This window comes from Rhizobium anhuiense (genome assembly GCF_003985145.1).
GTDB classification, from domain to species: Bacteria; Pseudomonadota; Alphaproteobacteria; order Rhizobiales; family Rhizobiaceae; genus Rhizobium; species Rhizobium anhuiense.
Genome location: NZ_ML133541.1, coordinates 1 through 55853 on the forward strand (window position 1 = coordinate 1; position 55853 = coordinate 55853).

General features: G+C 61.8%; 56 protein-coding genes, 1 tRNA gene and 1 pseudogene (1 of these 58 running past the window's edge). 22 read left to right on the top strand and 36 right to left on the bottom strand.

What is annotated here, in order from left to right; translation table 11 throughout:
• Positions 1–100 precede the first annotated feature (100 nt).
• Positions 101–295, top strand: a complete 195-nt coding sequence (locus EEQ99_RS35290) for a hypothetical protein (protein WP_127431730.1) — start codon at positions 101–103, stop codon at positions 293–295.
• 71 nt (positions 296–366) lie between these two features.
• On the opposite strand, the gene EEQ99_RS31250 is transcribed toward EEQ99_RS35290, so the two are convergent.
• The gene (locus EEQ99_RS31250) at positions 367–570 is read right to left on the bottom strand and encodes a CsbD family protein (protein ID WP_127431731.1); all 204 of its coding nucleotides are present in this window, start codon (positions 568–570) and stop codon (positions 367–369) included.
• 295 nt (positions 571–865) lie between these two features.
• On the opposite strand from EEQ99_RS31250, the gene EEQ99_RS31255 reads away from it, so the two are divergent.
• Entirely contained in the window at positions 866–1540 is a 675-nt protein-coding gene (locus EEQ99_RS31255) for a hypothetical protein (RefSeq protein WP_127431732.1), read from the top strand.
• Positions 1541–2037: 497 nt separating this feature from the next.
• Here the strand turns inward: EEQ99_RS31255 and EEQ99_RS31265 are convergent.
• Together EEQ99_RS31265 and EEQ99_RS31270 are read right to left on the bottom strand one after the other, a co-directional pair.
• Positions 2038–2880 (bottom strand): annotated as a pseudogene (locus tag EEQ99_RS31265) (PIN domain-containing protein); the annotation flags it as partial.
• A 367-nt stretch (positions 2881–3247) separates the two neighbouring features.
• Positions 3248–3323 (bottom strand) — tRNA-Lys (locus EEQ99_RS31270).
• Positions 3324–3553: 230 nt separating this feature from the next.
• On the opposite strand from EEQ99_RS31270, the gene EEQ99_RS31275 reads away from it, so the two are divergent.
• From EEQ99_RS31275 to EEQ99_RS31295, 5 genes are all read left to right on the top strand, one after another.
• Complete coding sequence (locus tag EEQ99_RS31275) at positions 3554–4303, top strand: cytochrome c biogenesis CcdA family protein (protein ID WP_127431733.1); 750 nt, start codon at positions 3554–3556, stop codon at positions 4301–4303.
• 265 nt (positions 4304–4568) lie between these two features.
• The gene (locus tag EEQ99_RS31280; protein WP_063475664.1) at positions 4569–5339 is read left to right on the top strand and encodes an SDR family NAD(P)-dependent oxidoreductase; all 771 of its coding nucleotides are present in this window, start codon (positions 4569–4571) and stop codon (positions 5337–5339) included.
• Between the two features lie 111 nt (positions 5340–5450).
• Positions 5451–6245 carry a potassium channel family protein gene (locus tag EEQ99_RS31285; RefSeq protein WP_063475536.1) on the top strand — a complete coding sequence of 265 codons (795 nt, stop codon included), beginning with the start codon at positions 5451–5453 and terminating at the stop codon, positions 6243–6245.
• Positions 6246–6507: 262 nt separating this feature from the next.
• On the top strand, positions 6508–7443 hold the full coding sequence (locus tag EEQ99_RS31290; protein WP_127431734.1) for an MBL fold metallo-hydrolase: 936 nt from the start codon (positions 6508–6510) through the stop codon (positions 7441–7443).
• 213 nt (positions 7444–7656) lie between these two features.
• A complete protein-coding gene (locus EEQ99_RS31295; RefSeq protein ID WP_127431735.1) occupies positions 7657–8619 on the top strand; it encodes an AEC family transporter in 963 nt (320 codons plus the stop codon).
• On the opposite strand, the gene EEQ99_RS31300 is transcribed toward EEQ99_RS31295, so the two are convergent.
• The 5 genes from EEQ99_RS31300 to cysG are packed head-to-tail and all read right to left on the bottom strand — an operon-like array spanning position 8587 to position 13792.
• Positions 8587–9798, bottom strand: coding sequence for a UbiH/UbiF family hydroxylase (locus tag EEQ99_RS31300; RefSeq protein ID WP_127431736.1), 1212 nt, complete (start codon positions 9796–9798; stop codon positions 8587–8589). The two genes, EEQ99_RS31295 and EEQ99_RS31300, sit on opposite strands and share 33 nt — an antisense overlap.
• A 38-nt stretch (positions 9799–9836) precedes the next feature.
• Complete coding sequence (locus EEQ99_RS31305) at positions 9837–10349, bottom strand: DUF934 domain-containing protein (protein WP_047615398.1); 513 nt, start codon at positions 10347–10349, stop codon at positions 9837–9839.
• Positions 10350–10359: 10 nt separating this feature from the next.
• The gene (locus EEQ99_RS31310) at positions 10360–12030 is read right to left on the bottom strand and encodes a nitrite/sulfite reductase (RefSeq protein WP_127431737.1); all 1671 of its coding nucleotides are present in this window, start codon (positions 12028–12030) and stop codon (positions 10360–10362) included.
• 8 nt (positions 12031–12038) lie between these two features.
• Entirely contained in the window at positions 12039–12353 is a 315-nt protein-coding gene (locus EEQ99_RS31315; protein WP_011651871.1) for a DUF2849 domain-containing protein, read from the bottom strand.
• A gap of 2 nt (positions 12354–12355) precedes the next feature.
• Positions 12356–13792: a siroheme synthase CysG gene (cysG, locus tag EEQ99_RS31320; protein WP_127431738.1), complete on the bottom strand. Its 1437-nt coding sequence runs from the start codon at positions 13790–13792 to the stop codon at positions 12356–12358.
• A 268-nt stretch (positions 13793–14060) separates the two neighbouring features.
• On the opposite strand from cysG, the gene EEQ99_RS31325 reads away from it, so the two are divergent.
• Entirely contained in the window at positions 14061–14648 is a 588-nt protein-coding gene (locus EEQ99_RS31325) for a deaminase (protein ID WP_063475531.1), read from the top strand.
• A gap of 6 nt (positions 14649–14654) precedes the next feature.
• Entirely contained in the window at positions 14655–15494 is an 840-nt protein-coding gene (gene mazG / locus EEQ99_RS31330; RefSeq protein WP_127431739.1) for a nucleoside triphosphate pyrophosphohydrolase, read from the top strand.
• Positions 15495–15715: 221 nt separating this feature from the next.
• On the opposite strand, the gene hflX is transcribed toward mazG, so the two are convergent.
• The 5 genes from hflX to EEQ99_RS31355 form a co-directional block, all read right to left on the bottom strand.
• Entirely contained in the window at positions 15716–17041 is a 1326-nt protein-coding gene (gene hflX / locus EEQ99_RS31335; RefSeq protein WP_097623129.1) for a GTPase HflX, read from the bottom strand.
• Between the two features lie 77 nt (positions 17042–17118).
• Positions 17119–17361, bottom strand: a complete 243-nt coding sequence (hfq, locus tag EEQ99_RS31340) for an RNA chaperone Hfq (RefSeq protein WP_003539403.1) — start codon at positions 17359–17361, stop codon at positions 17119–17121.
• Between the two features lie 111 nt (positions 17362–17472).
• A complete protein-coding gene (locus EEQ99_RS31345) occupies positions 17473–18336 on the bottom strand; it encodes a D-amino-acid transaminase (protein WP_127431740.1) in 864 nt (287 codons plus the stop codon).
• A 69-nt stretch (positions 18337–18405) separates the two neighbouring features.
• A complete protein-coding gene (gene ntrX, locus EEQ99_RS31350) occupies positions 18406–19770 on the bottom strand; it encodes a nitrogen assimilation response regulator NtrX (protein WP_047615027.1) in 1365 nt (454 codons plus the stop codon).
• A complete protein-coding gene (locus tag EEQ99_RS31355; protein WP_063475529.1) occupies positions 19760–22030 on the bottom strand; it encodes a sensor histidine kinase NtrY-like in 2271 nt (756 codons plus the stop codon). Before EEQ99_RS31355 ends, ntrX begins: the two co-directional genes overlap by 11 nt.
• A 350-nt stretch (positions 22031–22380) precedes the next feature.
• On the opposite strand from EEQ99_RS31355, the gene EEQ99_RS31360 reads away from it, so the two are divergent.
• On the top strand, positions 22381–23199 hold the full coding sequence (locus EEQ99_RS31360; RefSeq protein ID WP_127431741.1) for a DUF1206 domain-containing protein: 819 nt from the start codon (positions 22381–22383) through the stop codon (positions 23197–23199).
• A gap of 89 nt (positions 23200–23288) precedes the next feature.
• Here the strand turns inward: EEQ99_RS31360 and EEQ99_RS31365 are convergent, their stop codons facing one another.
• Together EEQ99_RS31365 and EEQ99_RS31370 are read right to left on the bottom strand one after the other, a co-directional pair.
• Positions 23289–24548: a sensor histidine kinase gene (locus EEQ99_RS31365; protein WP_244604877.1), complete on the bottom strand. Its 1260-nt coding sequence runs from the start codon at positions 24546–24548 to the stop codon at positions 23289–23291.
• A gap of 107 nt (positions 24549–24655) precedes the next feature.
• Positions 24656–25315, bottom strand: a complete 660-nt coding sequence (locus tag EEQ99_RS31370; RefSeq protein WP_097623125.1) for a response regulator transcription factor — start codon at positions 25313–25315, stop codon at positions 24656–24658.
• Between the two features lie 199 nt (positions 25316–25514).
• Here EEQ99_RS31370 and EEQ99_RS31375 point away from each other — a divergent pair, with 199 nt between their 5' ends.
• The 6 genes from EEQ99_RS31375 (at position 25515) to EEQ99_RS31400 (ending at position 30466) form a co-directional block, all read left to right on the top strand.
• The gene (locus tag EEQ99_RS31375; RefSeq protein WP_127431742.1) at positions 25515–25835 is read left to right on the top strand and encodes a hypothetical protein; all 321 of its coding nucleotides are present in this window, start codon (positions 25515–25517) and stop codon (positions 25833–25835) included.
• 34 nt (positions 25836–25869) lie between these two features.
• Positions 25870–26340 (top strand): DUF2271 domain-containing protein, encoded by a 471-nt coding sequence (locus EEQ99_RS31380; protein ID WP_127431759.1) that lies wholly within the window; start codon positions 25870–25872, stop codon positions 26338–26340.
• A 17-nt stretch (positions 26341–26357) separates the two neighbouring features.
• Positions 26358–28556 (top strand): PepSY domain-containing protein, encoded by a 2199-nt coding sequence (locus EEQ99_RS31385; RefSeq protein WP_127431743.1) that lies wholly within the window; start codon positions 26358–26360, stop codon positions 28554–28556.
• A 1-nt stretch (position 28557) separates the two neighbouring features.
• Entirely contained in the window at positions 28558–29478 is a 921-nt protein-coding gene (locus tag EEQ99_RS31390; RefSeq protein WP_127431744.1) for an FAD:protein FMN transferase, read from the top strand.
• A gap of 158 nt (positions 29479–29636) precedes the next feature.
• Positions 29637–30017, top strand: a complete 381-nt coding sequence (locus EEQ99_RS31395) for a hypothetical protein (protein ID WP_127431745.1) — start codon at positions 29637–29639, stop codon at positions 30015–30017.
• A 59-nt stretch (positions 30018–30076) separates the two neighbouring features.
• Positions 30077–30466: a DUF302 domain-containing protein gene (locus tag EEQ99_RS31400; RefSeq protein ID WP_174824519.1), complete on the top strand. Its 390-nt coding sequence runs from the start codon at positions 30077–30079 to the stop codon at positions 30464–30466.
• Positions 30467–30576: 110 nt separating this feature from the next.
• On the opposite strand, the gene EEQ99_RS31405 is transcribed toward EEQ99_RS31400, so the two are convergent.
• Positions 30577–31272, bottom strand: coding sequence for a VIT1/CCC1 transporter family protein (locus EEQ99_RS31405; protein ID WP_097544402.1), 696 nt, complete (start codon positions 31270–31272; stop codon positions 30577–30579).
• Positions 31273–31439: 167 nt separating this feature from the next.
• On the opposite strand from EEQ99_RS31405, the gene EEQ99_RS31410 reads away from it, so the two are divergent.
• The gene (locus EEQ99_RS31410; RefSeq protein ID WP_127431760.1) at positions 31440–32324 is read left to right on the top strand and encodes a universal stress protein; all 885 of its coding nucleotides are present in this window, start codon (positions 31440–31442) and stop codon (positions 32322–32324) included.
• Positions 32325–32583: 259 nt separating this feature from the next.
• Complete coding sequence (locus EEQ99_RS31420) at positions 32584–32934, top strand: TraR/DksA family transcriptional regulator (RefSeq protein ID WP_097544400.1); 351 nt, start codon at positions 32584–32586, stop codon at positions 32932–32934.
• 125 nt (positions 32935–33059) lie between these two features.
• Here the strand turns inward: EEQ99_RS31420 and ntrC are convergent, their stop codons facing one another.
• From ntrC to dusB, 3 genes are read right to left on the bottom strand one after another with little or no spacing between them, the layout of a single operon-like run.
• Positions 33060–34511 (bottom strand): nitrogen regulation protein NR(I), encoded by a 1452-nt coding sequence (ntrC, locus tag EEQ99_RS31425; protein WP_047615004.1) that lies wholly within the window; start codon positions 34509–34511, stop codon positions 33060–33062.
• Complete coding sequence (locus tag EEQ99_RS31430; RefSeq protein ID WP_047615748.1) at positions 34508–35665, bottom strand: two-component system sensor histidine kinase NtrB; 1158 nt, start codon at positions 35663–35665, stop codon at positions 34508–34510. Before EEQ99_RS31430 ends, ntrC begins: the two co-directional genes overlap by 4 nt.
• The gene (gene dusB / locus EEQ99_RS31435; protein WP_174824520.1) at positions 35662–36678 is read right to left on the bottom strand and encodes a tRNA dihydrouridine synthase DusB; all 1017 of its coding nucleotides are present in this window, start codon (positions 36676–36678) and stop codon (positions 35662–35664) included. Before dusB ends, EEQ99_RS31430 begins: the two co-directional genes overlap by 4 nt.
• Positions 36679–36822: 144 nt before the next feature.
• On the opposite strand from dusB, the gene EEQ99_RS31440 reads away from it, so the two are divergent.
• Together EEQ99_RS31440 and EEQ99_RS31445 are read left to right on the top strand one after the other, a co-directional pair.
• Positions 36823–38040 (top strand): bifunctional 2-C-methyl-D-erythritol 4-phosphate cytidylyltransferase/2-C-methyl-D-erythritol 2,4-cyclodiphosphate synthase, encoded by a 1218-nt coding sequence (locus tag EEQ99_RS31440; RefSeq protein ID WP_047614998.1) that lies wholly within the window; start codon positions 36823–36825, stop codon positions 38038–38040.
• Complete coding sequence (locus tag EEQ99_RS31445) at positions 38040–38540, top strand: CinA family protein (RefSeq protein ID WP_047614996.1); 501 nt, start codon at positions 38040–38042, stop codon at positions 38538–38540. Before EEQ99_RS31440 ends, EEQ99_RS31445 begins: the two co-directional genes overlap by 1 nt.
• Before the next feature lie 16 nt (positions 38541–38556).
• Here the strand turns inward: EEQ99_RS31445 and EEQ99_RS31450 are convergent, their stop codons facing one another.
• From EEQ99_RS31450 to EEQ99_RS31525, 16 genes are all read right to left on the bottom strand, one after another.
• Entirely contained in the window at positions 38557–39009 is a 453-nt protein-coding gene (locus EEQ99_RS31450; RefSeq protein WP_047614994.1) for a type II toxin-antitoxin system RatA family toxin, read from the bottom strand.
• 9 nt (positions 39010–39018) lie between these two features.
• Positions 39019–39615 (bottom strand): P-loop NTPase family protein, encoded by a 597-nt coding sequence (locus EEQ99_RS31455; protein WP_127431748.1) that lies wholly within the window; start codon positions 39613–39615, stop codon positions 39019–39021.
• The gene (locus tag EEQ99_RS31460) at positions 39612–40178 is read right to left on the bottom strand and encodes an AAA family ATPase (protein ID WP_127431749.1); all 567 of its coding nucleotides are present in this window, start codon (positions 40176–40178) and stop codon (positions 39612–39614) included. Before EEQ99_RS31460 ends, EEQ99_RS31455 begins: the two co-directional genes overlap by 4 nt.
• Before the next feature lie 68 nt (positions 40179–40246).
• On the bottom strand, positions 40247–41218 hold the full coding sequence (lipA, locus tag EEQ99_RS31465; protein ID WP_063475516.1) for a lipoyl synthase: 972 nt from the start codon (positions 41216–41218) through the stop codon (positions 40247–40249).
• 46 nt (positions 41219–41264) lie between these two features.
• Entirely contained in the window at positions 41265–41513 is a 249-nt protein-coding gene (locus EEQ99_RS31470; protein ID WP_047614990.1) for a GlsB/YeaQ/YmgE family stress response membrane protein, read from the bottom strand.
• A 19-nt stretch (positions 41514–41532) separates the two neighbouring features.
• Positions 41533–41787 (bottom strand): GlsB/YeaQ/YmgE family stress response membrane protein, encoded by a 255-nt coding sequence (locus tag EEQ99_RS31475; protein ID WP_003539329.1) that lies wholly within the window; start codon positions 41785–41787, stop codon positions 41533–41535.
• A gap of 54 nt (positions 41788–41841) precedes the next feature.
• A complete protein-coding gene (lpdA, locus tag EEQ99_RS31480) occupies positions 41842–43287 on the bottom strand; it encodes a dihydrolipoyl dehydrogenase (protein ID WP_097544392.1) in 1446 nt (481 codons plus the stop codon).
• A gap of 16 nt (positions 43288–43303) precedes the next feature.
• Complete coding sequence (locus EEQ99_RS31485) at positions 43304–43885, bottom strand: GNAT family N-acetyltransferase (RefSeq protein WP_063475514.1); 582 nt, start codon at positions 43883–43885, stop codon at positions 43304–43306.
• A gap of 2 nt (positions 43886–43887) precedes the next feature.
• Entirely contained in the window at positions 43888–44529 is a 642-nt protein-coding gene (locus EEQ99_RS31490) for an SGNH/GDSL hydrolase family protein (RefSeq protein WP_047614987.1), read from the bottom strand.
• A 19-nt stretch (positions 44530–44548) separates the two neighbouring features.
• Positions 44549–45910, bottom strand: a complete 1362-nt coding sequence (locus tag EEQ99_RS31495; RefSeq protein ID WP_127431750.1) for a pyruvate dehydrogenase complex dihydrolipoamide acetyltransferase — start codon at positions 45908–45910, stop codon at positions 44549–44551.
• Between the two features lie 15 nt (positions 45911–45925).
• The gene (locus EEQ99_RS31500; protein WP_063475513.1) at positions 45926–47311 is read right to left on the bottom strand and encodes a pyruvate dehydrogenase complex E1 component subunit beta; all 1386 of its coding nucleotides are present in this window, start codon (positions 47309–47311) and stop codon (positions 45926–45928) included.
• A 16-nt stretch (positions 47312–47327) separates the two neighbouring features.
• Positions 47328–48374, bottom strand: coding sequence for a pyruvate dehydrogenase (acetyl-transferring) E1 component subunit alpha (pdhA, locus tag EEQ99_RS31505; RefSeq protein ID WP_047614983.1), 1047 nt, complete (start codon positions 48372–48374; stop codon positions 47328–47330).
• A gap of 145 nt (positions 48375–48519) precedes the next feature.
• Positions 48520–48840 (bottom strand): FtsB family cell division protein, encoded by a 321-nt coding sequence (locus EEQ99_RS31510; RefSeq protein ID WP_047614982.1) that lies wholly within the window; start codon positions 48838–48840, stop codon positions 48520–48522.
• A gap of 136 nt (positions 48841–48976) precedes the next feature.
• Complete coding sequence (gene eno, locus EEQ99_RS31515) at positions 48977–50251, bottom strand: phosphopyruvate hydratase (RefSeq protein ID WP_047615742.1); 1275 nt, start codon at positions 50249–50251, stop codon at positions 48977–48979.
• Between the two features lie 222 nt (positions 50252–50473).
• Positions 50474–51319: a 3-deoxy-8-phosphooctulonate synthase gene (gene kdsA, locus EEQ99_RS31520; RefSeq protein WP_127431751.1), complete on the bottom strand. Its 846-nt coding sequence runs from the start codon at positions 51317–51319 to the stop codon at positions 50474–50476.
• On the bottom strand, positions 51316–52212 hold the full coding sequence (locus tag EEQ99_RS31525) for a VOC family protein (protein ID WP_127431752.1): 897 nt from the start codon (positions 52210–52212) through the stop codon (positions 51316–51318). Before EEQ99_RS31525 ends, kdsA begins: the two co-directional genes overlap by 4 nt.
• A gap of 197 nt (positions 52213–52409) precedes the next feature.
• Here EEQ99_RS31525 and lexA point away from each other — a divergent pair, with 197 nt between their 5' ends.
• Positions 52410–53129, top strand: a complete 720-nt coding sequence (lexA, locus tag EEQ99_RS31530; protein WP_003539306.1) for a transcriptional repressor LexA — start codon at positions 52410–52412, stop codon at positions 53127–53129.
• Here the strand turns inward: lexA and EEQ99_RS31535 are convergent.
• Entirely contained in the window at positions 53110–55542 is a 2433-nt protein-coding gene (locus tag EEQ99_RS31535) for a ComEC/Rec2 family competence protein (RefSeq protein ID WP_127431761.1), read from the bottom strand. The genes lexA and EEQ99_RS31535 overlap by 20 nt on opposite strands.
• A gap of 290 nt (positions 55543–55832) precedes the next feature.
• Here EEQ99_RS31535 and gltA point away from each other — a divergent pair, with 290 nt between their 5' ends.
• Positions 55833–55853, top strand: the beginning of a protein-coding gene (gltA, locus tag EEQ99_RS31540; protein WP_047614976.1) for a citrate synthase. Its footprint extends 1269 nt past the window's final position; the window shows 21 of its 1290 coding nt (coding positions 1–21); it begins with the start codon at positions 55833–55835; the stop codon falls past the right edge of the window.

The following is a 55853-nucleotide window of genomic DNA, read 5'->3' on the forward strand; positions in this document are numbered from 1 at the left end:
GCCCGCCTCGTGCTCCTTCAGAATGCCGATAATCTGTTCGTCTGTGAAACGGTTGCGCTTCATTCTCTGGTCCTCTCAATGGGCCAGAGCTTACTTCAAAATGGATTATTTCAACGGGGCAAGGTCATCGGCGCTTCGTCGAAAACCGAGTAATCCGCATCAAATGCTGCCGCAAGGCAGCACCACGCTGGAACCACGACGCCAAGGCCTCAGATTCCTCGGGATATCCCAAAACTGGCCAGCGCTAGCGGTTATCGCAATCGGCGTACTTCTCTTGGCTTTCGGTGGTTCGTGACATCCGAGAACCCTTGATCGCCGTAGCTCCTTCGGCAAAAACCCGGCTTTCACCGGGTTTTTGTTCAGGCACTACCAAGTCTGGCTGCCGCTCCAGTCATCGATGTCGCGCTTGATCCGGTCCTTTTCGATGCCATAACGCTCCTGGATCTTGCCTTCCAGCTGGTCGCGCTTGCCGGCGATCTGGTCGAGATCATCGTCAGTGAGTTTGCCCCACTGCTCCTTGATCTTGCCTTTCGCCTGCTTCCAGTTTCCTTCGATCCGATTCCAATCCATGGTCGATTTCTCCTCTTTGCTGATGAGAAGAAAACGGACCGCGGTGGAAGTTGGTTCCTGAGCTTTAGCTGATTTCCGCAAAGCTCCATACTGCGCCCCCCGGGACTTGCCGCCCATTCTGCTCCTGACGACACGAGCGCTGTCGACCGTGGCACCACCGCCCACTCTCGCGGCGGGTCGGCCTCTAAAGGGCTAGGGTCGGCGGAACCTAACGCTCTCCGGCGGCCTCCTACGGAGCCTTGCGAGTCGGTCGTCCCTTACATACGCTCGCGTCCGAATATTCTGGGGGCGACGTATGCGGGAACAGTGGGAGAAGTGGGGTTGGGCGACGACGGCCATCCTCATCATCGGAGTGTACATTGCTGTGATGTTTTGGGGAGGTTCGATCTTCTCGCGGAAAACATGGTGTTATGGCGAACAGGACGAATGCTTGCGTGAGTGGATGTCGGCGCTCGGCGGGTGGGTTGCCGTTGTTGTTGCAGTGCCAACCATCATTTATCTATCGAAGCAGGTACGGGCCGCAGAGAAACACCATCGGACAACAATAGGAATTCAGGCGCGCCCGACTTACATGTTGGCGCAGAAGGCGGCTGAGACTTCGGTGAACATTCGAGATGAAATCGCCAAGAAGGGCGACCTTTGGTCGATATCAAATATCCCATTCGATTCTAACTTCGATAAGAAAGCGGCGGAAAAACTAAAGTTTCTGAGGGATTTAGTCGATCGAACAGAATTTGTCCGCATCCAGTCAGAAATCGAAGTCACGTACATGAGACATGAGCAACTGATAAATTCCATTGATGAATCGATTGAGCTACTTGGAGACGCTTGGAGGCATCCTGATCGTATCTATGCTAGCGAAGCAGTGATCGGCTGCTCTGTGAATGCCATGCAATATCTTGATCAAGTTAAAGATGTTTGTGACCGCTTCATAAGGGACTTCGAGCGGATGACGGGCCATCTTAGGTAGACTTCCTCCGCCCTCCTTCCCGCGCCATCGCCGTTTGCTCTAGGCGCTTTCGCTCTCCTCGATTGCGACCTCCCTGTTTTGCGGCGTCCTCCTCCCCCGGATGCACAGCGAGCGGATTGTTGGGCCCCGGTTTGGCGCGGGCAAGCTGGCAGAGGCAGTTCGTCCTCAACCATGCGGTATTCCAGCAACTTGCGGCCGAGCTGGGCGAGAACTGGATGAAGCTCGTCCACGAAGCCGACAAGAACGATGCAAACGCTCGCCGGGTGGAGCGCCGCCACATGGAAGATGCCGCCGAGGAGATTGTCGCAGTGGTGAACGCGCTGCTGCCACCGCTTAGGGAGGTCGTCGTGCGCCGGGCGGCAGGCATGAACTGGAAGGCTATCGCCGAGGCGCTACCCCGCCGTGCGTTCTTTTCCATGCAGGACGACCACGCCGCCGCGCTGCGCCGCGTGTGGGACAAACCGGGGATGCAGTCAGGCGGCTCATCTAGAAAACCATCAGGTATCGAGCATGTCCCATTCTTCCCCCATCACCCATCGGAGCGCGCTCAACTTCCCATTAATCATGCCCCATTCAAAATCGTTCCACGGCCCGCAGTTCTCGACTCCGATTTCGGCTTCGGTCTTCCTCGCCGCCTCCTGAGCCAATTTCCAAGTGCCCTCGGTCGTCATGCGCCTACGCTGGACTGGCTTGGCCGCCCAATACTCCTCGTTAGTGACCACTTTCTCTCGGCCCCGCTCTATATTGATCCTGAGGTTCTGGTGACGATTGTACCAAACCTGCCTGTACAGCAGATGCTCGGCCTCGAGGATTTCGGAGAATCCGCGTACCTGGGTCGCGCCGTAGAGCTGAAGATCGTAGTTCGCCAGAAGATCCTCATCGAGGTCGTTAAGTAGGTCAGGTAGTGACGTCCAATAACGAGAACTCACGTCGTCGAACAAAGGCATCAGGTCGGGATGAGGCATTCTGTGGTCGCCTCCGTCTTGGCTGAAGTCGGCCTTATTGTGAGTGATGAAGGCGAACTCATCGTCTTCGCTGGATGCTTGGTGGACTTCGTTGGCGTAGGTTTCGATGATGATGGCGTCTGCGATGCTGTTCTTCTGTCGGTGGAATCGGAAGGGAGCGATACCGTTTAGCGCCCGGTCAGCCGCGCGAGCCTTGATCGTCTCCGTGGCGGGAATCGCCTTCGCAGCAGAGAGCAGTTGCTCGATCCGGACGATAGATTCGTTCACTGCCTCGCCTTTGTAGACGGCGGAGTGATCCACCTCATTTAGTGCCTTAACGGTTGCTTCTACGTCCTTCTCGTCTCCGAACCGCCGTACGGCGTCCCGAACTAGGCTGAAGTGCGATTGGAGACTTCGCTTCGCATCTGCGGCTACACGGTCCTAGTTCCGCGCGAACTCCTCTAGAACCACCTCTGGCACGATAAGTCCGAAAACTCGATCATCCTTCAGAAGATATTCGAGTGCCGCGATAACTGGCTGGTTCCGGTAATCCTTTGCGAGGTCCAACCAAACGCAAGTGTCGACAAGAATGCGAAGCATGGAATCACCCTTTCGTCAGACAGCCTAGATACTGCGAAAGGGATTCGAAAGAAGGCTCGATCCAAGCCGCCGAACCGCATCCGTTAGCCTTGCGTTAGCCCGGCGAGAGTCGCAGCTAACACGCTATTAGTATGTCCTGTAACGCGTTGATTTTAAGGGTTTATGGTGAGAGCGTCGGGGTTCGAACCCGAGACCTACTGATTAAAAGTCAGTTGCTCTACCGGCTGAGCTACGCTCTCCCTCTCCGCGGGTGTGACCACCCCGGCTGGAAGTGGGCGGAACATAGGCAGGTGACCCATTGCGGTCAACCGAAAAATTTGCCTTTTTTCGACGGTCGGCACATTTCTTGCCGGCGCAAGACGGATGTCTCGCGTGCAAAGACAGATTTCTTGCGCGCGCAAAAAGGTGATTGGCAATCCCGGGCCTGCAAAGCTAGGAACATCACGCAGATTGCAGCCGGAGAGAATGCGTGTCGATTGCCGATATTTCCCTGTGGAGCGCGCTGATTGCCGGGGCGCTTTCCTTTCTGTCGCCCTGCGTGCTTCCCCTCGTCCCACCCTATCTCTGCTATATGGCCGGCATCTCCGTCGAGCAGTTCCGCGGCGGCGGTGCGGTTGTGGTCGTGCCCGGTGTCAGGCGCGGCGTTTTCTTCTCGGCACTCTTCTTCACGCTCGGCTTTGCCACCGTCTTCGTGGCGCTCGGCGCCGGCGCTTCCAGCATCGGCATGGCGCTTCGCCAGCATCTCGACCTCCTGTCGAAGATCGGCGGGCTGATCATCATCGTCATGGGGCTGAACTTTCTCGGCCTCTTCCGAATCGGACTGCTGACCCGCGAGGCGCGCTTCCAAGGCGGCGGCAAGCCGGCGACGCTGACGGGCGCCTATATCATGGGCCTTGCCTTCGCCTTCGGCTGGACGCCCTGCATCGGGCCGGTGCTCGGCGCCATCCTCGGCGTTGCGGCCTCGCGCGAGACGGTCGGCTCCGGCGCCGGGCTGCTCGCCATCTATTCGCTCGGCCTTGCCATCCCCTTCTGGATCGCCGCCGGCTTTTCCGGCGCCTTCATGCGCTTCCTGTCGCGCTTCCGCCGCCATCTCGGCACGGTGGAAAAGGTGATGGGTCTCTTCCTGGTGCTTACCGGCCTCGCCTTCCTGTTTGGATGGGTCAGCAATGTGGCGATCTGGTTCCAGCAGACCTTTCCGATCCTGATGCAGATCGGCTAGGCCACCGGATACCGATTTTCCAGGTCGTGTGGGTGGCGGTATCGGAAGTCGCTGCGAGATCGGCCTCGTCGCTTCCTCCCGCGCCGTCGGTCGTCGTGTGCAGGATCCGACGGGCAATGCGGATTTTTGCGGGGGCCTATCGGCGAAAGTTCCCACGTTTCGGGATCGCCCATTGGTCAAGGGGACGCTCCTCAGCACGCTGAGAATATCTGGCATCCGCACGCCGACGCTGTCATAAATTGATTTCATCGAGGGAGGCATGATGATGCAGAAGAACGCGCCGGACTTCAGCCTTGAGGGCAAGGTGACTTTGGTGACGGGAGCGAGCCGTGGCATCGGTCGAGCTTGCGCACTTGCCTGTGCCGCAGCAGGTTCCGATATTGTTTTAGGGGTCCGCGATGTCGCAGCTTCGGCGGGCCTGGTTGCCGAACTCGAAGGCACGGGACGAAGAGTTCTCCCTGTTGAACTGGACATTCCCAACAAGGCCCATATCGCGCAGGCCGTCGACGCGGCGCTTGCTACATTCGGTCGGATAGACGTCCTCGTCAACAATGTCGGCGTGGCTCCGGGCAATCTCGCAGAACTCGTCGAGGAGAAGGACCTTGACGAGATACTCGATGTCAACATCAAGGGCACCTTTCTGATGACGCAGGCTGTGGGCCGCCAGATGATCAAGCGCAATGGGGGCCGGATCATCAACATCAGTTCACAGGCCGGTACCGTGGCACTGCGCGGCGAGGCAATCTATTGCATGAGCAAGGCGGCAATCAATCACCTCACCCGCTGCCTTGCCGCCGAATGGGCAGCCTATAATGTCACCGTAAACACCGTATCGCCAACGTTCATCCACACGGATGGCACAGCACCTTTTCTGTCCGATGCCGACAATCGCAAGGCGACGCTCGATCACATTCCGCTCGGCCGAATCGGCGAAACCGATGATGTGGTGGGTGCCGTCGTCTTCCTGGCATCACCGGCTGCGAGCCTGATCACCGGCGCGAACCTGCTGGTGGACGGCGGATGGTCCGTCGCCTGAGGCGAGGCGGAACCTGCAGCGCAAACCTTGTCCAGACGAGAACAACGATTTCCCCCGACAAGGATCTCTTCGGCGACTTGCGGACGCCGATGAGGGATCTACATTCCCTGGATGAAAATCTTCGAATCCGGCGACGGCTCTCAGCAGAATTCGCTCCGCCAGGTGCTGCGAAGGCTCGATAGGGCCGACGGCAGACAGGCGGTCGCCTTTCGGCTGGTATTTGCTGCCATTGACGTTGCCATTCTCGCCTTCTTCCTGCTCGGCCCGTACCTGCGATCCGGTCCGTCCTATCTGATTATCGACTATGCGATAGCAGTGTGGATCGCCGCCGAGATGGTCGGCCGGGCGATCGCCGCAGCCTCCGTGCGCGAGTGGATTCGGCGGCCAATGACCTGGATCGACTTCGTGGTGCTGGCCACGCTGTTGCTGCCGGACCTGCTCTTCAATTTCGCATTCCTGCGGATCATGCGGTTCTGGGCGATCGGCACGAGTCCGCTGCTCAAGGATTTGCTGCGCAAGGCCGGCTATTTACACCTTCTCGACGTCGTCCGGGCGGTGATCAATTTCCTTGTGTTCCTCTTCATGGCAACCGGGTTCGTCTATACGTCCTTCTTCTACAACAGGGAGGGAGGCGAAGGATTCGTCGATGCGCTATATTTCACGGTCGCGACGGTGACGACGACGGGATTCGGAGACATCACGCTCCCGGGAACGCTGGGCAAGCTCACTTCCGTGGTGACGATGATCGTCGGCATCTCCCTATTCGTCAGGCTTGCTCAGGCAGTCGTGCGGCCTCACAAGGTGACCTTTGCCTGTCACCGATGCGGCCTCCAGCGCCATGACGCCGACGCCGTTCATTGCAAGGCGTGCGGAGACGTTTTGAACATCCCGGACGAGGGATCGTGACCGTCGCCCCTGGCGAGACGATACGGCAGGCATTTGTGGCGAGCCCATTCCCAGGCTTGCCGCGTTCGCTGATCTGATCGACTCCGCGCTCGTCCAGCACGCCGCCGGCAGTCAGAAGCGAGGCCCGCACCTATTCGGTGGTATGGCTTGCCCTGTCCCTCGGCCCCACCCGCCCTTATCCCTCGACCCAATCGATCGCAAACACGCCTCCATGTAGCGTCGTCGATGCCGTGTTTGAGGCGGCGGTCAGAAGGAGACGAACATGAACCTTGAGACAAAGATGAGCCTGGAAAACACCGCACACACCGGCAGACCTCCGCTCGACGAATTGGTTCCGTCGCGCTACGCGGTGCAGGTCGGCGAGATTGAGGTGCTGGTGATCAGCGATGGCGTGCTACCGCTCCCAACCGCGATGCTGGGACACAACATCGATCCCGCCGTCCGAGCGGCCTGGCTGAAAGACATGTTCCTGCCGCCGGACGCTTTGGATTGGGCGCTGAACGTGGTCGTGGTGCGCAGCGGCGACCAGACCATACTCCTCGACGCCGGGCTGGGGCTCGACCCGGACTTGCACCTGCCGCGGGCCGGGCAACTGATCAAGCGACTGGAGGCCGCCGGCATCGATCTTGCGTCGGTGACCGACGTGGTCCTAACCCACATGCACATGGACCACATTGGCGGACTGCTCGTCGACGGGGTGAAGGAGCAACTGCGTCCGGACCTGCGGATCCACGTGGCGGCCGCCGAGGTCAAGTTCTGGGAGGCGCCCGATTTCTCCCGGGTCTCCATGCCGCCGGGGTTCCCGGACGCGCTTCGGGCGACCGCCAAGCGGTTCGCGAAGGAGTATCGTAGCCATCTCAGGCTGTTCGATGATGAGTACGAGGTGGCGCCGGGCGTGGTCGTCCATCGCACCGGCGGCCACACGCCCGGGCACAGCGTGATCCGCCTGGCGTCCGGCGGCGACCGGCTGATGTTTGCCGGCGACGCCGTGTTCGCGGTCGGGTTTGAACATCCGGACTGGTTCAACGGCTTCGAACACGACCCCGAGGAAGCGGTGCGCGTTCGGGTCCGCCTTCTTCGGGAACTGGCGGAGACCGGCGAGCAACTGGTGGCCACTCATCTGCCGTTCCCCTCCGTCGGCCGGGTGGCGGTCGACGGCGACGCCTTTCGCTGGGTAGCGGCCTTCTGGGACTACTGATCGGTTGTTCGGTTGGTCGTAGAGCGTGTACTCAATGAGTACACGCTCTATCGATTTAGTTTACGCAATTCCGGACGCAAAACCGCTACACACTTTTGCTGGAATTGCTCTTGTTTCTGCGCAATTCCGGACGCAAAACCGCTACACACTTTTGCTGGAATTGCTTATGTCAGATCCTGACCCGCCGATCATCCCCGCGCACTGGAAGACCTCTTGGTCGATATCGTCAGCCTGCTATTGCCGTTCTTCGGCCTGATCCTGATCGGCTACATCGCAGCCAAGGCGACCAAACAGCCAGCCGAAACGTTGGGATGGCTGAACACCTTCATCATCTACGCCGCCCTGCCCGCTCTGTTCTTCAAGCTGGTCTCACGCACGCCGATCGAGGAGCTGACGCGCGTCGATTTCATCGTCACCGATATCGCGGCGACCTATGCGGTCTTCATCCTGCTGTTCGCCATCGGCCGCATTCTGCGTGGCAATTCGCTCGCCGATTGCACCATCCAGTCGTTTGCCGGCGCTTACGGTAATATCGGCTATATGGGGCCGGGCCTGGCGCTCCTGGCGCTCGGCGAAGGTGCCGCCGTGCCGGTGGCGCTGATCATCTGCTTCGAGAATGCGCTGCATTTCATCGTGGCGCCGGCGCTGATGGCGGCGGCCGGCGACGACAAGCGTTCAACCAGCCAACTCGCCGCCGATATCCTGCGCAAGGTGGCGCTGCATCCCTTCATCCTGTCGACGGCGGCAGGCTTTGCCGTGGCCGCCCTTGATATCGACCAGCCGCTGGCCTTTCAGCGCCTCGTCGATTACCTCGCCCAGGCGGCCGCGCCCTGCGCGCTCTTTGCCATGGGCGTGACTCTGGCGCTCCGGCCGCTGAAGCGGATCCCAGCAGAGATCTCCTATATCGTGCCGGCGAAGCTGATCCTGCATCCGATCGCGGTTTTCGTCGCGCTGACGGCGGTTGGCGGTTTCGAGCCGGTGTGGATCCAGGCGGCCGTGCTGCTTGCCTGCCTGCCGACGGCGACCAATGTCTTCGTCATCGGCCAGCAGTACGGCGTCTGGCAGGAGCGCGCCTCGGCGACGATCCTGATCACGACAGTGCTATCGGTGGTGACTGTTTCGCTCTGGCTGATCGTGATCCGCTCAGGCCTTCTTCCGCTTCAGCTTTTCCCGTAGAGCATCCGGAATATCCCGGAAGCCGCGGCCGGGCTCGATGCCTTCGCGCATGACGATGTTGCGCAGCGGCGGAATGGCCGAGAGAATATGCAGGCCGGCGGCGCGCAGCATCTGGACGGGCAGGAAATCCGAGAGCAGCGAGCGGTTGAGGAGATCGACGCTGGCCGTGCGCGTCATGATGTCGGCGCGGCGCCTGCGGTCGAAGCTGTCACCGGCATCGGCCGGCACCGGCAGTTCCGCCCTGTCGCAGAGGATATCGGCGAGCGCCATGATATCACGCAGGCTGAGATTCAGCCCCTGCGCCCCGATCGGCGGGAAGACATGGGCGGCCTCGCCGATCAGCGCGATACGTCCCTTGCCGAAACGATGCGCCATCATGCCGGAGAGCGGCCAGACCTGGACGCCCTCCTCGACATCAACCTTGCCGAGCATGGATTGCATGCGCGCCTCGACAATAGCCCCGAGTTCGGCAAGCGGCAATTCCGCGCGGCTTGCCGCTTCTGCGGGATCCTGCACCCAGACGAGGCTGGAGCGGCCTCCCGGCAGCGGCACCTGGGTGAAGGGGCCGTGCTTGGTGTGGAATTCGGTCGAGATGTTCTGGTGCGGCAGCGAATGGGCGAAATTCAGCACCATGGCCGATTGCGGATAGGACCAGTTGCGCACGCCGATGCCAGCGGTTTCGCGCAGCTTCGAGCCGCGGCCATCGGCGCCGACGGCAAAATCGGCCGAGAAGGTCTCGCCGCCGGCAAGTGTGATCGAGACTGTATCGCTTGATATTTCGATCGATTCGGCCATGTCGGAGAAGCGAGTGATATTGCCCTCGCCTGATATAGCCGCCTCGAGGATGTCGGTCAGGGCCTTGTTGGGGAAATTGTAGCCGAAGGCATTCAGGCCGACGTCGGCGGCGCGGAAGGTGGTCGTCGGCGCGCGCAGCAGCCGGTCGGTGCCGTCGACGATGCGCATGCTGGTGAGAGGAGCGGTTGCCGGCCGAAGCTTTTCCCAGAGCGTCAACCGGTCGAGGAAGCGGATCGACTGGTCCATCAGCGCCGTGGTGCGCCGGTCTTCCTTCGGAGCGAGAGGAGCGACAAGCGCCACATCGCGACCGCCGCGCGCGAGCGCGATTGCTGCGATCATGCCGGCGAGCCCGCCACCGATCACCGCCACTTCGAATGTCTTCATGCTACTGTTCCGCCATCGTAAAAAGGCGGACCGTCCGCTTATGCGGCCGGCTTCGCCTGACGGCGCCAACTATAGCCCTTGCCGGCGTCGGCGTCACGCACCGCCGGTTGATAATGATGGGGAATGGCGGGAAGACGGTTTTCGGAAAGCCGCTTCAGCGCCGTGGCGTTGGTGACGGCAAAGCTGTCGATGCCGACGCGCAGCATCAGCGGCACCTGATCGATCAGCACGTCGCCGACGGCACGCAGCTCGTTGGTATAACCCAAGCGCTGGCGTAGCAGCGAGGCGTGGCTGAAGGCGCGGCCGTCGTTGAACGCCGGAAAGGCGACGGCGACGATTTCGAGGCGATCGAGATAGGGCTCGAGCCTGCGCACATCGTCGGCCGGCTTGATCAGCACGCCGAGGCCGACATCGTTGCTTTCATCGGCCTTGGCGATCAATTCGTCGAGACCGAGCAGCGGCTTCTGCTCCTCGGTCGCCTTCACCTCGTCGGTTTCGATCACCCAGGGATCGTTTTCGACAAAACCGGTTTCTCTCCAGATCTTCGTCATCATCCCCTCCTTATGCCGCTTCGGCGGCCGAGCCGTAGAGCGCGGTCTTGAAAGGCTGCGGTCCAACGCGGCGATAGGCGGCGAGGAAGTTCTCGGAATGATCGAGTCGCAGGCCGAGATAGGTGTCGACGATCGTCTCGATCGCGTCGGTCACCCGGTCCGGCTCGAAGCCGCGGCCGATGATCTCGCCGATCGAGGTATGTTCGTCACCGGAGCCGCCGAGCGTGATCTGGTAGAGTTCGGCGCCCTTCTTCTCGACACCGAGCAGGCCGATATGGCCGACATGGTGATGGCCGCAGGCATTGATGCAGCCGGAGATCTTGATCTTCAGCTCGCCGATCTCCGCCTGGCGCTCGGCATTGCCGAAGCGGCGGGAGATTTCCTGCGCGAGCGGAATGGAGCGCGCATTGGCGAGCGCGCAGTAGTCGAGCCCGGGACAGGCTATGATGTCGGTGATGAGACCGGCATTGGCTTCCGCCAAGTTGATGGCGACGAGGCCGCGATAGACGGCTTCGAGATCGGCCAGCGCCACATGCGGCAGGATCAGGTTCTGCTCATGGCTGACGCGGATTTCGTCGAAGCCATATTCCTCGGCGAGATCGGCGATCGCATCCATCTGTGCATCCGAGGCGTCGCCCGGAATGCCGCCGATCGGCTTCAGCGAGATCGTCACCATGCCGTAATCGGGGTTCTTGTGCGGCTGCACGTTCTGTTGCACCCAGCGGGCGAAGCCGGCATCGGCCTTCTTCCAGCGAGCAAGGTTTTCCCAGCCTTCGGCGCGTTCGGGCAGAGCCGGCGGCGCGAAATAGGCAGCGATTGCCTGGACATCCTTTTCCGGCAGCTTGAGCTCGCTATCTTTCAGCGCGGCGAATTCGGCTTCTACCTGGCGCGTCAGTTCCTCGGTGCCGGTCTCGTGCACCAGGATCTTGATACGGGCCTTGTACTTGTTGTCGCGGCGGCCGTGCAGATTGTACACGCGCACGATAGCCGTGGTGTAGGAGAGCAGGTCTTCCTCGGGCAGGAAGTCGCGGATCAGCTTGGCGATCATCGGCGTACGGCCCTGGCCGCCGCCGACATAGACGGCAAAACCGATCTCGCCCTTGTCGTTCTTCTTCACGTGCAGGCCGATATCATGGACCTGGATCGCGGCGCGGTCGCGCTCGGCGCCGGTGACGGCGATCTTGAACTTGCGCGGCAGGAAGGAGAATTCCGGGTGGACAGACGACCACTGGCGCAGGATCTCGGCGTAGGGGCGCGGATCGGCGATCTCATCGGCGGCGGCACCGGCGAAATGATCGGCCGTGACGTTTCTGATGCAATTGCCGGAGGTCTGCAGCGCATGCATCTCGACGCTCGCAAGATCGGCGAGCGCTTCGGGAATGTCGGACAGCTTCGGCCAGTTGAACTGCAGGTTCTGGCGCGTGGTGAAGTGGCCATAACCGCGGTCATAGGTGCGGGCGATATGGGCGAGCATGTGCAGCTGGCGCGCGCTCAGCGTGCCATAGGGAATGGCGATGCGCAGCATATAGGCGTGCAGCTGCAGGTAGACGCCGTTCATCAGGCGCAGCGGCTTGAACGCGTCCTCGGCGAGCTCGCCGGAAAGGCGGCGCTGGACCTGATCGCGAAACTGCTCGACGCGCTCGCTGACAAAGGCATGGTCAAATTCGTCGTAACGGTACATCGTCTTCCTCAGACTGCAATGAATTCGGGATCGGCCGGAGCGTAGCCCGGGGCATATTCCATGGTCGGCCCTTGAGCACGGATGCGCTCGCGAAGGCGAAGCGGCCATAAAATGCCGTTGGTTTCCTGAACGTCGACGACGGCGACGTCAACGACCTCGTTGTCGGCATAGGATTTCTTGCCGATCGCCTCCAGCGCCGCAACGGCTTCGGCGTGACGGGCAACGAGCGCCTCCTGCAGCGAGGTGGACCACTTCCCGTTCGCATCCAGCCAGACGGCAATGCCGTCCGTCAGCCGGTTGGCGGTCAGAACCTTGTCACCCATATTCAGCTCCTTGCAAGTTCCTCGAGCCGGGCGTTTGCGCGCACCAGGGGCTCGGACAGTTCGAAATTGGCGCCGGCGACCGCATCGCCGATAATGACCATGACAGGTCCTGTCAATTCGTCGCGGTGCTGCAGATCGGGCAGATCAGCGAGCGTGCCATGCAGCAGACGGCGATCGCCGCGGCTGGCATTTTCGATGACGGCAACGGTGGTCTCAGCGGGAATGCCCGCCTGCATCAGCCGCTCGGCAACGGAGGCTGCAACCGTGCGGCCCATATAGACGGCAATCGTCGCGCCGGACACGGCAAGGCTTGCCCAATCGGGCAGCACGTCGCCGGTTAAATCATGGCCGGTCGTGAAGACCAGCGAGGAGGCAACGCCGCGCAGCGTCAGCGGCAACTCGAAATCGGCAGCGGCGGCGAAAGCCGAGGTGATGCCGGGCACGACCTCATAGGTGATGCCGCCAGCGCGCAGCGCGGCCATCTCTTCCCCTGCCCGGCCATAGACCAGGGGATCGCCGGATTTCAGGCGGACGACGCGCTTGCCCTGGCTGCCGAGATCGACCAGCAAGTCGTTGATTTCTTCTTGCGATTTCGAGTGGCAGCCCTTGCGTTTGCCGACGGAAAGCCGCTCGGCATCGCGGCGCCCCATATCGACGATCGCCTGCGGCACGAGGGCGTCATAAACGATGACATCGGCTTCCATCATCACGCGCTGGGCACGCAGCGTCAGCAGATCCTCGGCACCCGGACCGGCGCCGACCAGCCAGACGTGGCCTGCGACCTTGTCCACCGCGCCCAACAGCCCGTCGGCCGCGTGATGCGCCTGCGGCAGGTTGCCATTGGCGACAGCATCGGCAACGGGGCCTGAAAAGAAGCGGTGCCAGAAGACACGGCGGGAGACACCGCGGGGCACCCGCTGTTCAACGGCCTTGCGATAGCTGGTCGCCAATGCTGCGAGGCGGCCGAGCGAGGGCGACAGAAGCTGATCGATCTGCGCACGGATCATCTGCGCCAGAACCGGCCCTGCCCCTTCGGTGCCGATCGCGACGGCAACGGGGGCGCGATTGACCAGCGCCGGCGTGAAGAAATCGCAGTAATCGGGCTGATCGACGGCATTGGCCGGAATTCTGGCGGCACGCGCAGCATCGACGATATCGCGGTCGTCGGCGTCATTGCCGGTTGCGGCGAAGACGAGTGCCGAAGCCTCGACCTGTTCGGCGGAAAAGGCAGCGCGCACGGTTTCGATACGGTTGGCGATCAGGAAGGCGTGGTAATCGGCTTCCGGCCGCTCGGCATAGGCGACAATCCGCGCCCGTGTGTTGAGCAGCAGCCGCACCTTGGCGAAAGCTTCGTCGCCATTGCCGAAGACAGCCGTCTTCTGGCCTTCCACGCGAAAGAAGGCGGGAAATACCGAAAGCTGTTCAGTCTTGGGAGGCATCATCAATCCACTTCGAAGTTGCCGGAATATGCCCTTGATCGACAAGGGATTGAAGGAACAGAAATTCGAAAGCCCAAGCAAGCAGGTATTCTTTTGCTCGTGCCGTCAATGATTTGAGAAAAGTCACCCGTGCTGCCAAAAAGCCGCATATCTCAAGCCCGCTTGCTGCAGTGCAGTATAAAGCCTGTGACAAAAGACGTCCACCGGTGCTTGACGCATTTCACTCGCGCCGCCAAGGCGATAGACTGAGGAAAACTGGAGGGCCCTCATGCCTGATACGACCATTGCCTCCCGCCTGCTTTCGGTCATGGAAGACGATATCCTGCCGCTGACGGAGCGTGGCGTTTCGCTTGGCAATAAGGTGTTCGGTGCGGCGATCTTAAGGAAATCCGATCTTTCGCTTGTCGTCGCCGAGACCAATAACGAGCTGGAGAACCCGCTCTGGCATGGCGAGGTGCACACGCTGAAGCGCTTCTACGAGCTTGGCGACAAGCCACCGACCAAGGATTTGATCTTCCTGTCGACACACGAACCCTGCACCATGTGCATGTCGGCGATCACCTGGGCCGGCTTCGACAATTTCTACTATTTCTACAGCCATGAGGATTCCCGCGATGCCTTCGCGATTCCGCACGACCTGAAGATCCTGAAGGAGGTCTTCGGGCTTGAACCCGGCGGCTACCGCAGGCAAAACGCCTTCTGGAACAGCTTTGCCATCGCCGATCTCGTCGAGACCGAAGAGGCTCAGCTGAGAAACGCGCTGAAGGCGCAGACCGCCCGCATCAAGGCGCGCTATGACGCGCTGTCCAACTCCTACCAGTCGTCGAAGAGCGCCAACGACATTCCGCTCAACTGAGGCAACATGGAACCTTCCAAAGATATTTCGCGGCTGATCGAGATCATGGCGGCGCTGCGCCATCCCGAAACCGGCTGCCCCTGGGACATCGAGCAGAACTTCGAGACCATCAAGCCCTATACGATCGAAGAGGCCTATGAGGTCTCCGATGCGATCGAACGCGGTGATATGGACGATCTCTGCGACGAGTTGGGCGACCTGCTGCTTCAGGTGGTCTTCCACGCGCGGATGGCCGAAGAGGCGGGCGAATTTTCCTTCGGCGACGTCGTCAACGCCATCACCGCCAAGATGATCCGCCGCCACCCGCACGTCTTTGCCCGCTCGGCGGCAGATACGCCTGATGCAGTGAAGAAGCAGTGGGACGAGATCAAGCAGGCGGAGAAACGCGAGCGCGCCGAGCGCCGGTCACGGCGCGGTATCACCGAGGACTTCAAGAGCGGCTTCCTCGGTTCGGTGCAGCGCAGCTTCCCGGCTTTGACGGAAGCGCTGAAGCTGCAGGAACGCGCCGCCAAGGTCGGTTTCGACTGGTCGGCGCCCGAACCGATCCTCGACAAGATCGAGGAGGAGATCGGCGAATTGCGGGCGGCACTTCGGGAAGGCGACCAGGCCAAGGTCAGCGACGAACTCGGCGACCTGATCTTCGCCGTCGTCAATATCGGCCGGCACGTGAAGGCGGATCCGGAACAGGCTGTGCGCAGTACGAATACAAAATTCCGTCGTCGCTTCAGTCATATAGAGCATGTTCTTGAAGCAGAAGGCGAAACGTTGGAAGACGCGACGCTGGAGCGGATGGAGGAAATCTGGCAGGCGGCCAAGGCGATCGAACGGGCTGTTTTGATTGGGTAGGTTGGATCGAGTTTGGCGAGAGGCCAGCCCCTTCTCCGTCATCCTCGGCCTTGAGCCGAGGATCCATGGCGGGCTGCTGATGGACGCGGGTGGATGCTCGGCTCAAGGCCGAGCATGACGGAGGGTGCGGCTGGCCTTGTCGCCGACCAGCCGGCCTGCGGAGGCGAAACATTGCCAGATCTTCCTTCTCCGCAGGGGGCCGAAGGAAGTCTTGATTTCGCTCACCGCTCCCAATCTTCCTTATCAGGCTTCGGTCCGTTGCCGATGCGGCGTTCGAGTTCGGTTGCCTCGGTTTCGGAGAGGCGCAGATCCAGCGTGATCGAGCCGTCCTCATTGTCCTCACGACCGTCGACGATGGCATGATCGTAAAGCCAGGGCAGCAGCGCCAGCTTGTCGACCGGAAGGCGGATCGTTGCCTCGGTCATCACGCCCGACAGTCTGCGGCTGATTTCTTCCATCAGCGTATCGACGCCCTCGCCGCTGACGGCCGACACCGCGACGACGTTGCTGGCGCCGGCGGCTTTCTGCACCATGGTATCGTGGACCTCGGGCTCCAGCCGGTCGATCTTGTTCCAGACCTCGATCAGCCGCTTGGCCGATTCGGCCTCGTCGATGCCGAGGTCGTTCAGGATGCGCATCACATCGGAGCTCTGCGCCTGGTTGTCGGCATCGGACATGTCGCGAACATGCAGGATGAGATCGGCTTCCAGCACCTCTTCCAAGGTCGCCCGGAAGGCGGCGACGAGATGGGTCGGCAGGTCGGAGATGAAGCCGACGGTGTCGGACAGGATGACGGTGCGGCCGTGCGGCAGCTTCATGCGGCGCAGCGTCGGGTCGAGCGTGGCAAAGAGCATGTCTTCGGCCAGCACGCCGGCGCCGGTGATGCGGTTGAACAGCGTCGACTTGCCGGCATTGGTATAACCGACGAGCGCTACGATCGGGTGCGGCACCTTGCGGCGCTTGGCGCGATGGAGCTGGCGGGTGCGCACGACCTGCTCCAGCTCGCGTTCGAGCTTGATGATGCGATCCTGCAGCAGTCGCCGGTCGGCTTCGATCTGGGTTTCGCCCGGGCCGCCCATGAAGCCGCCGCCGCCGCGCTGGCGTTCAAGGTGGGTCCAGCTTCGGACCAGACGGCCTTTTTGATAGTTCAGATGGGCGAGGTCGACCTGCAGCGTGCCTTCCTTGGTGGAGGCGCGGCGGCCGAAGATTTCGAGGATGAGGCCCGTCCGGTCGATGACCTTGGCGTTCCATTCCTTTTCGAGATTGCGCTGCTGCACCGGCGTCAGCGGATGATCGACGATGACGAGACCGGAATCGCGCTCGTCGAGCAGCGCCTTGATCTCCTCGATCTTGCCGGTGCCGAGCAATGTGGCCGGTCTCGGGTCGTTGACCGGGACGATCGAGCCGTTGACGACATCGAGGTCGATCGCCTGGGCAAGGCCCGTCGCCTCTTCGAGCCGGCTTTCCGGCGTGCGGGTCGAGGCCGATTCGGACTGGCCGCCGCGACTGCGCGATTTCAAAACCGGCACGACGACAGTCGCGCGCATGTCGTCCCTGTGCTTGGCGGCCTCAGGGATGATCGAATCGTTCTTGGTATCGCGTGTCGAAATGACGGCTGATCCTGTTAGGACGCTGCTTCTTCGCTCTCGAACATCTGCATGGGCTGGCCCGGCATGATCGTCGAGATCGCATGTTTATACACGAGCTGCGAATGGCCGTCACGGCGAAGAAGAACACAGAAATTGTCAAAAGACGTAACAACGCCCGTGAGTTTCACGCCGTTGATCAAAAAGATTGTCAGGGAAATCTTTTGCTTGCGAACAGTATTGAGAAATAAGTCCTGCAGATTCTGAGAACGTTCCGCCATCGCGCCGCTTCTTTCTTTATTGCCGACCTGATCTGGTCGGTAGAATATCAATCAACCTCGCCATGCAAGACCGGCAGCACCCTCATTCCACCCGTCCAGCAAATCTTGGTATCAAATCGCAATCTTTTCCGCAACGTCGAAAAAGGCTTCGCGGACTTTCTGCGAAACACTGCCCGGATGACCGTTGGCGATAGGCTGGCCATCGACGGAAACGACCGGAAAACAAATGCTTGTGGCTGCAGTCAGGAAGACCTCGCGGGCTGCGAGCATCTCGGAAACGGAGAAATTCCGCTCCGTGATTTTCAACCCGAGCTTGGCTGCGACATCCATCAATGTGGTGCGGGTAATGCCGCGCAGAATTCCGTGTTCGGCCGGCCGCGTCACCAGCGTCCCGTCCCGGTCGACGATCCAGACATTGGTCGCCGCCCCTTCCTTCACCATGTCGTCGCCATCGACATAGATCGCCTCCTGGGCGCCGGCCTCCTTGGCTTGCTGACGGGCCATGGCATTCGGCAACAGGCCGACGGATTTGATGTCGACGCGGTCCCAGCGATTGTCAGCAAGGGTAATCGCCTTGATGCCGTTGGCGTTCTTGGCAGCAATGATTTTGGGATCTGTGCTCTTGGCAGTGATGACAAGCGACGGCGGCGTGCCCTCGGCCGGGAAGACATGATCGCGGCGGGCGACACCGCGCGTCACCTGCATGTAGAAAAGCCCGTTGCGGACATGGTTGCGGCGCAGCGTCTGACGAATGACCTGGGTCAGCGCCGCCCGGCCCATCGGCCAGGCGATCCGCAATTCGCCGAGCGACCGGTCGAGACGGTTCAGATGGCGCGTGAGGTCGACGATGTAGCCGTGTCGGACCTCGCAGACCTCGTAGACGCCGTCGGCGAACTGATAACCGCGGTCCTCGATATGGACGCTGGCATCGGAATGCTTGACGTAGCGGCCATTCACATAGGCAATTCTCGGCATGGGAAACCTGGTCTTCTAAGAATCAGGATGGGAAGGATGCGGCGCGGCATCCGCCGCGCCTTCGCATGATCAGACGCCGAGCGACTTCAGCTTGCGATGCAGCGCCGAACGCTCCATGCCGACGAATTCCGCGGTGCGCGAGATGTTGCCGCCGAAACGGTTGATCTGGGCGATCAGATAATCCTTCTCGAACATCTCGCGGGCTTCGCGCAACGGCAGCGTCATGATGTGATAGTCATTCTTGGCGGAAACCTTCGGCAGCATGTCGCCGAGATCGGTCGGCAGCATGTCGGCGGTGATCGGCGCATCCGGCCCGTCGGTGCGGGCAAGGATCATCAGCCGCTCGATATTGTTGCGCAGCTGACGGATATTGCCCGGCCAATCATGCGCCTGCAGCACCGCCATGGCGTCGTCGCCGATGCGGCGCGGACGAATGCCGGCCTGCTCTGAGATCTGGCGCATCAGCTGATCGACGAGAAAGGGAATGTCCTCGCGCCGCTCGGCAAGCGCCGGCACCCGCACCGGCACGACGGCGAGGCGATGATAGAGATCCTCGCGGAACCAGCCTTCGGCGATGCGGCTTTCGAGGTTGTAGGCGGTCGAGGAGATGATGCGGACATCGACCTTGACACGCTTGGAGCCGCCGACGCGCTCGAACTGCTGATCGACCAGCACGCGCAGGATCTTGTTCTGCGTCTCGCGCGGCATTTCGCCGACTTCGTCGAGATAGAGGATGCCGCGATGGGCTTCCTCGAGCGCGCCGATCTTGCGCGCCTGGCCAGGCGTGCCCTCGGTGCCGAACAGCGCCACCTCCATGCGTTCGGGCGTGATGTTGGCGGCGTTCAGCGCAACGAAGGGGCCGTTGGCACGGGTCGACTTCTTGTGGATCATCCGCGCCACCAGCTCCTTGCCGGAGCCAGAGGCGCCGAGGATCATGATGCGGCTGTTGGTCGGCGAGACCTTCTCGATTGTCTGGCGAAGCTGCGAAACGGCGACCGAGGTGCCGATCAGCTCCAGCGCATCGCCGGTGCGGCGCTTCAGCTCGGAGACCTCGCGCTTCAGCTTGGAATTCTCCAGCGCGCGTTCGGCGATCAGGATCAGCCGGTCGGCCTTGAAGGGCTTCTCGATGAAATCGAAGGCGCCGCGCTTGATCGCCGAGACGGCGGTCTCGATGTTGCCGTGGCCCGAGATCATCACGACCGGCAGTTCCGGATGGCGGGTCTTGATCTCGTCGAGCAGCGACAGGCCATCGAGCTTGCTGCCCTGCATCCAGATATCGAGGAAGATCAGCCGCGGCACGCGATCTGATATCGCCGCCAGCGCACTGTCGCTGTCGTGGGCGGTGCGCGTCTCGTGCCCCTCGTCCGAGAGAATGCCGGAAACGATCTCGCGAATATCGTGCTCGTCATCGACGACGAGAATATCAGAGGCCATAAACGCTTTCCTTGTCATTGGCTGCGGGAGCAGCAGGCGACGGATCCAGGCGTGGCAGATGCACGCGGATCATGGCCCCTCTTCCCCGGTCAAAATCGGCGGGCGCATCATGCAGCTCGAGCTGCCCGCCATGTTCCTCGATGATCTTCTTGACGATGGCGAGGCCGAGGCCGGTGCCCTTCTCCCGCATCGTCATATAGGGCTCCAGAATGCTGTGGCGGTTCTCCACCGGCAGGCCGCGGCCATTGTCGATCACGTCGACGGTGAAGCGGTCGCGGCTGGTATCGAGTGCGGCGCGGACGAGAATCTTGCGTTCGTCCCGTTCGTCGCTCGGCACGGCCTCGATCGCTTCGACGGCATTCTTGATGAGATTTCCGAAAGCCTGGCCGAGCATGCGGCTGTCGAACAGGCCCTCCAGCGGCTGGTCGCCGAAATCCTGCGCGAAGGTGACGTGATGATTGCCCATCTCGCGCAGGAAGATCGCGTCGCGCAAGATATCGCGCAAGTCGCCCGGCTCCTTGGTCGGCTTCGGCATGCGGGCGAAGGCGGAGAATTCGTCGACCATACGGCCGATATCGCCGACCTGGCGGATGATCGTATCGGTGCACTGGTCGAAGACGGTCCGGTCGCCCTGGTCGATCTGCTTGCCGTAGCGGCGCTGGATGCGCTCGGCGGACAGCTGGATCGGCGTCAGCGGGTTCTTGATCTCATGGGCGATTCGTCTTGCGACGTCGCCCCAGGCAGTCGAGCGCTGGGCGATGACGAGATCGGTGATGTCGTCGAGCGTGATCACGTAGGACTCGCTCATGTCGCGCACTTCTTCGCGGGTGACCTGCACGCTCAGCGTCCGCACGGTGCCGCCGCGCACCAGCGCGATCTGCTTGCGGAAATCGCCGCGATGACGCGCCGCCGCCTCGCTCAGTACCTGATCGACCTCGGGCGCGATGTCGGCCAGCTGCTTTCCGAGCATCTCGTCGGCCGACAGCGACATCAGCGTCTCGGCCGAACTGTTGACGATGGCGATGCGGCGGTCCTGCTCGACGCCGATGACGGCGGCGGTGACGCCCGACAGCACCGCTTCGATGAAGCGGCGGCGGTCGTCGACCTCGTCCTTGGCTTCGAGGATCTCATCGCGCTGGGTGCGGATTTCCGAAATCATCTTGTTGAAGGTGCGCGAGAGATTGGCGACATCGCCATCGACCGCGTGCACCGGCACGACGATATCCATATTGCCCGATGCAACGCTGTCGGCCGCCGTGATCAAGAGGCGGATCGGCCGGACGATGCGGTCGGCGACGGCGATCGCAGTCCAGATCGCCGCCAGAAGCACGATCAGCGCAAAGCCGATGTAAAGCACGGCAAAGGCGACCTGCAGCGAGAAGCGGTTCGCCTCCATCGAACGGTATTCGGTGGCGTTCTCCTCCATCATGCGCATGGCGCCCATGACCTTGGGATCGACGGCGCGCACGGTATAGAGAAAGGTGCCCTGGATGGCATCGAGCTTGATGATGGCGCCGACGAGATTGGTGACGCCGGGCGGAATCAGCGTCGGCTGGCCGGCCGCGGCCTTTTCCAGCGCATCCTGCGGAATGGCCGGCAGCGGCTTTTCGGTGGCGATGTCGGCCTGGACGTTCACGGAACCGTCGCGCTCGACGAGGAAGGCGCCGAGCAGGCCGCGTCCCCTCGCCTGGCGCGTCATCAATTCGGCGAAACCCGTCCTGTCGAGGCTGTAGAGCGCGCGGTTGCGCTCCAGGTCGTTGGCCATGGAAACCGTCTGCCCCTGCAGGTAGCTGGCGTTCTCCATCATGTAGGCCTGGCCGATATTGCGCGACGAGCTGACGATCGACTGGGTGCGCAGCGCGAACCAGCGGTCGAGGCCGGCATTCAGCGTGATACTGGCGAAGATGGCGACGAGGATCGCCGGCGTGATGGCGACGATCGAAAAAAGCACGACGATGCGGATATGCAGGCGCGCGGCAGCCCGGCCGCGGGTACGCGCCTTGAGCAACCGTGCCACCTCGCGGCCGATCAGGGCGAGCAGCGTCAGGACGAAGAAGGAATTGACGATCACCGAGGTGATAACGACATGCGAAGTCGGCGCGATCGGCGTGAAGCCGAGCAGCACGAAAAGTGTCGCCGTCGCGCAGAGCAGCGCGCCGCCGGCAAGCACCAGGCCGGGCACGGCGAAAAGGGCGCGGCGATCGGTCACCGTCGTCACCGTCTCGCTCGCCGCCGCCGGCGATACCCCATCCTGCGTCATTCGGCCTCTCTTCAGGCGGCACCTGCCGCCCTCGCCATCGATCGAAACCAAGCAACGCCGGCTCAGAAAGCCAGCGCGCAACGACTCGATCGGGAGCGAAATACCTAAACCCTTGCGTGACCTTTAAGCAACGCATTGTGGCGAAAATGCAACGCACCCCGTCACATTGTCAAGCCGCGCCACCTCGTTCTGCGACGGTATCCACGTCCAGTCTGACGCCCGGCCGCGAGCGCCCGGTCCATTCCAGTGATGTGCCGTTGTCTGCAATCCAGCAAAGCTTTGCCAGCCCCAGCAAACTTTCGGGAGATTGGCGCGTTAACATCGCGCATTTCGACAGACAGGGACCGCAGATGATCAAAGGATCTCGATTTGATATGCTTGCCAAAGGCGGCTACGCGGCACGCGGCATCGTCTTTCTGCTTGTAGCGGGGCTTGCCCTCTTCTCCGGCGTGACAGGCGGCCGGCCCGAGACGAAATCGGCGCTTTCGACGCTCCTTGGGCAGCCGCTCGGCCGCGTCTGGGTCGGAGTGATCGGCCTCGGCCTTCTCGGATTTGTTGCCTGGAGGCTTGCCCAATCGCTGGCGGATACAGACGGCCACGGGAGGGACGCAAAAGCATTGGCGATTCGGGCCGCCCTCTTCGGCAGTGCCATCACTTACCTCGGAGTTGCCGGCTATGCCCTTGGAAATGCTCTTTTCCCGGGGGGCGCCAGCGAGGGTTCGGGTGAGAAGGGCCTGGCGGGATGGATCATGTCGCAGCCGTTCGGTTCCTACCTTGCGATCGCCGTAGGCGTAGGTTTTGTCATCGGCGGCGTCGTGACAGCTGTGAAGGGCATCACCAGGAAGTTCGAGCGCTACCTTCGGGTCCCTGACAACAAGGGTATCGTGACGTTCGTATGCATTTACGGCCTGGTCGCCCGCGGCGTAGTCTTCGCGGTTACAGGAATACTTTTCGCCTATGCAGGTTTCCGGGTGGATCCCAGACAGGCCGGCAGCATGGGCGATGCTCTGGAATGGCTCCAACAGCTTCCGCTCGGGTCATTTCTGTACATCGCCGTCGCCGTTGGCTTGGCGGCTTTCGGAATCTACAATCTTGTAGAGGCACGGTACCGCATCGTCCGGAGTCCATCGATAGCCGAGGCGAAGCGTTCGATCTCGGTGGCGGGTTAACGTCGCTTTGCCAGCGGCAAGGTGCCGATATACCGAGGTTGAGCCGGCAGAAACTGCGTCCGCAATGGCGAGGGCGGGACATACCGGCGTCAGGGGTGAGCCACAGGCAGGTTTATTTCAACCTGAACACCTTCGCTCCGCGCGACTCGCGGAGACACCATCTTCACATCGGCTCCGATGCGATCGGCGATGGCCGTGACAATGGCAAGCCCTACACCGCTTCCCCCGATTTTGACATTCCCCCGCTCAAAGCGCTGCATCAGTCTGTTTATGGCATCGGGGGACAGCGTCGGGCCGTCATTGGCAACGATCAGCAGGCCGCCCCGCTGAAGTGAAACCTCGACCTTTCCATCTTGCGCTCCGTGTTTCAGCGCGTTCTCAACCAGATTGCGGCAGAGAATACCGACTGCGTCCGGATCCAGCATCGAAAGCACCGGCACCATCGGCACTGTCAACGAGACTCGTCCCTCTCCGGCCCGGGCAAAATCCTGAAGAACCATCTGCAGGACGGTTCTGAGATCGGAAGGCTCGTCACTTTGCAGACGTCCACCCTCGGCACGAGCAAGCTGCATCAGTTTTTCCGATATGCGCATCAACCGCTTCAGCGTAGTCTCGATCTCCGTCGCCCGCTGGCTCGTCAGCTTTTCCTTGGTTTCAGAGCGAATGCGTTGCGCCTGCGCGATTGCGCCGGCCACCGGCGTACGAAGCTCGTGCGCGGCATTCGCAGCAAATGCGCGCTCGGCGTGGAACGCTGCTGTCAGGCGGTCGAGAAGCTGGTTGACACCTGCCGAAATCGGAAGAAGCTCGGTTGGCAGGCCACTGTCGGTGACGGGCGACAAGTCCTGCGCGCCGCGATTGGCCAGTTCCTGCCTGAGTGCGCGCACCGGGCGCAAGGAGCGGCGCACCGCGAAATAGATTGCGAGCAGGCTGAGAGGGATCACGACGATCAGCGGCAGGACGAGACCCAGCAGCATCTTGCGTGACAATTCCGTGCGATGGTCGAGCGGTTCGGCAACGGCAATTGTCAGGTTGCCGTCGAAGCTCGCATCGTAATAGAGCTGGTGCGTTTCGGTTCGAAGAAAGCCTCGCTTCGTGAACGGCGGGAAGCTTGAGGCATCAGCACCCTTCGAACCGAGCAGCACCTGCCCGTTTTGATCACGCACGATGAAGCTTACGTCTTCGCCGTAGCGTGCCTCTCGGCCGAGGCGTGCATCACCGTCGTCGTCCTCAACATTGTCGTCGTGGTCAGTCGCATCGCGGTTTTGATGGCCTTCGCGCAGGTCGTGCCGGGCAATCGGCAAAATGCGCTGCGCTGTGGCCTTCAGCCCATCGTCGAACACCTCTTCCATCTGCCCGCCTAGGCGGTGCGCCGTCACGGCTGCCGCCGCAAGCCACAGCAGCGTCACCGAAAGGCCGAGGGCGAGCGCCAGGCGCGTCTGCAGCGAAGCGCCGATTCTCATGGCCGCCCCAGACGATAGCCGAGCCCGCGCTCGGTCTCGATCACATGCGTGCCGAGCTTCTTGCGCAACCGGCTGACGTGGACCTCGATGGCGTTGCTGTCGATTTCCCTATCGAAGGAATAGAGCCGCTCTTCGAGTTGCGCCTTCGAAAGAAGCTGGGCGGGACGTTGCAGGAAGGCCTCAAACAAGACCCATTCTCGCGCCGTCAGAACCACAGCCTTGCCATTCACCGTGATGCTTCTGGCGGCGAGGTCGATGGCAAGCGGGCCGAGCGTGATGTTGGGATTGGGATTGCCGGCATAACGGCGCGCCACCGACCCGATCCGCGCCGAAAGCTCCGCGAGATCGAAGGGCTTCACCATGTAATCGTCGGCGCCGGCGTTCAATCCGGCAATACGGTCGGAGACCTGATCGAGCGCGGTCAGGATCATGACAGGTGTCACGTCACCCCGCCCGCGCAACGCCTTCAGGAAGGGAATGCCAAGCCCATCGGGCAGCATCAGATCGAGCAGCACCAGATCGTAGGCAGCGGCAACGATCGCATCGTTTGCCTGGTCGAGCCGGTTAACCCAATCGACGGAATGTCCGTCGGCGGCGATCTGGTCGCGAATAGCCGCGCCCAGCGCCGTATCGTCCTCGATTAGCAGAACCCGCATCGCTTTTTCCGTTTCTCTCATCTCCTAGTCCACCGGCCAACTTACGGGAAGCTGAAGCAATGTCGCGCCGTTTGTCAGGTACCGGTCAGTTTAGGACGCGATTGAGACGCTCGAAACGAGAGGAAGGTCGTCCCGCTCGATGAACGCTGCGCGGATCGCTGCCCCTCTCCCGAGCAAGATGCCCAACCGGAGATCACATATGATGTACCGCAATATTCTTCTGGCCGCATACGCCAGCATCGGCTTCTTCGCCGCCTTCGGCAGTCAAGCCATGCCCTTCCCCCCACTGACGACGAGCGCCGGCACGGTATTGGCCGGTTACCAAGAAAGCGACGACGATGATCACCAGAAGGAACTGCAGCGCCGGCATGACGACGACGGCCGTTATGCCGCCGATGACTGCGAAGACGAGGATGTCGAGGCCTGCGGTCGGGGCAGCGCGGCGCAGCAACTGAACGCCACTCCGCCAAACAACGGCCTATTCACACCTGGTTCCAGGCCGCAAGCCCAGACGAACTGAAGCGCCAGTCCTGCCAAGGAGAATATCGATGAGAATGAAATCCTTTCTTGCCATGCTTGCAGTCACCACGGCCCTTACCGTTCCCGGCCTTGCCATGGCGCGTGAAGTGACCCTCACCACCAGCATGCGCAACTATGGCGGGGATGGCGCCTATCTCGCCTATTACGTGACCGATGCGCAGAACAAATATGTCGGCAGCCTCTGGATGGCAGGGGGCAAGACCAGGTATTACGAGCATCTCAGCGGCTGGTACCGCGCCACCGGCGGCGATACCAGCCAGATCAACGGTATCACCGGCGCCAGCGTTGGTGCAGGCCGCTCACTCAAGGTCACGGTCGATCTTGCCGATACACTGTTCGATGCCGGCTATCAGCTTCATATCGATTCCGCCGTGGAAGACATGCGCGACAGCCCGAACGAGATCGTGGTGCCGCTGACATCGGCAGGCTCGGGCCAAAAGGTGAAGGGTACGCGCTACATCGCCGCCTTCACCTATGCGCGTTGAGCAGGAGGACGCCGGTTATGAACCGCTCGCTCCACCGCTGGTTCGGGCTGATCGCCGCGGCGCTTCTCACCGTCCTCGCGCTGAGCGGCGCCCTACTCTCTATCTTCCCTGCCGCAGAGGCGCTCACCATGCCTGCCGCGCAACGCGTCAGCGTCGCGGAACTCGCCGCGCGAGTCCGGGCGGCAGAGCCTACGGTGGAACAGATCAGACGGGCGCCGTCCGGGCAGATCACCGCCTATTACTACGAAGGCGACCAACCCGCCTCCGCCGTCATCGACTCTGCCACCGGCATGCCGGTCGGTAGTGGCGAAACCTCGGCGCTGGAGCGCTGGTTGATCAATCTCCATCGATCGCTTTTCCTTGACGATACCGGAAGGCTCATAGCGGCTGGCGGTGCGGCCACAATGCTTGCCCTTGCAATTTCCGGACTGTTCCTGATGGCAAGGCGCGCCGGCGGCTGGCGCTTCGTTCTGAAATCCGTTCGCGGCACAGGTGATGGACGATTACATGCCGTGGTCTCGCGCCTTGCCCTGCCTGGCCTCTTCCTCTCCGAGCTCACTGCGCTCTGGATGACGGCTGCTGTTTTCGGGGTATTGCCGGAAGGCGCCGGTGCACCGGCCTTCCCTGCCGACGTCAGCGGCAATACCGGCGTGGCGCTCACCTCTGTCCCTCTGTTTCGAGAGACGCCGGTCGATGATCTGCTCTCGTTGAATTTCCCCGCTACGGGCGACGCGACCGATGTTTTCACACTCAAGACTGCAAGGGGAGAAGCTTATATCGACCAAGGCAGCGGTGCGCTGCTGGCCTGGTCGGACGCCGGTTGGGTCGACACGGTCACGCGCCTCATCACGATGCTGCACACGGGGCACGGGCTGGCTTGGCTCGGGCTCATCCTCGGGTTCTCCGCACTTGCGGTACCCGTCCTCGGCTGGACAGGCCTATGGGTCTGGCTCAGGGGACGCCGCGACCCGAAGCTCGCCTCGGCTGCCGCTAGCGGGGCCGATACAATCCTGCTTGTCGGCAGCGAGAGCGGCACGACCTGGGGTTTCGCCAATACGCTGCAGACCGCTCTTTCCGCACAGGGCGTTCGCGTCTACGTCGGCCCGATGTCCAAATTCGAGCCGGGCCGCTGGTTGAAGGCGCGGCGTGTGATTCTGTTAGCCGCGACCTATGGCGATGGTACAGCACCCGCCTCCGCCAAAGGCTTCATCGAGCGCTTCGGGGGAGCGCATGCAAGCGCCGGCCTGCCGCTCGCGGTACTCGGTTTCGGCGATCGCAGCTTCCCGGCCTTCTGCGGGTTCGCCGCCGAGGTTGCGAGAATTGCCAAGGACAAGGGTTGGGCCTCCCTTATACCTTTCGACACGGTAGATCGCCAATCGCCACAGGATTTCGCCCGTTGGGGACGGCGCCTGGCCGAGACGCTTGGTCTCGATTTCGAACTGAACCACCAACCGACTGTTCCGAAGACCTGGAGATTGCCGCTCATATCCCGCCGCGACTATGGCGCAAGCATACAGGCCACCACCGCCATCCTCCGCTTTGCCCTGCCGAAGACTTCGCTCTGGCAGCGTCTGGCGGGCAAGGCATTCCCACGGTTCGAGGCGGGAGATCTGGTCGGCATCGTGCCGCAGGGCTCGGATCTGCCGCGCTTCTACTCGCTTGCTTCCGGTCTCAAGGATGGCTTTCTCGAAATCTGCGTCCGCAAGCAAGTGGGAGGGCTTTGCTCGAGCCAACTCATCGCATTGAAACCCGGTGATACCATTGCGGCCTTCGTGCGGCCAAACCCCTCGTTCCGCCCGGCCCGGGGAGGCAAACCCGTCATTCTCATCGGCGCCGGCGCCGGAATCGGTCCTCTTGCCGGCTTCGCCCGCCGAAACCGGGCGGGCCGCGCCATGCACCTCTATTTCGGAACTCGCCATCCAACCAGCGACGCGTTTTACGCCGAGGAGCTTTCCCACTGGAAAAAGGATGGCCGGCTGACCTCGGTATCGACCGCCTTTTCGCGAACTGCGAGCCCGGCCTACGTGCAGGATATTCTGCGCAAGGACGCCGAGCGCATCGGCAAACTGATCGCCGCAGGCGGTCAGGTTCTCATCTGCGGCAGTCGGGATATGGCGGCGGCCGTCGCCGCCGTGCTCGCCGACATATTGGCGGCGCAGGGCTTCAACCTCACACGCCTGAGAGCCGACGGCCGCTATGCCGAGGACGTCTACTAAGATGAAGCGCTACGCGATCAACGGTCCGACCATGGGTGCGTGCTGGTCCGCCGTCTTTCACATGCCATCGGATTTCGATGTCTCTTCCGCCCGCAGGGCGATGATCGACGCCGTGACGGAAGTCGACAAACAAATGTCCAACTGGAGGCCTGAATGCGACCTGAACCGCTTGAACGCCGCCCGGCCCGGTGGATGGGTTGCCCTCCCCGACGGGCTGCTCACCGTGCTGGGAGCTGGTCTTGCCATCGGCCACATTTCAGGCGGTGCCTTCGATATCGGCATGGGTGATGCCACCGCCGCATGGGGTTTCGGTCCGGCGGAGGCAAGCGAGGACCGGATCAGGACCGCCCGCCTTGCGAAGCGCAGCCCGGCTCATGATGTTCTGGAGCTGGACAGGGCCGCCGGCCGCGCCCGCAAGCACTCCGAGATGTGCTTCGATCTCAATGGCATCGCCAAGGGCTATGGCGTCGATCAGCTGTCGAAGGCTGCGCGTCAGCACGGTATCGAAGCCGGCCTCTTCGCCATCGACGGCGAAGTGCGAGCGCTCGGCACTCAGCCCAACGGTCGCGGCTGGAGCGTCGCCGTCGAGATGCCAAACCCGGAAGTGCGCGCCGCGCATTCCATGCTCGAGCTACAGGATTGCGCCGTGGCAACGTCCGGCGACTATCGACACTGGATCGACGTCGCCGGCTATCGTCTGTCGCACACTATGGACCCGCAGCTCGGCATGCCGCTTAGAGATCCGCCTGCCTCAGCGACCGTGCTCGCCTGCGATTGCATGAGCGCCGACGCCTGGGCGACGGCAATGATGGTTCTCGGCGAAGCGTGCGGTCTTGCCCTCGCCGAAAAGCTTGGTCTCTCCGTTCTCTTCCTCAAGCATGACCAGCCGACAGGAATCGGATGCGGCCTGTTTGCGCGGTGATCACCTTCCGAACGGCCAGATCAAAGGTCATCTGCCACGCGGCTTTAGACCAACCATCCAAGTGGTTTGATCCAGCGCAATGTGTGAAGCCGGGATGCATCCTACTCTGAATCGCCTCTCCAGTTCGTGGAGGATAATGCTCAAAGAGGAGACGAAGTATGTCCATGGTCAGACTGCCAACGATCACTCTGCTGGCCTTGCTCGGTGTGGTCGGCGCTTTCGGCACCGCATCCGCCCAGACGAAAAGTCCAGACCCGGCCTCGTCGGAGGATAAGCCTGGGGCCGACGAAACGGAAATGATGCCAGGCATGATGGGCCGCAACATGACACCGGGCATGTACGAAAGAATGCGCATGATGGGACCAATGCGCGGTCATATTATGAAGATCATGTTCGCCATCACAGATAGCGACGGGGACGGCGGGGTTTCTTTCGAAGAGTTGACCGCCATCCACAAGCGCGTCTTCGACGCGGTCGACGCGAACAATGACGGTAAGGTTACGCCTGAGGAAATGCAGGCCTTTATGCAGGACATGTGATCGGAGACTCGGCATTTGCCGGCCGTTGCAGGGAAGCAACCGCCGAAAGGAGACTTCTCATGACCTATACGCTCGATAGAACCCTCTGGGCGATCAGTTTCGACGATGCGGTCGGCAGAACGAGATCCGCTCTCATCAAGCACGGTTTCGGGGTTCTGACGGAGATCGATGTCAAGGCGACCATGAAGAAAAGGATCGATGCCGACATCGACGATTACCTCATCCTCGGAGCCTGCAATCCTCGCATGGCGTTCGAGGCGCTGAAACTGGAACCGAAGGTGGGGGCGATGCTGCCGTGCAATGTCATCCTGCGCGCCGTCGACGGCGGCAATGTCATGGTCAGCGCCATCGATCCGGTCGCGTCGATGCAGGCAATCGACAACGAAATGCTGACCACTTTGGCAGGCAAGGTCCGCTCGATGCTTGCGGATGTTGTGACGGACGTTTGAAACCCACCCAACGGAGAGCCGGCTACAGAATCCGTTTTGCATGTGGATCGGAGAACACGGTGACGGCCGCGGCAGAGAAATCGACCAATCCTCGCATCTGACCCGTCCGGTCAGACTGCGGTGCCAACCAGCGCTCCGATTCCGGCCGTCAGCGCCATCGCGAAGGCGCCCCAGAAGGTGACGCGAGTCGTGGCTCTCAGGACATTTGCGCCACCCGCTTGCGCACCGATCGCGCCCAGCAGCGCGAGGAAAGCCAAAGACGCGCCTGCAACGCCATAGACCAGCATCGAGGCGGGTGAAAGGACAACCATCATCAGGGGTAATGCAGCTCCCACCGCGAAGGTGACGGCCGACGTCAAGGCGGCCTCAATGGGCCGGGCTGCCATGTGATCAACGATACCGAGTTCGTCACGCGAATGCGCGTCGAGAACGTTATTGGCCGTCAGTTGGACCGCGACCTGCCTGGCCAGATCGTGGCTGAGGCCGCGTTTGACGTAGATTTGCGTCAACTCATCGAGTTCAGCATCGGGCTGCGTCTCCAACTCCGTCCGTTCCCGCGCGAGATCGGCTTCCTCGGTATCGGCCTGCGAGCTCACCGACACGTATTCACCGGCTGCCATGGACATCGCGCCCGCAACCAGACCAGCCGCGCCCGCGACAAGTATCTGCGAGGTTCCGGCGGATGCGGTGGCGACGCCCATGATCAAGCTCGCCGTCGAGACGATCCCATCGTTTGCGCCGAGGACGGCGGCCCGGAGCCAGCCGATGCGGGAGACGAGGTGATTTTCCGAATGCAATCTGCTCATGACGGTCTCCAGGATGCGACATTAACGAAGGGCAGCAACATCGAACATGAGCAACGCCGCACGCGCGATCACACAGCCAATTTCATATCGGTCCTCGGCCAACAAGGATTTGACAACGATCAACTTGGCCGGTGCAATTGCGTTACATCAATGCCGAATGGCGACGAATGGAGATAGATGATTGCAATCGTGGCGGTTCGCGAGAGATGGAGCAGGACATGACGGCACAATATTTTCTCCCGCTATCAACATATCCCAATTCAAGTTCGGGACTGATCATTTCAAACGCTGTAGCGTTTGCCGGGCACTACGGTGCCAGTCTTCATGCCTGCGCGCTGAGGGTCGGGATTCCGCACATTCCAAACGCCTGGTCATCGCTACTGCTCGATACTCCAAAGATGATCGAGCATGCCGAGACTCTAAGCCGTGAGCGCGCCGAAACGCTTATTGCAGCAGCGACCAACCTCGCAGCGAACGCCAAGGTCGAACTATCTTGCCGAACGGTCAAAACCACCGTGCCGCTGCTGCACGAGACCTCAGCCACCGAAGCACGTTTTTTCGATCTGGCCATTCTCGAATGTGTCGCGGATGTTCCGGACACTCGTATTGTCGCCGAAGCGGTCATATTCGGCTCCGGCCGGCCGGCCGTCATCATCCCCAACAAGACCCTGGCGGGTCCGATCGACCATCTGGTCATCGCCTGGGACGGAAGCCGAACCGCCGCTCGGGCCGTCAGCGATGCAAACCCATTCATTCGCAAGGCCAAGCGGGTTACGGTCCTATCGCTGACGGGCGAAAAGCCGCTGCCGGAGACAAGCGGAGCGCACCTTGCTGAGATCCTGGTATCGAGCGGCGTCAATGCAAGCGCAACGGCCGCTCGCGTTACTTCGTCGTCGATCGGTCAGAGCATTCAGCAAACGGCATTGGAACTGAGCGCCGATATGCTGGTCATGGGAGGATTTGGACACTCGAGGTTGCGAGATTTCGTCCTGGGCGGGGCAACCGATGGCGTCCTGGAAAAGCCTTTGCTGCCAGTGCTCATGTCGCATTGACGGAAACTGTCCGGATGGATCCATGACCTGCTTCTGTCGTTTCCAATTCAACGCCGTCGGCGAAAAGCCAAACTGAAACAGCACCTGCAAGCTGGCCTTCGCCCGAGGAAATCTCGACACTGGCCAACCGAAAGCCAGCTTGATGCGGATCAATGCGACGGACGCCCAACACGCCTAGGTTTGCGGCTCCCGTCAAGGGCGAGACTTCCCAGTAAAACAAGGTGTCGGTCGCGAATATGAGGCCGGCCGGAGAGCGACCATGCAGAAGCATTCCTCCTCGCAAACGAGGCAGCATCTCGAAAAGCACAAGGCGATCCTTGACCAACGCCGGCGCGAGCTACAAACCCGCCTGCAAGCGATCGAACATGATTTCGTGCAGCCTCGGAATCCTGATGACGATGATCGCGCCACAGAGCGCAATAACGATGAAGTCCTGGAAGAGCTCGGCGAGGCTGGACAGAAGGAACTCCTGGCCGTACAGGCGGCACTGGACCGGATACAAGCCGGAACCTTTGGCACTTGTGTAAAGTGCGGCAGGCCGATCAGCGAGAGGAGGCTTGACGCCGTTCCTCACACACCTTTCTGTCAGTCTTGCGCGCAGTCGATCTGAAGCCTGAGTTGCAGGGTCACCATGCTGGTGAAGCGATGTCCGACATCAGGCCAACTCAGTCGGAGCGTGCGCCGATGAGCCATTCATAAACGTCCTCGCGACCGGGGAGCCCGGCCAGAGCCCGCTCAGGCGGTGCGGGAGCTCCTATAGACCGACACGCCAAGTTCCCTGATCTTCTTGCGCAAGGTATTTCGATTGAGACCAAGGAGATCGGCAGCCTTGATCTGGTTGCCGCGCGTCGCCGTCAGGGCGGCGAGGATCAGCGGATATTCCAGTTCGGTCAGCACGCGGTCGTAGAGGCCGGGCGGCGGCAGGTTTTCGCCGAAGCTTGCGAAGTAGGTGCGCATATTCTCCTCGACGGCTTGCGCGATCGTCATCGACCCGCTGCGGATCGGCCCCTTGTCGATCGGGCTGTCGGGCACGTCGGAGCGCAGCTCGGCGTCGATGATCTCGCGGGTGATGACATCCTGCGGATAGAGCGCCATCAGGCGGCGGATGAGGTTTTCCAGCTCGCGGACGTTGCCCGGCCAGGCGTAGGCCTTCATCAGTTCCAGGGCCTCCTGATCGAAGCGCTTGGAGCCGAGGCCTTCCTTTTCGGCCTGCTGGATGAAATGGCGCACGAGATCGGGAATATCCTCGGCGCGGTCGCGCAGCGGCGGCAGGCGCAGCGGCACGACATTGAGCCGGTAATAGAGATCTTCGCGGAACAGGCCCTGGTTGATCGCCTGCTTCAGGTCCTTGTTGGTGGCGGCGACGATGCGCACATCGGTGCGGATCGGCGTGCGGCCGCCGACAGTGGTGTATTCGCCCTGCTGCAGGACGCGTAAGAGCCGCGTCTGGGCGTCCATCGGCATGTCGCCGATTTCGTCGAGGAAGAGCGTGCCGCCCTCGGCCTGCTCGAAGCGGCCGGTCGAGCGGGTCTGCGCGCCGGTAAAGGCGCCCTTCTCATGACCGAAGAGTTCCGATTCGATCAGGTCGCGCGGGATCGCCGCCATGTTGATCGCGACGAAGGGGCCGTTGCGGCGCTTGCCATAGTCATGCAGCGCGCGGGCGACGAGCTCCTTGCCGGTGCCGGATTCGCCGGTGATCATCAGCGTCAGGTCCGTCTGCATCAGGCGTGCGAGCACGCGATAGATTTCCTGCATCGCCGCCGACCGGCCGACCAGCGGCATGCCGTCCTGCATATCCTCTTCGAGCTTGGCGGGCTTGCGTTTCGGCTCGGCGAGCGCACGGCCGATAATGCCGATCAGCTCGGTCAAGTCGAAGGGCTTCGGCAGATAGTCGTAAGCGCCCTTCTCCGAGGCCTTGATGGCGGTCATGAAGGTGTTCTGCGCGCTCATGACGAGAACCGGCAGGTCGGGACGCGCCTTCTTGATGCGCGGCAGCAGGTCGAAGGCGTTTTCGTCGGGCATCACCACATCGGTGACAACAAGATCGCCCTCGCCGGCGGAAATCCAGCGCCAGAGGGTAGCGGCGTTGGAGGTGATGCGGACGTCATAGCCGGCGCGGCTCAAAGCCTGGTTGAGCACGGTCCGGATGGCCGCATCATCATCTGCAACAAGGATCGTGGCTGTCATCGAGAAGGTCCTGTCGAGCTTGCGGTAGTGGCGTCTTCGAGCGAGGCGTCCTTCGACGCCGGCATGAGAACGCGGAATGTCGTGCGGCTGTTCTGGCTGTCGCATTCGATAATGCCGCCATGATCGCCGATGATCTTGGCGACCAGCGCAAGGCCGAGGCCGCTGCCGTTCGGCTTGGTGGTGATGAACGGATCGAAGAGATGCGGCAACAGATCGGAGGGGACGCCGGGACCATTGTCGTGGACGCAGAATTCCAGCGGCAGCGAGATCTTTTCGCGGGTGCCGGCGACCGACAGGCGGATGCCGGGGCGATAAGCCGTCGTCAGCATGATCTCGCCGTCCGGGCGATCGCCGACCGCTTCGGCGGCGTTCTTCACCAGATTGAGGAAGACCTGCACGAGCTGGTCGCGATTGGCATAAACGGCCGGCAGCGACGGGTCATAACTCTCGGTGACGCGGATATTGCGGGCAAAACCCGCCTTGGCGACCGCCTTCACATGATCGAGCACGGAATGGATATTGACCGGCATTCGGTCGACGGGACGTTCGTCGGAAAAGACTTCCATGCGATCGACCAGCGAGACGATGCGATCGGTCTCGTCGCAGATCAGCCGGGTCAGCGCCCGGTCGTCGTCGATCGCAGACTGCTCGAGCAGCTGGGCAGCGCCGCGTATGCCGGAAAGCGGATTCTTGATCTCGTGCGCCAGCATCGAGGCGAGGCCGGTCACCGAACGGGCAGCAGCGCGATGCGTCAGTTGCCGGTCGATCTTATCGGCCATCGAGCGTTCCTGAAAGACGATGACGACGGCGCCGGGTTCGCTGAGCACCGGGGCGACGTAGAGATCGACGAGCTTGTCCTGGCCGAGGCGCGGCGAACTCAGGTCGACGCGATATTCGTTGACCGGCGCCTTGCGCTCGCGAACCTGATCGATCAAGGCCAGCAACGGGCTGCCGAAGGGAATGAAGGTCGAAATCCGGTACCGCGCCAGATGCGAGGCGCTGGCGCCGAAGAAGGCCTCGGCCTCCCAATTGGCGAAAACGACGAAGCCGGATTCGTCGACCATGATAACGGGGTTCTGGATGGCGTTCAGCACGGCCATGGCGACGGTGGTTCCGCCGGCCTGATCGGACGGAGATGTCATATCCTTCGTCATGCCGCCTCCCGGCTGTCGACAACACCTGCCGCCAATGCATCGTAAAGCCGTGCAGCCACCTCGCTGGGATTGCGCGAGGTCATGATCGCAGCCTTTTCGCCGCCGGCGAGATCCGGGGCGAAACGCTGGAGATACCAGCCCAGGTGTTTGCGGGCATGGCGGATGGCCACCGCTTCGCCGTAGAAATCCAGCATCATCCGGTAGTGCTCGACGGCGATATCGGCGATTTCAAGCGACAGCGGCTCGGCCACACCTGATATGACGCCGGCATGCCACGGCCTGCCCTGGCAGCCCCTACCGATCATGACGGCATCGGCGCCGGAGCGGCGCAATATTTCCTGCGCGTCGCCCGCGGTTTCGACATCGCCATTGGCGATCAGCGGTATGGAGATTACCTCGCGGACAGCGCGGATCGCGTCCCAATCGGCACGGCCTTCGTAGAATTGCATGCGGGTGCGCCCGTGAATGGTCACAAGCTGGATACCGGCCGCCTCGGCGCGGCGCGCGATGTCGGGCGCATTGATCGAATTCTCATCCCAGCCGAGGCGCATCTTCAGCGTCACCGGAATGTCGACGGCCTTGACCGTCGCCTCGATCAGGCCGAGCGCGTGATCGGGATCGCGCATCAGCGCCGAACCGGAATAACCGCCGATCACTTTCTTCGCCGGGCAGCCCATATTGATGTCGATGATATCGGCACCATGATCGGCGGCGATCTTGGCGGCTTCCGCCATCCAGTGCGCCTCGCGTCCGGCAAGCTGCACCATATGCGGCCGGAAGCCCGCAGCCCGCAGCCGCGACCACGATTCGGCCGTGTCATTGACCAATTCGCGGCTCGCCACCATTTCGGTGACGACGAGGCCGGCGCCGAAGCGCCAGGCAAGCTCGCGGAAGGGCATATCCGTGACGCCGGACATCGGCGCCAGCACAACGCGGTTCCGCACGGACACAGGTCCGATTCGGAAAGACGCTGCGAGGTCCTTGGAAATCAAATGATTATCTTTCGGGCACACAATAGAACTGCATTATTTTTAGCCACTATTCCCTAGCTTGCCAAGGGGGCTGGGATGGGAATTGATATTTTTCGGGCAGATGCTGGAAAACGCCAAAGCAAGACGTTAGAGCACTCGGGTCAATTCCGCATAATTAGGGGATTTATGCTGCAAATGCCTTCTAAGCAACCGATATCGGCTGGAATTGTCATCGTCGCCGCCGGCCGCGGCGAGCGCGCAGGATCCTCCAAGGAAGGCCCCAAGCAGTATCGCATGATCGGCGGCAAGCCGGTTATCGTCCATACGCTTGAAAACTTCATGACATGGGAAGCGGCAAAGCAGATCGTCGTCGTCATTCATCCCGATGACGAGGCGCTGTTTGCAAGAGCTTTCCGCCACATCATCTCGGCAACGCCGATCGAAACGGTGCATGGCGGCGCGACCCGGCAGCAATCCGTGCTGGCCGGCCTCAGATACCTCAAGGACAAGCAGATCAGCCACGTGCTGATCCATGATGCCGTGCGGCCGTTCTTCGACCATGAGCTTCTGGATCGTATTGCCGACAGCCTTGGCAACGGCGCGCAGGCGGTGTTGCCGGCGATCCCGGTCACCGATACGCTGAAACGCGCCGACAGCACCGGCACCGTGCTGGCGACGGTTTCGCGCGAGCACCTCTATGCGGCGCAGACGCCGCAATCCTTCGCCTTCGAAACGATCCTCGATGCGCATGAGAAGGCGGCCGCCAGCGGACGAAGCGATTTCACCGACGATGCTTCGATCGCCGAATGGCTGGGCATTCCGGTGACGATCGTCGAGGGCACGGCCGATAACGTCAAGCTGACGGTCAAGGACGATATCGCCATGGCCGACGGTAAGCTGTCGGCTTCGCTGCTTCCGGACGTGCGCACCGGCAACGGCTACGACGTGCACCAGCTCGAAGCCGGCGATGGTGTCACACTCTGCGGCGTGTTCATTCCGCATGACCAGAAGCTCAAAGGCCACTCCGATGCCGACGTCGCGCTGCATGCGCTGACGGATGCGCTGCTTGCCACCTGCGGTGCCGGCGATATCGGCGATCATTTCCCACCGTCCGATCCGCAATGGAAGGGCGCGCCCTCAAAGATCTTCATCGAACACGCTGCCCGGATTGTGCGCGAGCGCGGGGGCACGATCATGAATGCCGATGTCTCGCTGATCGCCGAAGCGCCGCGGGTCGGCCCGCATCGCGACGCCATGCGGGCGAAACTGTCGGATTATCTCGGCATCGATATCGAGCGCTGCTCGGTCAAGGCGACGACCAACGAGACGATCGGCTTCGTCGGCCGGCGCGAAGGCATTGCGGCGATTGCGACGGCAACCGTCGTCTATCGCGGGAGAAAGTGATGAGCCTGTTTCCTCCGGATATCATTTCGGCAGCGGAGACGATCATCCGTGAGTTCACGGCCGCCGGGCTGATGCTGTCCACAGCCGAATCCTGCACCGGCGGGTTGATCGCCGGGGCGCTGACTGAGATATCGGGCTCCTCCGCCGTCGTCGATCGCGGCTTCGTCACCTATACGAATAGCGCCAAGGTGGACATGCTCGGCGTGCAGGCGGAAACGCTGCTGCGCTTCGGGGCGGTCTCCGAGGAAACGGCGCGGCAGATGGTGCATGGCGCCCTCTTCCGCTCGCGCGCCGAGATCGCCGTTGCCGTCACCGGCATTGCCGGCCCCGGCGGCGGATCGGCGGAAAAACCGGTCGGCCTCGTGCACCTCGCCGCCAAATCGCGCACCAGCGCGTTCATCCACCGAAAGATGCTCTATGGCGATATCGGCCGCAGCGAGGTTCGGCTGGCAACGGTCAGGACGGCGCTGGAGATGGTGCATTCGCTCTTCGCCGGCTGAAAGGGTAATCGTCCCGTCAGGCCGCAGCGTAGATCCTGTTTGCCCTGGTCTCGAAGGCTTCGGTGAACATGCGGAAGGCGCGGTCGAACATCGAACCCATCAACGCGCCGAGAATGCGGCTCTTGAACTCGTAATCGATGAAGAAATCGACGGTGCAGCCGCCAGTCGGCATCTCCGAGAAGTGCCAGCGATTGTCGAGATATTTGAACGGGCCATCGATATATTTGACCTCGATGACCTGCTCGGCCCGGTTCAGAAGCACCTGTGTGGTGAAGGTCTCGCGGATCGCCTTGTAGCCGACCGTCATATCGGCGACGAGCAGGATCTTGCCGTCGCGCTCCTTGCGGCTTCGAATGGTCAGCGCTTCGCAGAGCGGCAGGAATTCCGGATAGCGCTCGACATCGGCGACGAGATCGAACATCTGTTCGGGCGTGTGCGGGACGGGACGGTGCGTTTCGAATTGCGGCATAGGCGGCAATTAAGCGGGCGCGTGGAGAAGATCAAGAAGCTCGCGCACCTCACGACGGGATTTTAGCTGGAGAACGGGCACATCAGGACCGTGCTCGGCGATGCCGGAGATAATGCGAGGCACGAACTTGTCTTCGAAGGTCCAGATGAAGCGGAGAAACTCCCAATCGATCTTCTCAATGGAACCCGCCGCCATTTCCGGCCGGGTGCGGCCGATCCATCTCACCCACCGACTGACCACGCCCCAGATGCAGAGAAGCCGCGGCATGCGCACCCAGATGACGAAATCGGTGCGCGGTAGCCGAATGTCTAAGGAGGACGGGTTCGTGCCGTCCATTATCCAACGTTCTTCGAGTATCCGGCTGGCGATGATATTTCTCTGCTCGCCCCTGTCGCGCGTCACCCAGCCGGGAAGCCAAAAGACGTCGCGGTCGAGCGAAATATAGGAAAGCCGGAAGCGTGTGGCGATCTTCAACGACAGAGTGGATTTACCGCCGCCCGAGCAGCCCATGACGAGGATGCGGCGTGCTGTACCGATATGCTGCGCAGCCAGTCTGAGATCGGCGATCTGCTGTCGCGGTGGCAGCTCTGCCCTCAGGTCCATCATGCAACTCCCTTGAGCCCATGCGCGAGAACGGCGAAGCGGCGAGCTGCCTTTCGCGATCTTATGATGACAGTGGAATTGAGAAGCCGATAATCCCGAAGTGCTGCTTCGATCAAGGGGGCGGCATCCCGCTCGAAATTCCAGATATAGGCAAGCAAGTCCAGCGAGAGGTGTTCGGGACAGCCGGCAGGCAGCTCGGGACGGTTGCGCCGGAAATAGCGCAAGCCTCTCGATATTGCTCCGTACAGGCAGGCAGATCTGGGCAACCGAAGCCAAATGACGGTTTCGGCACGCGGAAGGCGCAAATGGAAGGAGCTCAGCCCGGTTCCATCCATGATCCAGCGTTCTTTCGCCACCGCCTTGGCGATCAGGCTGTCGATCTCGTCGCGCTGCCTCTTTCGCCACCCCGGTAGCCAGTAGAAGTCGCGATCCATCGATATGTAATCAAGGCCGAGCGCTTGCGACAGCCGCTTTGCCAGCGTGCTCTTGCCGCTGCCGGGACAGCCGATCACCAGGATACGGTCGACTTCGACCAGCGTCGATTTCAATCCGGATGTGCCGTTCATCGTCGATTGCTCAAAGAAAAACCGCGGCAAAAATCGCCGCGGTTCATTCAAAAAGCAAGTACCGGATCTTACTCGGCGGCCATCAGCAGCTTCTTCTCCCGTGCCGCCCGCAATCGCGCGAAGTCGTCGCCGGCATGGTGCGAGGAGCGGGTCAGGGGGCTCGAGGCGACCATCAGGAAACCCTTGCTGTAGGCGACGGTCTCGTATGACTTGAACTCGTCGGGCGTGACGAAGCTCATGACCTTGTGGTGCTTGCGGGTCGGCTGCAGGTACTGGCCGATCGTCAGGAAATCGACGTCGGCGGTGCGCAGATCGTCCATCAGCTGGAGGACTTCGTTTCGTTCTTCGCCGAGGCCGACCATGATGCCTGATTTGGTGAACATGGTGGGATCGAGTTCCTTCACCCGCTGCAGCAGGCGAATGGAATGGAAGTAGCGGGCGCCGGGGCGAACCGTCAGATAATTGCCGGGCACGGTCTCCATATTGTGGTTGAAGACGTCGGGCTTGGCGGCGACGACCCGTTCCAGCGCTCCAGGCTTCTTCAGGAAGTCCGGCGTCAGGATCTCGATCGTCGTCATCGGCGAGGCCGCCCGGATTGCCCAGATCACCTTTTCGAAGTGCTCGGCGCCGCCGTCTGCCAGGTCGTCACGGTCGACCGAGGTGATGACGACGTGGCTGAGGCCCATCTCCTTGACCGCCTTGGCGACATTCTCAGGCTCGGCCATGTCGAGGGCATTCGGCTTGCCGGTGGCGACGTTGCAGAAGGCGCAGGCGCGGGTACAGATCTCGCCCATGATCATGAAAGTCGCGTGCTTCTTGTCCCAGCACTCGCCGATATTCGGGCAGCCAGCCTCTTCGCAGACGGTGACGAGCTTGTGCTCCTTCACGATCGCACGCGTCTCGGCATAACCCTTGGAGGTCGGCGCCTTGACGCGAATCCAGTCCGGCTTGCGCATGACTTCCGTATCCGGGCGATGCGCCTTCTCCGGATGCCGCACGCGCTTGGCGTCGGGATTGATCGTGTCGAGGATGGTCACCATTGCAGTTTCAGCTTTCTACCGCCTCTATGCGGCACATCATTCGGATCTAGCGCCGCACCAGTCGCACAAGGAATATCAACAGGCAGGCGCCGAGGAAACCCGTCACGAAGTAACCGAGCCGTCCGCCGACCACCTGGACATGGAACTGCGCGAGGACGGCGCTGGCGACGACCGAGCCGACGATGCCGAGCACGATGTTCAGGAAAATCCCGTATCGTGCTTCCATCAGCTTGCCGGCGAGCCAGCCCGCAAGTCCGCCGATGATGATTGCCGAAATCCAGCCGACGCCTTCCATTCCTGCCCTCTTTTGCCCCTTAAGCGACCGCTCTTGCGATCAGAACCACGATAATGGCGCCGACCGTGGCGTGGATGATCTGCACTACAAGCGCGTTCTCAATGCCCAGCGAAATGCCGAGCGCGCTGAACAGATAACCGCCGACGAAGGCGCCGATGATGCCGCTCAGCAGGCATCTTATCAACCCGCCGCCGCCGACGACCAGACTTGCGAGGAAGCCTGCAACCAGGCCGATCAGCAGAAATACCAGCAACGCCTGCGTCTCCATAGACATGATGATTTCCTTTCGTTTTTTCCACCCCGTGATACAGGGCGGATTGGGAAATTATCAAGCATTCAATACACGGCCGTAGGCATCGAGCACCGCTTCCTTCATCGTTTCCGACACGGTGGGATGCGGGAAGATCGTGTGCATCAGCTCTTCCTCGGTTGTTTCGAGGTTCATCGCGACGACGAAGCCCTGGATGAGCTCGGTGACTTCAGCGCCAACCATATGGGCGCCGAGCAGTTCGCCGGTCTTCTTATCGAAGATCACCTTCACCATGCCCTGGTCTTCGCCAAGCGCGATCGCCTTGCCGTTTGCCGCAAAGGAGAAGCGACCGACGCGGATGTCACGGCCCAGCTCCTTGGCTTTGGCTTCGGTGAGGCCGACGGAGGCGACCTGCGGATTGCAATAGGTGCAGCCCGGGACCTTGCCCTTGTCTGTGGGATGAACGTTCGGCAAGCCGGCGATCTTTTCGACGCAGACGACGCCCTCATGCTCTGCCTTGTGCGCCAGCATCGGCGGGCCGGCGACATCGCCGATCGCATAGATGCCGGCGACATTAGTCTTGCCGTAACCGTCGACGACGACGCAGCCGCGGTCGGTCTTCACACCAAGCGCCTCGAGGCCAAGATTTTCGATGTTGCCCTGAACGCCGACGGCCGAAATCAGCCGGTCGGCAGTGATCTGCTGCACTTTGCCATCGGCCGTCTCGACATGCGCGGTGACGCTGCCGGCGCCCTTCTCGACCTTCGAAACCTTGGCGCTGGTGAAGATCTTGAGGCCACGCTTTTCAAGCTGCTTGCGGGCAATCGCGGTGATTTCGGCATCTTCGACCGGCATGATGGTCGGCATGACTTCGACGACCGTCACGTCGACGCCCATCGAGCGATAGAAGCTTGCGAATTCGATGCCGATCGCGCCCGAGCCCATGACGATCAGCGACTTCGGCAGCGCATCCGGCTTCAGCGCCTCGAAATAGGTCCAGATCAGCTTGCCGTCCGGCTCGATGCCAGGCAGCGCGCGCGGGCGGGCGCCGGTGGCGATGATGATGTGCTTGGCGGTATAGGTGCCCTCGCCCTTGACGTTCTTCGGCAGCGGGTGCTGCGGCTCGACGACGGCCTTCGACGACTTGCCGACGACGATCTCGCCGGGCTTGGAAAGCTTTCCTTCGCCCCAGATGATGTCGATCTTGTTCTTCTTCATCAGGAAGCCGACGCCGGCATTCAGACGGGCGGAGACGGCGCGCGAGCGGCCAACGACGGCCTTGGCATCCGGCTTGACCGTGCCCTCGAGAACGAGACCGTAATCCTTGAAGTGATTTGCATGATCGAGGACTTCGGCCGAGCGCAGCAGCGCCTTTGTGGGTATGCAGCCCCAGTTCAAGCAGATGCCGCCCATATGCTCGCGCTCGACGATCGCGGTCTTGAGGCCAAGCTGGCTGGCGCGAATAGCGGCGACATAGCCGCCGGGCCCCGAACCGATGATGATGACGTCGTAGGATTCAGCCATGTGTTTCCTGCCTTTGTTACGCTGCGCTGCGGGTCATGAGCACCCACGCGTGTCTCTTGCTGTTATCGAAGAGCGGCACGGCATCGGCACGCGCAGCCTCCAAGAATCCGTTTCTTCCATAAAGCGACAAAGCCGCTTCGTTATCACTTGCGGTAATGAGACTGACGGAGCGGCGATCGGCCCTTTCGATCTGATCCTCCAGCAATCTGCGTCCGATGCCGATGCCGCGCAGGTGGCGATAGACGCCGAGACTGCCGATGAACCAGCTACCCACAACCGTTTTCTGCAAGGCGAGCATCGGCTCGGTCGCCGGAACTGTCGCCTCGATCTTATCTATGCCTTCCTCCAGCGCGTGGCCGATCGCCACGCCTGCGACCTCGCCATAGGCCTCGGCGATGACGGCATCCCGCCAGCCGCCGACAGCCTCTTCCTCGCTCATCTTCAGCCGGCCCCGCTCCAGCGGCGTGTCACTCATGCCGGTCGCCACATCGGCGAACCAGAGCCAGGAGGCAAAACCGCGCGAGGCGATATCCGCCAGAATCGCCAGCTCCGAAGCATCCCGCCGTGAGGCCTGCCGGAGGGCGATGAAGGAGGTCATGGTCAGATCCCCAGCATCATCCGCACGATCGATTCCAGCCCGCGTCCGAGCGCACGCGTATTGTCCGCATCAAGGTGAATGCCATCGATCGGCGTGGTCTTGGCGACGGAGTTGCCGTCGAAGAAGCCGCAGCCGAGTTCGTCGGCAAGATCACGATAAAGCGTTGCGAGCTTGGCCGATTCCTCGATGCCGCCGGGAAAGGATGCGGCGAAGGGCACATTGCCCGTCGCGCAGATCGCCGGCGGCGCCACGATCAAGATCTCCGGCCCATCGAATTCGAAGGGCCAGGCATGATTGCGGATGAGCCGCACGAGACGGCTGATGCCCTGGCAGGCGGCAAAGGCGGACCCCGCCACGACCGGCTTCATGTCGTTGGTGCCGAGCAGAAGGATGACGAGGTCGAGCGGTGCATGCGTCTGCAGGATCGTCGGCAGGATGCGCGCACCGTTGCGGTCACAATCGGCGAGGTGGTCGTCGAAAGCGGTCGTGCGCCCATTCAGGCCTTCGGCGATGACGCGGGCCTCGCTGCCGAGCGCTGCCTGAAGCACGCTCGGCCAGCGATTCTTGTACTCATGACGGCCGATCGTCTCGGCGTCATAACCCCAGGTCAGCGAGTCACCATAGCAAAGAACGGTCTTGGTCATTTCCGCCTCCGCGCTGCTATCAGACAAGCATGCCCATCGGGTTTTCGATGTAGCCCTTGAAGGCCTGGAGCAGCTCGGCGCCGAGTGCACCATCGACGCAGCGATGGTCGGTCGACAGCGTGACCGACATCACGGTGGCGATCGCCATTTCGCCCTTCCTGACGACGACCCGCTGTTCGCCTGCGCCGACCGCGAGGATCGTCGCATGCGGCGGGTTGACGACGGCTGCGAAGTTCTTCACGCCCATCATGCCCATGTTCGAGACCGAGCTGGTGCCGCCCTGATATTCCTCAGGCTTCAGCTTGCGGTCCTTGGCCCGCTTGCCGAGATCGCGCATCTCGTTGGAGATCGTCGACAGGGTCTTTTCCTCGGCCTTGCGGATGATCGGCGTGATCAGGCCGCCGGGGATCGAGACGGCGACGCCGACATCGGCATGCTTGTGCTTGACCATGTTGCTGTCGGTCCAGGAGACATTGGCATCCGGAACGTCGCGCAGCGCCAGCGCCATGGCCTTGATGACCATGTCGTTGACCGAGAGCTTGTAGGCCGGAGCATTGTCCTTGCGCGGCGCCGCATCGTTCAGCTGGGCGCGCAGCGCCAGCAGCGCATCGAGCTCGCAATCGACGCTGACGTAGAAATGCGGGATCGTCTGCTTGGATTCGACCAGGCGCCTGGCGATCGTCTTGCGCATGCCGTCATGCGGCACGAGCTCGTAGGAGCCAGGTTCGAAGAGCTTGAGCACGGCTTCCTCAGAGGCGCCCTTCGGTGCGGCAGCGGCCGGAGCCGGCGCAGCAGCCTGCGGGGCGGCAGCGGGTGCAGGCGCAGCAGCAGCCTTGGCGCCACCGCCGGCAACAGCCGCCTCAATGTCGCTCTTGACGACGCGGCCATGCGGGCCGGAGCCTGCGACTGCCGAAAGATCGATGCCGGCTTCCTTGGCCAGACGGCGGGCGAGCGGCGACGAGAAGGTGCGGTTGCCATCAGCCGAAACCGATGCGGGTGCAGCGGCAGGTGCCGGTGCTGCAGCCGGAGCGGTTTGGGCCGGAGCCGGTGCAGCCTCGGCCTTCGGCGCAGGCGCGGCTTCAGCCTTGGGCGCCGGAGCGGCAGAACCCGCACCGTTTGCGGCAGCGGCGACATCCTCGCCATCGGCGGCGAGAACCGCAATCAGTGCATTGACCTTGACGCCTTCGGTGCCGGCGGCAACGACGAGCTTGGCGACCGTGCCTTCATCGACGGCTTCGACTTCCATCGTCGCCTTGTCGGTCTCGATCTCGGCGATCACATCGCCTGATTTGACCTTGTCGCCTTCCTTGACCAGCCATTTGGAAAGATTGCCTTCCTCCATGGTCGGAGAGAGGGCGGGCATCGTGATATTGATCGGCATCGAGCTGCCCTCCCCTTATTTGTAGCAAACAGCCTTCACCGCATCGACGACTTCGCCGACGTTCGGAAGTGCGAGCTTTTCGAGATTGGCGGCGTAGGGCATCGGAACGTCCTTGCCCGCAATCGTCAGGATCGGCGCATCGAGATAATCGAAGGCCTGCTGCATGACGCGGGTGGCGATTTCGGTGCCGACCGACGATTGCGGATAACCTTCCTCGACGGTGACCAGACGGCCGGTCTTCTTCACCGATTCGATAACGGTCGGCAGGTCCATCGGGCGAATGGTGCGAAGGTCGATCAGTTCGACGTCGATGCCGATCTTTTCGAGTTCGGCCGCCGCCTTGGTCGCATAAGTCATGCCGATGCCGAAGGAGACCACCGTGACGTCCTTGCCCGGGCGATGGATGCGGGCCTTGCCGATCGGCAGGACGAAATTGTCGAGCTTCGGCACATCGAAGTGCTGACCGTAGAGAATTTCGTTCTCGAGGAAGATCACCGGATTCGGATCGCGGATCGCAGCCTTCAGCAGGCCCTTGGCGTCGGATGCCGTGTAAGGCATGACGACCTTCAGGCCGGGGATTGCGGAGTACCAGGCAGCATAGTCCTGGCTGTGCTGGGCGCCGACGCGAGCTGCGGCACCGTTCGGGCCGCGGAAGACGATCGGAGCGCCCATCTGGCCGCCGGACATATAGAGCGTCTTGGCGGCGGAGTTGATGATGTGGTCGATCGCCTGCATGGCGAAGTTGAAGGTCATGAATTCGACGATCGGGCGAAGGCCAGCCATGGCAGCGCCGACGCCGACGCCGGCAAAGCCGTGCTCGGTGATCGGCGTATCGATGACGCGGCGGGGGCCGAATTCCTGCAGCAGGCCCTGCGTGACCTTGTAGGCGCCCTGATATTCGGCAACTTCTTCGCCCATGACGAAGACGTCTTCATTGGCGCGCATTTCCTCGGCCATGGCGTCGCGGAGCGCTTCGCGCACGGTCGTCGACACCATTTCGGTGCCGGCAGGAATTTCGGGGTCATTCGGAACGACGGCCTTCGGCTCGGCCGGAAGCGGCGCGGAGGCCGAACCGGTTTCGGTCGGCTTCTCTTCCTGGGCAACGGCAGGCGCGGCTGCTGCGGCCGGCTTGGCGGCGGAGAGATCGGCGGCGGATTCGCCATCCTGCAGCAGCACGGCGATCTTGGTGTTGACCTTGACACCTTCGGTGCCGGCATCGACGAGCAGCTTGCCGATGACACCTTCATCGACGGCTTCGACTTCCATCGTCGCCTTGTCGGTTTCGATTTCGGCGATCACGTCGCCTGAGGTGACCTTGTCACCTTCCTGCTTCAGCCATTTGGACAGCGTGCCTTCTTCCATCGTCGGAGAGAGGGCGGGCATGAGGATATCGATAGGCATGGGTTCCCTCCCCCGATTAGAGCAGAATGTCGGTGTAGAGCTCGGATGCATCCGGCTCCGGATCGGCCTGGGCGAAGTCGGCGCTGTCGGCGACGATGTCGCGGACATCCTTGTCGATCGCCTTCAGATCGTCTTCGGAGGCCCAGCCCTTTTCGATGAGGCGCGCCTTGACCTGTTCGATCGGGTCATGCTCGGAGCGCATCTTCTGCACTTCGTCCTTGGAGCGATACTTCGCCGGATCGGACATGGAGTGACCGCGATAACGATAGGTCAGCATTTCGAGAATGATCGGGCCCTTGCCGGAGCGGCAATGTTCGAGCGCCTCGTCGGCCGCCGCCTTGACGGCGCGAACGTCCATGCCATCGACCTGAATGCCGGGGATGCCGAAGCCGGAGCCGCGCAGCGAATAGTTCGACTGCGCCGTGGCGCGGGCGGTCGAGGTGCCCATGGCGTAACGGTTGTTCTCGACGATATAGACGATCGGCAGTTTCCAGAGAGCCGCCATGTTGAAGCTCTCGTAAACCTGGCCCTGGTTGGCAGCGCCGTCGCCGAAATAGGCGATCGAGACATTGCCGTTGCCGCGGTAGCTGTTTGCGAAAGCCAGACCGGTTCCGAGCGAGACCTGGGCCCCGACGATGCCGTGACCGCCGTAGAAATGCTTCTCTTTCGAGAACATGTGCATCGAGCCGCCCTTCCCGTGGGAATAGCCGCTGCGGCGCCCGGTCAGTTCCGCCATGACGCCACGCGCTTCCATGCCGGTCGCCAGCATATGGCCGTGGTCGCGATAGGCGGTGATGACCTGGTCGCCTTCCTTCTGCGCCATCTGCATGCCGACGACGACAGCTTCCTGACCGATGTAGAGGTGGCAAAAGCCGCCGATGAAGCCCATGCCGTAAAGCTGACCGGCCTTCTCCTCGAAGCGGCGGATCAGCAGCATTTCGCGATAGGCCTTGAGCTCCTCATCGCGATCGAAGTCGGCTACCGGGCCTCCATTCGATGCTTTGGCTGCGGGTTTTGCTGCAGTTTTGCGGCTGGAAACGGTCGCGGTCTTTCGCGGCGCCATTCAACCCTCCCTATGGGTTTGTCGGTTCTTGGTGGCGCGTACCATAGGGAAGAAATATGACCACAGCAATGCCATAATTGCATGGCTCGTATTCGGCGCTAAATCGTTGATAAAACGCCTGAAATTCCAATTAACCTGTTTCCGGTTAATTGGAATAATGGTTGAATATGACGATCTCGTCCGCGCGCGACACATTGAGCTGATAGCGCGCTTTTTCGTCCAGCATGTCCTTGTCGAGCGAGCCGTCACTGAGCAGCGCGACCTGATTTTCCAGATGTTCGCGCTTCGTCTTTAAGACTGCAAGCTCTTTTTCACGCGCGACACGCTGGTGCTCGAACGCTTCCGTCGCGCGCAGGCCGTAATCGCCGTGAATGCAGTGATAACCGAAATAGGAAAGGAAGGCGACCGTCATGGCCGGAATGACGAAGCGGCCGAGCTTTCTCTTCTTATGATGCTTTGTCCACATACACGCATGCTCTTGAACGCATTACCAATTCGCTCAATCTACAGCGCAGAGATTAACCGTTCGTTGACTCTAAAAAAGAGCAACAAAAAACCCGCGCCGGAGAGGCGCGGGTCGAACCGTTGAAAATCAGATGCGATCAGCCGCGAATGATCGAGCGGCCGGCATACTGGGCCTGAGGACCGAGGCCTTCTTCGATACGGATCAGCTGGTTGTACTTGGCAAGACGGTCGGAACGCGACAGCGAGCCGGTCTTGATCTGACCGCAGTTGGTGGCGACCGCGAGATCGGCGATGGTCGAATCTTCCGTTTCGCCGGAGCGGTGAGACATGACGGCGGTATAGGCTGCCTTGTGCGCCGTGTTGACGGCGTCGAGGGTTTCGGTCAGCGAGCCGATCTGGTTGACCTTGACGAGGATCGAGTTGGCGACACCCATGCGGATGCCATCGCGAAGGCGGGCAGAGTTGGTGACGAAGAGATCGTCGCCGACGAGCTGGGTCTTCTTGCCGGTCAGGTCGGTCAGCGTCTTCCAGCCATCCCAGTCGTCCTCAGCCATGCCGTCCTCGATCGAGATGATCGGGTACTTGGCGGCGAGTTCGGCCAGATATTCGGCCATGGCGCCCGATTCGAGCGTGCGGCCTTCCCCTTCGAGAACATATTTGCCGTCCTTGAAGAATTCCGTCGAGGCGCAATCGAGGCCGAGGTAGATGTCCTCGCCCGGCTTGTAGCCGGCTTTTTCGACCGACTTGACGATGAAGTCGAGGGCTTCGGAAGCGCTCTTCAGGCCCGGTGCGAAACCGCCTTCGTCGCCGACATTGGTGTTGTGGCCCTGTGCGGCAAGTTCCTTGCGGAGCGTATGGAAGACTTCCGAACCCATGCGCACGGCTTCGGCGATCGTATCGGCGCCGACCGGCAGGATCATGAATTCCTGGAAATCGATCGGGTTGTCGGCATGGGCGCCGCCGTTGATGATGTTCATCATCGGCACCGGCAGCAGGCTGGCGGAAGCGCCGCCGACATAACGGTAGAGCGGCAGGCCGGAGGCCTGGGCGGCAGCCTTGGCGACGGCGAGCGACACGCCGAGGATGGCGTTGGCGCCGAGGCGCGACTTGTTCGGCGTGCCGTCCAGCTCGATCATGATGTTGTCGATCTGGATCTGGTTTTCGGCGTCGATGCCGCCGATCGCATCGAAGATCTCGGTGTTGGCGGCGTCGACCGCCTTCTGGACGCCCTTGCCGAGGTAGCGCTTGCCGCCGTCGCGCAGTTCGACCGCCTCATGCGCGCCCGTCGAGGCGCCCGAGGGAACAGCCGCACGGCCCATGCTGCCGTCTTCGAGATAGACATCGACTTCGACGGTGGGATTGCCACGGCTATCGAGAATCTCGCGGGCGATGATATCGGTGATTGCAGTCATGGGTTCTTCCTGCTCAGTGGGTGATAAGTCGTTCGAAACCTGTCTTAATCGAAGGCGAGCAAATTACAATGCCGCAATTGCCAGCCTTCGAACCAGCGTTCCGATGTGGGCGAAAGCGCGTCGCGATCTCTAACATTCGCTTGGTCCGCGCCTTGCTCTTTGGTTTTGCGCGACATGCTTATAGCGCGATCGTGTCAGACTGTTGAACGTCAAGCTGGGTAATCAGGCCTTGGCGACCGCATCGAAGGCAAGCAGCTTTTCGAGGAGCCGCGGCATGTCCTTGAGATAGACCATGTTCGGTCCGTCGGAAGGCGCATTGTCGGGGTCCTGATGGGTTTCGAGGAAGACGCCGGCAATGCCGGTCGCCACCGCTGCGCGCGCCAGCGTTTCCACGAATTCCCGCTGGCCGCCCGAGGAATCGCCCTGCCCGCCCGGCTGCGCCACGGAATGGGTGGCGTCGAAAACAACGGGAGCACCCATCGACGCCATGATCGGCAGCGAACGCATGTCGGAAACCAGCGTGTTGTAGCCAAAGGAGGCGCCGCGCTCGCACAGCAGCACGTTCGGATTGCCGCTGGCGTTGAGCTTCTTCAGGACGTTTTTCATATCCCAGGGAGCGAGGAACTGGCCCTTCTTGACATTGACGACGCGGCCGGTCTTGGCGGCGGCGATGAGAAGATCGGTCTGGCGGCAAAGGAAGGCCGGGATCTGCAGGACATCGACGGTCTTTGCCACCTCGGCGCATTGTTCGGCGGTATGAACGTCGGTCAGGAGGGGAAAGCCGAATTCCTTCTTGAGGTCGGCAAAGATCTCCATGCCCTTTTCAATGCCGATGCCGCGTTCGGCCGAAAGCGAAGTGCGGTTCGCCTTGTCGAAGGAGCTCTTGTATACGAGGCCGATGCCGAGCTTTCCGCAAAGCTCCTTCAGCGTGCCGGCCACCATGAAGGCGTGGTCGCTGCTCTCCATCTGGCAAGGGCCGGCAATCAGCGACAGGCGGCCGGTGTTGGAAAAGGTGACCTGGCCCTGGCCCTCGCCGATCTTGACTTGGGAATTCGTATCTGTGCTCATCGTGTTTCCTCGAAGGCGAAAAGCGTGCCCTGCCCGGGCGCGGGCTTCACCAGAATGCGATTGTTCTTGCGCGTATATGTCACCCCGTTAGCAGCCAAATGCGCTTCTGTCACGGCAAGATCGGCGACAGCGAAGAGAATCGCCCGGCCGCGCAGGCCGCGGTCGGCGGATGGGACGGCGACCTCGAAATAGGCCTCCAAACCCTCCGGCGTCATCAGGCTGATTTTCACATTCGACGCCGCGATCTTGACGCCGAAACCGGTGTTCTCGACTGCCGATTGCGCGCTGGCAAGACTGACGAAGGCGGCGAAGGCAGCCGCATCGGGCGCGCAAAGCACCACCTCGGCAATGCCGGTGACGCCATTGGCATGCGCCTCCAGCGCGCCGCGGTCGGCCGGCAGCGGATTGACGCGCTCGACGGTGAAGAGAAAGAGATCGGGCGCGCGCAGGTCGCCGGCAAAGGCCAGCCTGAAGCCGGCAATGCTCTCAGAACCATCCGGCATCGTCATCGGCCGGCTGAACGCCAGCATCTCGCCGGCGCTCGCTCCGTCGCCGACGAAATTCCGATGATCGATATCGGCATCCTCGCTGCCGAAGGCCACCGCCGAAAGCCCTTCCTCGCCGCAGCGGAATCGGAAGGCGCGGTTGCGGGCGGTGAAGACATTGCCTTGCCGCGCCGATGCTTCACTTTCCCTAACGCTCGCAATCCCGAGCGGCTCCAGATAGGTCTTATCGGCAAAAAAGACGCAGGCATTCTCCGTTCCGAAGGGATGACGCGCATCGGCGGCAACGGTAAAGCCCAGCTTGCCGAGCCTCTCGCGCGCCAGATCGATATTGACGACCGGCAGCACGACATGATCCAGCGGGCGTGGTTTGGCGGAATGCTCGTTCATGGTATCCCCTCTCCTCACACGGCAGAGATGTGCGACAGTGCCGCGCAAGGCAAGACTTGTCGGCCAATCCGGCGAATGAAAATAAAAATCTCAACGAGTTGGCGCCAAGTTTTACGGAAATTTAGCTACTTGCGGAACACATATGGAACATATAGTGTCTGTTCTGGATTTGTTTCAATCACGAGGTCACAACGTCGATGCTCACGCGCAAACAACAGGAGCTTCTCCTCTTCATTCATGAGCGCATGAAGGAATCCGGCGTTCCGCCGTCTTTCGACGAAATGAAGGACGCCCTGGATCTCGCTTCGAAGTCCGGGATTCACCGGCTGATTACTGCGCTCGAGGAGCGTGGCTTCATTCGCCGCCTACCGAACCGGGCCCGCGCACTCGAGGTCATCAAGCTTCCGGAGGCCTATAGCCCCAGCATCCAGCCCCGGCGCGGCTTTTCGCCGAGCGTCATTGAGGGCAGCCTGGGCAAGCCCCAGCCGGTCGCCACTCCCGCTCCTGCAAAACCCGTCGCCGACAATGGCAACTCAGTCTCCGTGCCGGTCATGGGCCGGATCGCCGCCGGCGTTCCGATCTCGGCAATCCAGAACAACACCCACGACATCGTCGTTCCGGCCGATATGCTCGGCTCCGGTGAACACTACGCGCTGGAGGTCAAGGGTGATTCGATGATCGACGCCGGCATTTTCGACGGCGACACCGTGATCATCCGCAATGGCAGCACCGCAAGCCCTGGCGACATCGTCGTTGCTCTCGTCGACGACGAAGAAGCGACGCTCAAACGCTTCCGCCGCAAGGGCGCCTCGATCGCGCTGGAAGCGGCCAACCCGGCTTACGAGACCCGGATCTTCGGGCCAGACCGCGTCAAGGTGCAGGGCAAACTCGTCGGCCTTATTCGCCGCTATCACTGACACCCTGCAGGCCGGTTTCGACAAAGCTGTTGCTGCGCCAGTCATAGGCGCGATGGCGGATCCATGGCCGCCACAGATCATCGAATGCGGTTGTGACCTCCATGCCGGCCTCCGCGAACCGCAGCTCGACGGAACCGGTCCGGCGCAACGTCTCGCCGGTGAAGAGCGTCGCGCCTGAGCGGCAGCTGTTGAAACGCAGGCGGACCGACGTTACCACGATATCGGCCGCATCGCAGGCCGGAGCGAGATAGGCGGCATTGTCGATGACGGCGACCACATGACCGTTGCCAAGCCTTGATATGCACCAGGCCTTCTTGACGCAGGAAAAGCGGTTTGCGTCACCGCCGGCTGCAGCCGCCCGCATCGCCGCCCTCGCTTCGTTCTGCTGATCGCGGGAGAGCTTGACGCGGCGGTCCTCTCCCGCTGGCGGGACAGCAGGACCATCCAGCATCTTCGGCGGGTCATGCGCCGGCAGGACCAGCGCGCGCTGCCATTGGTCGAAGATGAAATCCGGCGGGTTTTCACGGTTGGAGGCCATTGCCGCCGCCTCGACGACCGCGACGAGACTGCCATCTTCCGAAATCACCAGATCCGGCGGCCGGGGAACCGGCAGAAGCAGCAGGATGAGCGTTGCGACTGACATGATCGACGTGCCCATATGGCGCAGCCGAGTGCGGAGCAGCGTCAGCAGCAGGAAGCCTGCCACGGCGACCGCGAAATACCAGGCGGGCAAGCGGCCGATGCCGATGTCGCCACCCCAGCCGGACACGGTCTTGGCGACGGCGATCACCAGATCGAGGCCGAATCCGACAATCTTCCAAGGCAAAACGTCCAGACCGAAAGGCATGAGCAGCATCGCCAGCAACCCGGCCGGCATGATGATGAAGGAGATGATCGGCATCGTCGCGAGGTTTGCCGGCAGGCCGTAGGCGGTCAGGCGATGAAAATGCTCGATCGAAAACAGTGCGGTGGAGAAACCGCCGATCAGCGAGGTCAGGAAGACACCGCCGAAGAACCCCGCAACCGCGACGAAAGGCCTGACGATCGGCAGCTTCAGGAAGGCATTCTCGCGGACGCGCCGATCCTTCCACAGCTGATAGCCCGACACGAGCGCCAAGGTTGCGGCAAAGGACATCTGGAAGCTCGGCCCCAGGACTTCGGAGGGCGAAATGACGAGGATGACGAGCGCGGAGAGAGCGACATTGCGCAGGCTGATCGACGGCCGGTCAAAGAAGACGGCAATCAGCATGATGGCCATCATGATGAAGGCGCGTTCGGCCGAGACCGCGAAGCCGGAGATCAGGAAATAGGCCGTGACGGCGATGAGCGCGCCGGCGGCGGCGATCTTCTTCGTCGGATAGGCCTGGGCGACGCCGGGAAAGAGGCTGAGCAGCATCCGGAAGCCGACGAAGAAGATGCCGGCCGACAGCGCCATGTTGAGTCCGGAGATGGCGATGATATGCGCCAGACCGGACTGGCGCAGCGCCTCCGTGGTCGCATTCGAGATGGCGCGCCGTTCGTCCGTCACCAGAGCAGCGGCAAAAGCGCCGGTGTCGCCGGGCAGAATCGATCGGATGCGGTCGCCGATGCCGCTGCGCAGCCGGTAAAGCCATTCGAGCAGGGCTTCCGCCGTCGATCTGGCAGCCTGCGGGCCTGCCTGCAAATCGACTTTCGTCGGCGCGCCGTAGAAGAAACCATTGGCGCCGATGCCATCGAAATAGGCCCCGAAAGAGAAGTCGTTGAGCTCTGGAAGTGCTGGGCCTGACGGTGGTGTCAGCCGAGCCCTGCCGGTGATGATGTCACCGATCTCGAAAGGCGCGTCGGCGCCGCGGGCGATCGCGGTTATCCGTTCCGGCGGCCGCTTCACCTGCGGCGCCTCGGTGCCGGTGACGGCCAGAATGTAGCGCCACCGGCCGCGACCATCGCCTTCGCGCCGTTCGACACGGCCGGTCACCGTCGTCGTCACGGCGGAGTCGAGGATCACGGTCGAAGCCCGCCAGCTTTCGAACTCCGCCGAGACCATGCCACCGGCCATAAGTGCAAGCGCCAGCAGGACGGTCCGCAATGCCGCCCGCATACGGCTGGCGATCAGAACCGCGGTCGTCAGCACCAATAGGCAGAGCAGCGGTGCAATGACCGGAAAATCCGATGCTCCAAGAAACCAGAAGACTGATCCGGCGCCGAGGAAGACCGGCGAGAATAGCAGCAGGCGGCCATGATCCGCCTCCTCGCCCAGCATGCGCCTGCCGGCACGCGGCGATTGCGAGGCCAAAGCCGGCAGGCGATGGCGCAACGGTGTCGCCGACTGCGTCCTTGCCGGCCGCGACACCACGGCAGGGGGAGAAAAACCGGAGGTATCGGCAAGGCCGGCGCCTGCTTCCGGCCGCAATTCGACTGTCGTCAATTCCTGCATGCGCCGCCCAAGCTCAACCGCCAAGGCGGCAAGAATGCAACCTCCCATCAAATCCGGCAAGAATAATCGATTGAAATATGAGGGAAAATCGCGAGTGCCAAAAGGCCAGTCGAATCATCAGCTTCCGATATGCACGCGGCTCATCGCTGCAGTGCCTAAAAGGTGATACCGCAATGCACAAAATGCCGTCACGGTAACTTGGCATTAGCTTCGCGATCATATAGCTATCGGTGAGGACGCTTAACCCCTATGGCGCTTTTAAGGCGCCACCGCCATTTCGGAGGATCAGCATGACGGATCAAAGCGCTACA

What these genes read in the sequence shown, in the direction of transcription:
- lexA (WP_003539306.1), top strand. Translation starts at nt 52,410, where the DNA reads ATGCTCACGCGCAAACAACAGGAGCTTCTCCTCTTCATTCATGAGCGC.
- EEQ99_RS31255 (WP_127431732.1), top strand. Translation starts at nt 866, where the DNA reads ATGCGGGAACAGTGGGAGAAGTGGGGTTGGGCGACGACGGCCATCCTC.
- EEQ99_RS31250 (WP_127431731.1), bottom strand. Translation starts at nt 570, where the DNA reads ATGGATTGGAATCGGATCGAAGGAAACTGGAAGCAGGCGAAAGGCAAG.
- EEQ99_RS31455 (WP_127431748.1), bottom strand. Translation starts at nt 39,615, where the DNA reads ATGATGGACCTGAGGGCAGAGCTGCCACCGCGACAGCAGATCGCCGAT.
- lipA (WP_063475516.1), bottom strand. Translation starts at nt 41,218, where the DNA reads ATGGTGACCATCCTCGACACGATCAATCCCGACGCCAAGCGCGTGCGG.
- ntrX (WP_047615027.1), bottom strand. Translation starts at nt 19,770, where the DNA reads ATGGCCTCTGATATTCTCGTCGTCGATGACGAGCACGATATTCGCGAG.
- EEQ99_RS31460 (WP_127431749.1), bottom strand. Translation starts at nt 40,178, where the DNA reads ATGAACGGCACATCCGGATTGAAATCGACGCTGGTCGAAGTCGACCGT.
- EEQ99_RS31325 (WP_063475531.1), top strand. Translation starts at nt 14,061, where the DNA reads ATGCCTGATACGACCATTGCCTCCCGCCTGCTTTCGGTCATGGAAGAC.
- EEQ99_RS31495 (WP_127431750.1), bottom strand. Translation starts at nt 45,910, where the DNA reads ATGCCGATCAATATCACGATGCCCGCCCTCTCTCCGACCATGGAGGAA.
- cysG (WP_127431738.1), bottom strand. Translation starts at nt 13,792, where the DNA reads ATGCCTCCCAAGACTGAACAGCTTTCGGTATTTCCCGCCTTCTTTCGC.
- EEQ99_RS31525 (WP_127431752.1), bottom strand. Translation starts at nt 52,212, where the DNA reads ATGAACGAGCATTCCGCCAAACCACGCCCGCTGGATCATGTCGTGCTG.
- EEQ99_RS31380 (WP_127431759.1), top strand. Translation starts at nt 25,870, where the DNA reads ATGAAATCCTTTCTTGCCATGCTTGCAGTCACCACGGCCCTTACCGTT.
- EEQ99_RS31430 (WP_047615748.1), bottom strand. Translation starts at nt 35,665, where the DNA reads ATGACGAAGGATATGACATCTCCGTCCGATCAGGCCGGCGGAACCACC.
- EEQ99_RS31510 (WP_047614982.1), bottom strand. Translation starts at nt 48,840, where the DNA reads ATGTGGACAAAGCATCATAAGAAGAGAAAGCTCGGCCGCTTCGTCATT.
- EEQ99_RS31485 (WP_063475514.1), bottom strand. Translation starts at nt 43,885, where the DNA reads ATGACCTCCTTCATCGCCCTCCGGCAGGCCTCACGGCGGGATGCTTCG.
- EEQ99_RS31305 (WP_047615398.1), bottom strand. Translation starts at nt 10,349, where the DNA reads ATGACGAAGATCTGGAGAGAAACCGGTTTTGTCGAAAACGATCCCTGG.
- ntrC (WP_047615004.1), bottom strand. Translation starts at nt 34,511, where the DNA reads ATGACAGCCACGATCCTTGTTGCAGATGATGATGCGGCCATCCGGACC.
- pdhA (WP_047614983.1), bottom strand. Translation starts at nt 48,374, where the DNA reads ATGGCGCCGCGAAAGACCGCGACCGTTTCCAGCCGCAAAACTGCAGCA.
- EEQ99_RS31470 (WP_047614990.1), bottom strand. Translation starts at nt 41,513, where the DNA reads ATGGAAGGCGTCGGCTGGATTTCGGCAATCATCATCGGCGGACTTGCG.
- EEQ99_RS31290 (WP_127431734.1), top strand. Translation starts at nt 6,508, where the DNA reads ATGAACCTTGAGACAAAGATGAGCCTGGAAAACACCGCACACACCGGC.
- EEQ99_RS31535 (WP_127431761.1), bottom strand. Translation starts at nt 55,542, where the DNA reads ATGCAGGAATTGACGACAGTCGAATTGCGGCCGGAAGCAGGCGCCGGC.
- EEQ99_RS31395 (WP_127431745.1), top strand. Translation starts at nt 29,637, where the DNA reads ATGTCCATGGTCAGACTGCCAACGATCACTCTGCTGGCCTTGCTCGGT.
- EEQ99_RS31420 (WP_097544400.1), top strand. Translation starts at nt 32,584, where the DNA reads ATGCAGAAGCATTCCTCCTCGCAAACGAGGCAGCATCTCGAAAAGCAC.
- mazG (WP_127431739.1), top strand. Translation starts at nt 14,655, where the DNA reads ATGGAACCTTCCAAAGATATTTCGCGGCTGATCGAGATCATGGCGGCG.
- hflX (WP_097623129.1), bottom strand. Translation starts at nt 17,041, where the DNA reads ATGCGCGCGACTGTCGTCGTGCCGGTTTTGAAATCGCGCAGTCGCGGC.
- EEQ99_RS31310 (WP_127431737.1), bottom strand. Translation starts at nt 12,030, where the DNA reads ATGTACCGTTACGACGAATTTGACCATGCCTTTGTCAGCGAGCGCGTC.
- EEQ99_RS31490 (WP_047614987.1), bottom strand. Translation starts at nt 44,529, where the DNA reads ATGACCAAGACCGTTCTTTGCTATGGTGACTCGCTGACCTGGGGTTAT.
- eno (WP_047615742.1), bottom strand. Translation starts at nt 50,251, where the DNA reads ATGACTGCAATCACCGATATCATCGCCCGCGAGATTCTCGATAGCCGT.
- EEQ99_RS31390 (WP_127431744.1), top strand. Translation starts at nt 28,558, where the DNA reads ATGAAGCGCTACGCGATCAACGGTCCGACCATGGGTGCGTGCTGGTCC.
- EEQ99_RS31405 (WP_097544402.1), bottom strand. Translation starts at nt 31,272, where the DNA reads ATGAGCAGATTGCATTCGGAAAATCACCTCGTCTCCCGCATCGGCTGG.
- EEQ99_RS31300 (WP_127431736.1), bottom strand. Translation starts at nt 9,798, where the DNA reads ATGAAGACATTCGAAGTGGCGGTGATCGGTGGCGGGCTCGCCGGCATG.
- EEQ99_RS31315 (WP_011651871.1), bottom strand. Translation starts at nt 12,353, where the DNA reads ATGGGTGACAAGGTTCTGACCGCCAACCGGCTGACGGACGGCATTGCC.
- EEQ99_RS31370 (WP_097623125.1), bottom strand. Translation starts at nt 25,315, where the DNA reads ATGCGGGTTCTGCTAATCGAGGACGATACGGCGCTGGGCGCGGCTATT.
- EEQ99_RS31355 (WP_063475529.1), bottom strand. Translation starts at nt 22,030, where the DNA reads ATGACGCAGGATGGGGTATCGCCGGCGGCGGCGAGCGAGACGGTGACG.
- lpdA (WP_097544392.1), bottom strand. Translation starts at nt 43,287, where the DNA reads ATGGCTGAATCCTACGACGTCATCATCATCGGTTCGGGGCCCGGCGGC.
- EEQ99_RS31385 (WP_127431743.1), top strand. Translation starts at nt 26,358, where the DNA reads ATGAACCGCTCGCTCCACCGCTGGTTCGGGCTGATCGCCGCGGCGCTT.
- EEQ99_RS31445 (WP_047614996.1), top strand. Translation starts at nt 38,040, where the DNA reads ATGAGCCTGTTTCCTCCGGATATCATTTCGGCAGCGGAGACGATCATC.
- EEQ99_RS31360 (WP_127431741.1), top strand. Translation starts at nt 22,381, where the DNA reads ATGATCAAAGGATCTCGATTTGATATGCTTGCCAAAGGCGGCTACGCG.
- EEQ99_RS31285 (WP_063475536.1), top strand. Translation starts at nt 5,451, where the DNA reads ATGAAAATCTTCGAATCCGGCGACGGCTCTCAGCAGAATTCGCTCCGC.
- EEQ99_RS31500 (WP_063475513.1), bottom strand. Translation starts at nt 47,311, where the DNA reads ATGCCTATCGATATCCTCATGCCCGCCCTCTCTCCGACGATGGAAGAA.
- EEQ99_RS31280 (WP_063475664.1), top strand. Translation starts at nt 4,569, where the DNA reads ATGCAGAAGAACGCGCCGGACTTCAGCCTTGAGGGCAAGGTGACTTTG.
- EEQ99_RS35290 (WP_127431730.1), top strand. Translation starts at nt 101, where the DNA reads ATGGATTATTTCAACGGGGCAAGGTCATCGGCGCTTCGTCGAAAACCG.
- hfq (WP_003539403.1), bottom strand. Translation starts at nt 17,361, where the DNA reads ATGGCGGAACGTTCTCAGAATCTGCAGGACTTATTTCTCAATACTGTT.
- EEQ99_RS31440 (WP_047614998.1), top strand. Translation starts at nt 36,823, where the DNA reads ATGCTGCAAATGCCTTCTAAGCAACCGATATCGGCTGGAATTGTCATC.
- EEQ99_RS31410 (WP_127431760.1), top strand. Translation starts at nt 31,440, where the DNA reads ATGGAGATAGATGATTGCAATCGTGGCGGTTCGCGAGAGATGGAGCAG.
- EEQ99_RS31375 (WP_127431742.1), top strand. Translation starts at nt 25,515, where the DNA reads ATGATGTACCGCAATATTCTTCTGGCCGCATACGCCAGCATCGGCTTC.
- kdsA (WP_127431751.1), bottom strand. Translation starts at nt 51,319, where the DNA reads ATGAGCACAGATACGAATTCCCAAGTCAAGATCGGCGAGGGCCAGGGC.
- EEQ99_RS31475 (WP_003539329.1), bottom strand. Translation starts at nt 41,787, where the DNA reads ATGTCTATGGAGACGCAGGCGTTGCTGGTATTTCTGCTGATCGGCCTG.
- EEQ99_RS31400 (WP_174824519.1), top strand. Translation starts at nt 30,077, where the DNA reads ATGACCTATACGCTCGATAGAACCCTCTGGGCGATCAGTTTCGACGAT.
- EEQ99_RS31450 (WP_047614994.1), bottom strand. Translation starts at nt 39,009, where the DNA reads ATGCCGCAATTCGAAACGCACCGTCCCGTCCCGCACACGCCCGAACAG.
- EEQ99_RS31345 (WP_127431740.1), bottom strand. Translation starts at nt 18,336, where the DNA reads ATGCCGAGAATTGCCTATGTGAATGGCCGCTACGTCAAGCATTCCGAT.
- EEQ99_RS31365 (WP_244604877.1), bottom strand. Translation starts at nt 24,548, where the DNA reads ATGGAAGAGGTGTTCGACGATGGGCTGAAGGCCACAGCGCAGCGCATT.